Origin of the sequence: Lysinibacillus sp. NPDC093216, from assembly GCF_050280325.1 — a bacterium.
GTDB lineage: Bacteria > Bacillota > Bacilli > Bacillales_A > Planococcaceae > Lysinibacillus.
This window is the reverse complement of sequence record NZ_JBNNVB010000038.1, coordinates 2,728-43,727: the sequence shown is the minus strand read 5'-3', so window position 1 is coordinate 43,727 and position 41,000 is coordinate 2,728. Positions and strand designations below refer to the sequence as shown.

At 37.3% G+C, this 41,000-nt stretch carries 36 protein-coding genes, 1 pseudogene and 2 riboswitches; of the genes and pseudogenes, 25 read left to right on the top strand and 12 right to left on the bottom strand.

All coding sequences use genetic code 11. From position 1 onward, the window contains the following. The 4 genes and pseudogenes from ACQKOG_RS25120 to ACQKOG_RS25105 form a co-directional block, all read right to left on the bottom strand. Positions 1–189, bottom strand: a pseudogene (locus ACQKOG_RS25120) (hypothetical protein); the annotation flags it as partial. A gap of 215 nt (positions 190–404) precedes the next feature. Further along, on the bottom strand, positions 405–626 hold the full coding sequence (locus tag ACQKOG_RS25115) for a hypothetical protein (protein WP_370082989.1): 222 nt from the start codon (positions 624–626) through the stop codon (positions 405–407). Positions 627–1,344: 718 nt separating this feature from the next. After that, entirely contained in the window at positions 1,345–1,632 is a 288-nt protein-coding gene (locus ACQKOG_RS25110) for a DUF2653 family protein (protein ID WP_370082988.1), read from the bottom strand. Then, entirely contained in the window at positions 1,620–2,084 is a 465-nt protein-coding gene (locus ACQKOG_RS25105; RefSeq protein WP_370082986.1) for a hypothetical protein, read from the bottom strand. The genes ACQKOG_RS25110 and ACQKOG_RS25105 overlap by 13 nt, the downstream gene beginning before the upstream one ends. 297 nt (positions 2,085–2,381) lie before the next feature. On the opposite strand from ACQKOG_RS25105, the gene ACQKOG_RS25100 reads away from it, so the two are divergent. The 11 genes from ACQKOG_RS25100 to ACQKOG_RS25050 all read left to right on the top strand — a co-directional run bounded on the left by ACQKOG_RS25100 (position 2,382) and on the right by ACQKOG_RS25050 (position 18,925). Continuing rightward, positions 2,382–3,395, top strand: coding sequence for a YdcF family protein (locus ACQKOG_RS25100; RefSeq protein ID WP_402874561.1), 1,014 nt, complete (start codon positions 2,382–2,384; stop codon positions 3,393–3,395). Between the two features lie 59 nt (positions 3,396–3,454). After that, positions 3,455–4,741, top strand: coding sequence for an SEL1-like repeat protein (locus tag ACQKOG_RS25095; RefSeq protein ID WP_427448455.1), 1,287 nt, complete (start codon positions 3,455–3,457; stop codon positions 4,739–4,741). Between the two features lie 556 nt (positions 4,742–5,297). Continuing rightward, complete coding sequence (locus tag ACQKOG_RS25090; RefSeq protein WP_427448454.1) at positions 5,298–6,587, top strand: protoglobin domain-containing protein; 1,290 nt, start codon at positions 5,298–5,300, stop codon at positions 6,585–6,587. Positions 6,588–6,859: 272 nt separating this feature from the next. Further along, positions 6,860–8,248 (top strand): protoporphyrinogen oxidase, encoded by a 1,389-nt coding sequence (locus ACQKOG_RS25085; protein WP_370082978.1) that lies wholly within the window; start codon positions 6,860–6,862, stop codon positions 8,246–8,248. A gap of 125 nt (positions 8,249–8,373) precedes the next feature. Then, positions 8,374–8,472: riboswitch (SAM riboswitch) on the top strand. A 92-nt stretch (positions 8,473–8,564) separates the two neighbouring features. Beyond that, on the top strand, positions 8,565–10,412 hold the full coding sequence (locus tag ACQKOG_RS25080; RefSeq protein WP_427448453.1) for a bifunctional homocysteine S-methyltransferase/methylenetetrahydrofolate reductase: 1,848 nt from the start codon (positions 8,565–8,567) through the stop codon (positions 10,410–10,412). Next, positions 10,405–13,836, top strand: a complete 3,432-nt coding sequence (gene metH / locus ACQKOG_RS25075) for a methionine synthase (RefSeq protein WP_427448452.1) — start codon at positions 10,405–10,407, stop codon at positions 13,834–13,836. The genes ACQKOG_RS25080 and metH overlap by 8 nt, the downstream gene beginning before the upstream one ends. Positions 13,837–13,910: 74 nt before the next feature. Next, positions 13,911–14,411: a GNAT family N-acetyltransferase gene (locus ACQKOG_RS25070; protein ID WP_370082997.1), complete on the top strand. Its 501-nt coding sequence runs from the start codon at positions 13,911–13,913 to the stop codon at positions 14,409–14,411. 497 nt (positions 14,412–14,908) lie between these two features. After that, positions 14,909–15,940, top strand: coding sequence for a fatty acid desaturase (locus ACQKOG_RS25065; RefSeq protein WP_370082972.1), 1,032 nt, complete (start codon positions 14,909–14,911; stop codon positions 15,938–15,940). 461 nt (positions 15,941–16,401) lie between these two features. After that, a complete protein-coding gene (locus tag ACQKOG_RS25060; RefSeq protein ID WP_427448457.1) occupies positions 16,402–17,547 on the top strand; it encodes a sensor histidine kinase in 1,146 nt (381 codons plus the stop codon). 16 nt (positions 17,548–17,563) lie between these two features. Beyond that, positions 17,564–18,175, top strand: a complete 612-nt coding sequence (locus ACQKOG_RS25055; RefSeq protein WP_370082970.1) for a response regulator — start codon at positions 17,564–17,566, stop codon at positions 18,173–18,175. Positions 18,176–18,370: 195 nt separating this feature from the next. After that, positions 18,371–18,925: a methyltransferase gene (locus tag ACQKOG_RS25050; protein ID WP_427448451.1), complete on the top strand. Its 555-nt coding sequence runs from the start codon at positions 18,371–18,373 to the stop codon at positions 18,923–18,925. Positions 18,926–19,050: 125 nt separating this feature from the next. On the opposite strand, the gene ACQKOG_RS25045 is transcribed toward ACQKOG_RS25050, so the two are convergent. The 3 genes from ACQKOG_RS25045 to ACQKOG_RS25035 form a co-directional block, all read right to left on the bottom strand. Continuing rightward, the gene (locus ACQKOG_RS25045; RefSeq protein WP_370082966.1) at positions 19,051–20,025 is read right to left on the bottom strand and encodes a proline dehydrogenase family protein; all 975 of its coding nucleotides are present in this window, start codon (positions 20,023–20,025) and stop codon (positions 19,051–19,053) included. Between the two features lie 80 nt (positions 20,026–20,105). Further along, positions 20,106–20,858 (bottom strand): ABC transporter permease, encoded by a 753-nt coding sequence (locus ACQKOG_RS25040; RefSeq protein WP_370082964.1) that lies wholly within the window; start codon positions 20,856–20,858, stop codon positions 20,106–20,108. Continuing rightward, positions 20,855–21,586 (bottom strand): ABC transporter ATP-binding protein, encoded by a 732-nt coding sequence (locus ACQKOG_RS25035; protein ID WP_370082963.1) that lies wholly within the window; start codon positions 21,584–21,586, stop codon positions 20,855–20,857. The genes ACQKOG_RS25040 and ACQKOG_RS25035 overlap by 4 nt, the downstream gene beginning before the upstream one ends. A gap of 110 nt (positions 21,587–21,696) precedes the next feature. Here ACQKOG_RS25035 and ACQKOG_RS25030 point away from each other — a divergent pair, with 110 nt between their 5' ends. Then, positions 21,697–22,197, top strand: a complete 501-nt coding sequence (locus tag ACQKOG_RS25030; RefSeq protein WP_370082961.1) for a methylated-DNA--[protein]-cysteine S-methyltransferase — start codon at positions 21,697–21,699, stop codon at positions 22,195–22,197. A 93-nt stretch (positions 22,198–22,290) separates the two neighbouring features. Here ACQKOG_RS25030 and ACQKOG_RS25025 read toward each other — a convergent pair whose 3' ends face one another. Next, positions 22,291–23,586: an ammonium transporter gene (locus ACQKOG_RS25025; protein WP_370082960.1), complete on the bottom strand. Its 1,296-nt coding sequence runs from the start codon at positions 23,584–23,586 to the stop codon at positions 22,291–22,293. A 13-nt stretch (positions 23,587–23,599) separates the two neighbouring features. Beyond that, complete coding sequence (locus tag ACQKOG_RS25020; protein WP_370082959.1) at positions 23,600–23,941, bottom strand: P-II family nitrogen regulator; 342 nt, start codon at positions 23,939–23,941, stop codon at positions 23,600–23,602. 312 nt (positions 23,942–24,253) lie between these two features. On the opposite strand from ACQKOG_RS25020, the gene ACQKOG_RS25015 reads away from it, so the two are divergent. From ACQKOG_RS25015 to guaA, 12 genes are all read left to right on the top strand, one after another. After that, complete coding sequence (locus ACQKOG_RS25015; protein WP_370082958.1) at positions 24,254–25,714, top strand: nicotinate phosphoribosyltransferase; 1,461 nt, start codon at positions 24,254–24,256, stop codon at positions 25,712–25,714. 22 nt (positions 25,715–25,736) lie between these two features. Next, on the top strand, positions 25,737–26,561 hold the full coding sequence (gene nadE, locus ACQKOG_RS25010; RefSeq protein ID WP_370082957.1) for an ammonia-dependent NAD(+) synthetase: 825 nt from the start codon (positions 25,737–25,739) through the stop codon (positions 26,559–26,561). A gap of 528 nt (positions 26,562–27,089) precedes the next feature. Continuing rightward, positions 27,090–27,410 carry an NAD synthetase gene (locus ACQKOG_RS25005; protein WP_370082956.1) on the top strand — a complete coding sequence of 107 codons (321 nt, stop codon included), beginning with the start codon at positions 27,090–27,092 and terminating at the stop codon, positions 27,408–27,410. Positions 27,411–27,966: 556 nt separating this feature from the next. Beyond that, entirely contained in the window at positions 27,967–28,605 is a 639-nt protein-coding gene (locus tag ACQKOG_RS25000; RefSeq protein ID WP_427448450.1) for a nitrous oxide reductase accessory protein NosL, read from the top strand. 60 nt (positions 28,606–28,665) lie between these two features. Then, positions 28,666–29,937 carry a right-handed parallel beta-helix repeat-containing protein gene (locus tag ACQKOG_RS24995; protein ID WP_370082952.1) on the top strand — a complete coding sequence of 424 codons (1,272 nt, stop codon included), beginning with the start codon at positions 28,666–28,668 and terminating at the stop codon, positions 29,935–29,937. Continuing rightward, positions 29,934–30,386: a nitrous oxide reductase accessory protein NosL gene (locus ACQKOG_RS24990; RefSeq protein WP_370082950.1), complete on the top strand. Its 453-nt coding sequence runs from the start codon at positions 29,934–29,936 to the stop codon at positions 30,384–30,386. Before ACQKOG_RS24995 ends, ACQKOG_RS24990 begins: the two co-directional genes overlap by 4 nt. Next, positions 30,386–31,195, top strand: a complete 810-nt coding sequence (locus ACQKOG_RS24985) for an ABC transporter permease (protein WP_427448456.1) — start codon at positions 30,386–30,388, stop codon at positions 31,193–31,195. The genes ACQKOG_RS24990 and ACQKOG_RS24985 overlap by 1 nt, the downstream gene beginning before the upstream one ends. After that, complete coding sequence (locus ACQKOG_RS24980; protein WP_370082948.1) at positions 31,192–31,872, top strand: ABC transporter ATP-binding protein; 681 nt, start codon at positions 31,192–31,194, stop codon at positions 31,870–31,872. The genes ACQKOG_RS24985 and ACQKOG_RS24980 overlap by 4 nt, the downstream gene beginning before the upstream one ends. A 240-nt stretch (positions 31,873–32,112) precedes the next feature. Further along, positions 32,113–33,057, top strand: coding sequence for an AAA family ATPase (locus tag ACQKOG_RS24975; protein ID WP_370082946.1), 945 nt, complete (start codon positions 32,113–32,115; stop codon positions 33,055–33,057). Beyond that, positions 33,054–34,235, top strand: a complete 1,182-nt coding sequence (locus tag ACQKOG_RS24970) for a DUF58 domain-containing protein (protein ID WP_402874586.1) — start codon at positions 33,054–33,056, stop codon at positions 34,233–34,235. The genes ACQKOG_RS24975 and ACQKOG_RS24970 overlap by 4 nt, the downstream gene beginning before the upstream one ends. Continuing rightward, complete coding sequence (locus tag ACQKOG_RS24965) at positions 34,232–36,418, top strand: transglutaminase TgpA family protein (RefSeq protein WP_427448449.1); 2,187 nt, start codon at positions 34,232–34,234, stop codon at positions 36,416–36,418. Before ACQKOG_RS24970 ends, ACQKOG_RS24965 begins: the two co-directional genes overlap by 4 nt. A 35-nt stretch (positions 36,419–36,453) precedes the next feature. Then, positions 36,454–36,555: riboswitch (purine riboswitch) on the top strand. Between the two features lie 111 nt (positions 36,556–36,666). Next, positions 36,667–38,256: a glutamine-hydrolyzing GMP synthase gene (gene guaA / locus ACQKOG_RS24960; protein ID WP_402874591.1), complete on the top strand. Its 1,590-nt coding sequence runs from the start codon at positions 36,667–36,669 to the stop codon at positions 38,254–38,256. A 46-nt stretch (positions 38,257–38,302) separates the two neighbouring features. Here the strand turns inward: guaA and ACQKOG_RS24955 are convergent, their stop codons facing one another. From ACQKOG_RS24955 to ACQKOG_RS24945, 3 genes are read right to left on the bottom strand one after another with little or no spacing between them, the layout of a single operon-like run. Beyond that, positions 38,303–38,845, bottom strand: a complete 543-nt coding sequence (locus ACQKOG_RS24955) for a DUF7010 family protein (protein ID WP_402874594.1) — start codon at positions 38,843–38,845, stop codon at positions 38,303–38,305. 10 nt (positions 38,846–38,855) lie between these two features. Continuing rightward, positions 38,856–39,272, bottom strand: coding sequence for a hypothetical protein (locus tag ACQKOG_RS24950; protein WP_402874597.1), 417 nt, complete (start codon positions 39,270–39,272; stop codon positions 38,856–38,858). Then, on the bottom strand, positions 39,269–39,709 hold the full coding sequence (locus ACQKOG_RS24945; RefSeq protein WP_370082934.1) for a LytTR family DNA-binding domain-containing protein: 441 nt from the start codon (positions 39,707–39,709) through the stop codon (positions 39,269–39,271). The genes ACQKOG_RS24950 and ACQKOG_RS24945 overlap by 4 nt, the downstream gene beginning before the upstream one ends. A gap of 383 nt (positions 39,710–40,092) precedes the next feature. Here ACQKOG_RS24945 and ACQKOG_RS24940 point away from each other — a divergent pair, with 383 nt between their 5' ends. Further along, complete coding sequence (locus tag ACQKOG_RS24940; protein WP_427448448.1) at positions 40,093–40,761, top strand: MOSC domain-containing protein; 669 nt, start codon at positions 40,093–40,095, stop codon at positions 40,759–40,761. Positions 40,762–41,000 lie beyond the last annotated feature (239 nt).

Here is a 41,000-nt window from a genome sequence, read left to right as displayed (position 1 = left end):
GTAGCAACGTAATTGTTTTCGATAGTGTTTTGATTCTTGCATTAAAGTATATTGTTTTACTGCATAAGACAAAGTTGTATTATAGAGTGTACGGGAAATTTCAAAACGTTTTAATAGAATATCCTTTTGCCATTTATCTATAAGTAACTTGAGTTCTATAATAAAACAATCTTTCTTCCCTTTCGTCATTACCCGTCACTCCTTTATTTTTTTGATTATTCACAATATACAATATAAACATATGTTCTATAAAGAAAAAAGCACTTCATTCCTCCCACCTTTGAAGAAGTGGGCTTCCTGAAGCTCAATTCTGTGATAATTCCTCGCTTTTGGTACATGAATCAAATGTTTGTCTAATTTAAACTCTCATTGTATTTATAGGTAGTTGTTTAAACACGGGATAATCATTTCCTGGTAACTTTAATAGCTGTTGTTTCTCGTGCTGCCAAAAGATCTTCAATTGGTTTGTTTCTTCGATAGTGAATTCTGTTTCGGTCTTCTACCATCTTATTCGCGAGTTGTTCTGTTAAATCATTCAAGTCTTTAATGACAGGTGGCACACCCTCAGCTTGTTTAAAGAGCAGCTTTATGCCACTTAAAAAGCATTCCTGATTTTCAGATGGCATTGATACAATTGGCTTCAGACATTGCTAGAATCCTTTCATTCCTCCACTGTTGAAGATTCGACACCCTTACAGTAGAGGGACTTGGGGTGGCAGGCAAGTCTTTTTTTTGCATTAAAAAAGTGCGAGACTTTGTACAAATACGTTGCACAAGTCTGCACTTTTATTTTGCAATAAACAGGCTTTTTTTAAATCATCTTCAAAATTAACACATAACACAATCTAATTTATTTTTTGTTTATCTCTGCCTCTAATGATAATTTTAGATCGTTGTCCATCAATTTTACTTTGAATTTCCTCTGAACTCAGGAATTCATTGATAATCGGGGGTCCTACCAACAAAAAGCGAAAAACATACGCTAAGCAAATTTCGACATAAAGAAAGCAGATTTTTTATACACTGATTGAAGAGGGAGTTTACCAGCCATATACTCATCCATAAATTCATTTTTAAAGGCGTCAGTATAGGTATAGGTAATAGCTCTTTCGCTAACACGTTGTACATTAGGATTCTTTTGAAGTATTTTTATCTCTTTCGTTGAAAATGTTATCGTACTAATATTGTCAACTTATCCCTGTATCTTGAATTCCAAGTATATAAAAAATACCTGTAGATAAAACACTCTTTTTCAAGTGTCCTAACTACAGGTACCATATTAATTGAGCGCACTCAATTTGACTGTTTGAAGCTAGTTATGTCCCAGCCTCATTCTTTACTTATTTACGATAGTCTAGCAATAATACCTTCCTCATCGTCCAGAACGAGTTCGATGCCTGTTGAAAATGGATCACCATGTAGGACATCTTTAATCCATACACGTAGTGCGCCAATCATTGCTGCTGTATCGAATATCTCGATTTGACCATTAGTTTCAACTTCTGCACCGAAGCCTGTGTCATCATCGTATGTTAGTTCTACAAGTACATCCTCAGGGCGAATGTTTTTATAGTAGGCCTGAGATAAGCAAATTGCATTTATAATATCTTGCTCATTAATTATTTGTGCCATTGTGCTTCCTCTTTACGTTTTTTATCTTTAAACATATTAACGATTTTTACAACTAGCATTATGATAACCATGATGGCTGCAACGTTAATTAATAAGCCTAAAATATTACCAAGCATACCCATACCACTGAAAAGACTTCCGAATAATAAACCAGCTAAGCCACCAAGCATTAAGCCTTTCATAAGGCCGCCTGAGAAGAAGCCGCCTTTCTTAGCTGTTGAATCCGTTTTGTTTGTGCTTTTATTTGTTGTTGTATTATTTTGATCTTTAGATTTATCCTGAGATTTTTGGAAATTTGAGCTATTATTATTATTATTATTGTTTGAGAAGCCTTTTTTACCGGACTTATAGGATTTAGCTTCTGCAGTTGGTGTATCTGAGATGAACAATGTTGCACCTACAGATGCAAACATAAGTGTCGCTGCAAAAAGAGCGGCAAGGATTTTTTTCATTACTTGTATTCCTCCAATATAATTTTTAGTTTTGTCTAAACTAGTTCTTAATAGTAATTTTACATGAACTTTCTCGATAAATAAAATAAACGCTTCGATCAATTTAGGGATATCAACAAATTTGAACAAGAAGTGTCAGTGCTCATCACCAAATTTTAGACATGCACTACTTATAATGTATGCTGTATATTGTTGATTGCAGTGGAGGTTGGGCGCTGAGCCCAGTCGGAATGGAAACCAATACAGCGTTATAAGGATAGCATTAAAAATTGTATATAAAAAGAAAGGAGTGAGACGATGATTTCAACATTATTACTATTAATTTCGATTTTTTTACTATTATATATAACGGAAAAAAGACGTTTTCTCAATGCAGTAGTTCTTGGCCTTTTAGGAGTGTATATTTTAAGTACAATAATTAGTCATCCTATACTTCTCCCGAATGAGCAGGGGATTGTGTCGAAGATGGGTATAGTTATTATACTAGGAAGTTTCCCGAGTATGATGTTTATTTTATCGATCGCTACGTTTTTTAATAGTAAAGTTTTACTTGAAAAAGAAGGCCGTAAAGTCCGTAATCTATTGTTAGCTGTTTTTGGCTTGAGCTTTTTTATTATGATGATTTGGTATGTATTTGTAATTTTTATGAATATCGAACATGAAATTTGGCACATTCTTTTCTTCTATGCGTTTTTGGTTTTTGGCTATACAATGTTTTTATATACAAGCATAATGGCCTACGCGACTCTATATCATTTTACGCCGATCCTGTATGAGCCTAACTATATTATTGCGCTAGGATCAGGACTAATTGGAGATAAAGTGCCACCACTTTTAGCTAGCCGTTTAGATGAGGCAGTAAAGCAATTTCAAAAATATGGAGAACGACCTACCATTATCGTCTCAGGTGGGCAGGGGCATGATGAAAAAGTATCAGAAGCATATGCCATGAAAAAATATATAGTTGACGAACATCAAATACCAGCTAAAAAAGTATTAATGGAAGATCAATCTACAAATACTGAACAAAATATGGCATTCTCTAAAAAAATTATGGATAAGCATGCTCAAGGAAAGAAATATCGATCCATATTCGTAACGAATAATTTTCATGTTTTTCGTGCAAGTATTTATGCAAAAAAGGCGAAGCTTGATGCACAAGGTGTTGGTTCGAAGACTGCCTTTTATTATGTACCTAATGCATTTACTCGCGAATTTATCGGATTATTAGAAATGTATAAATGGATGAATGTCACTGTATTTTTGTTTATTACATTGTTCATTGGATTAATCTTGAGAGCATATGTGTAACCAATTTAGAACTGTCTTCCATATAATAGTGGCAAGATAGCGTGCAAGGGGGGAAATGAATGTATGGGCAATTTTTAGAAAAAAAAAATAAAGAGCGAATTGTATCTCTGCAAAAGCTCACGCAAACACAAGATACATGGTTTGCGCAAAACATAAATTTAATAACAGTCGAACAAGTACAATTAGCAACCTTGCACAAAATACTATATCAAGTTGTGCAAGGACTGTTGAAAAAGAATCAACAACGACACTTACAAATTATACATCCAGAACAGACGAAGTCAGTACAGGAGAATGTGCTAACGCTTTTAGCTGAATATGATGATTTACTGCGTGATGCAATTCCACTCCCTATCTATATTTTTATTTGGCAAATTTCTTCACTGGAGAGGTTATCCAATTGCAACGAAGTTGTAGATGATGTACTTGATATATTGGAATGGTATTTTATTCACCAAAATGAACAGGTTGAGGCGTTTGAAGAAGAAGATCTAGATCATGAGGAAATCATTGACTTATACAAAGATGCCATTGAGGAACAGGATGCTGATGCACAATTTCAGCTTGGAGAATATTATAGTGCAGTTGACGGCGAATATTTCCGACCAGAAAAGTCAATAAAGTGGTTTGAGTTAGCAGCGTCACAAGGAAATGCCGATGCACAGTATGCACTTGGTAATTTTTATTTTGAAGGTCTAGGTGTTCAAGAAGACTATAATAGAGCTTTTATATTGTATGAGGCTGCAGCAAATCAAGGGCATCCAGATGCTGCGAATAATTTAGCAGATATGTATTTTAACGGTGAGGGAGTACCAGAAAATTTGGTACTTGCGAAGAAGTGGTTCGACTTCGCTGCACAACAAGGTGTGGCAGAGGCTATGTTTACCCTCGGAATTATTTACGAGCAGGGATTAGGAATCGACAAAAATGAGGAGCAAGCATGTAGCTACTATAGAGGATCTGCTGAAGCAGGCTATGTTGAAGCGCAATACAGGCTTGGAGGAATCTATTTAGAGGGACGGTTAGGGCAAACGAAAGATGTGAACCGTGGATTATATTGGTATGAAAAAGCTGCAGAGCAATATCATGTCGATACCTTTTATGATTTAGGCTTCATTTGGAGCCAAGGGTTAACAGGTATACGCAATATTGAAAAGGGTATTCATTGGTTTAAACAGGCTGCTCTTCAAGGAGATTCGGAAGCTAAATTACAATTAGGGCACATTTACAATAAAGGAGAAGGAATAGCTAGAAATATTAAAGAGGCTATAAAGTGGTATGGACTTGCAGCAGAAGCAGGAAGTGAGGAGGCTGCAATTTTACTGCAAGAATTGAAAGGAAAGTAAGTATTTTTATTAAAAAATAATAGGTATTTAGATTTGATTATCAACATTTTGTATACAGGTCTTAGGTTCTTATTTAAGGGTGTTTTGTAGGTGTATATCACTACAAATGGCTGATTGTAAAAATATTAATATAACAAATCGGTAATTATTTCAAACTAAAACAAGGAAAAAATAAGGATAAAAAAATAGAGATGATGTAAATTGGCTACCCAAAAGTATTGTGGTAGCTTTTTTACTGCTTTAGATAATAGGTTAGATAACAGGGACTTTTTATATAATTTAAGGAAAAAAATGTATACCCGAAAATTGACAGCTATTTATAAAATGTATAATGTATATGAGTGATTTTGAAAGAGTAGTTAGAAGCAATAGCTAGTAATAAGATTGCAATTTTTAGCTGATTGTAGCCCGTAGCAGGAATCAGCGTCATAAGTGATGTGATGGCTTATCACTAAAAGTTGGGGATGAAATCTTCCTAATCTTTTATATTTTTGGTAGACGAAATTAAATTTTTCTCAGCTTTTCAAAAGTACACAGCATGAAAGAGGGTAAATGTGTGATCTTTCAAAAACAGAGAAAGACAACGGCGTTAGATTTAAAGCAATACATTGTAAAAATGGATTTAGCGAATTGCCATTCAATAAAAAAGCAAATTGATTTGCTCAAATTGACAAAGAGGGATTTACAATATTTAAAAGCCTTTCAACCTTTTGTAGAAGGCAGTATTGATAATATTGTTAATCGATTTTATGAAATGATTGGAACTGAACGTAGTTTAGTAGATATTATTAATAAACATAGTTCAGTGGAGAAGCTGAAAATTACATTACGACGTCATATTATTGAAATGTTTAATGGTACGATTGATGATGAATTTTATCAAAGACGAATAAAAATTGCTAAAGTGCATGTCCATATTGGGCTTAAAACACAATGGTATATTTGTGCGTTCCAAGATTTAACAGCGTCATTTATTGACTTGGTTGAAGAACATGTTAATCATCCAGTGGATCAGCTTAATACAATTCGAGCCATCTCAAAAATTTCTAATTTTGAGCAACAATTGGTTTTAGAGGCGTTTGAGCACACAATTGAGCAAATTCATGAAAAAATGGAACGTAGAAAAGAAGCGATAGAGCAAGAAATCGTAGAGTCTTCGGAAGGTCTTGCCACAATATCTCATGAAACGAACAATTCATTTCATCGCTTAAGTGGACAATCAGAGGAAATTAAACAACTAGCGAAAAAATCACTTCAAGTGTCGACTTTGGCTGAGAGTCAGGCATTAGAAGGTCGTGAACGATTAAAGAGTCAATCGCAAAATATGAGTAATATTATTTATTCGCTTGATGATATAGCGGAAAATATTGCACAGTTGACAGATATGTCAAAGGAAATGGAATCGATTATGAACGTTGTGACAAATATTGCTAATCAAACGAACTTGTTGGCTTTAAATGCGGCAATAGAAGCGGCTCGTGCTGGAGAAGCGGGCAAAGGCTTTAGTGTTGTTGCAGATGAAGTGAGAAAACTATCGATTCAAACAAAGGAATCTGTCACATCGGTAGCGACGTTACTACATAAAACGAATGAGCGGACAGATAAACTTGTTCATTCGCTTAGTAATATTCAAGAAGAGGTAGCGTCTGGTGAGGAAAATATGGTTCAAACGGAAGGACAATTTACTAACATATTAGAAGCTATGACCGAGGCGAAAGACCAAAATGGTCGGATGGAAAAAGAAGTACAAGCAATAGTAGACGTACTAAGTGAATTAGGTATTGCCTTTAACGAAGTGAAAAACTCAGCTGGAAAACTAGCTAGCTTTGCACAAAATTTAAATTAATGAAGAGAAAAGCAAAAGGCAAAGAAAATTGTTGTTTCCTATTAAGGCGCTACACACTTTAAGGCACAAATAACACTATATTAATTGTTTATATATAATTTCCGTTATGGAGATAAAAGCCTCTAGCGAATATATGCTATTTGAATATAAAAAAATGGAGCTGTCCAATGTGCTGGATAGCTCCATTTTTGCTAAATTTGTAAAGGGTTTAACGTAATTTTTGATAAAAAAAGTTTATACTAAATAAAGAACTAAAAATAGGGGCGGTTAATATGAAAACAGTTGTTGTATTAGGTGGCGGAATTACGGGATTGTGTACGATGCATTATTTACAACGCCAAGTTCAGGAGAAAAACTTAGATGTAAAACTTGTACTTGTTGAAAAAAATACATACCTTGGTGGCAAGCTTCACTCTGCATATGAACAAGGCTTCATCATGGAAACTGGAGCAGATTCTATTGTAGCGCGTCATAAAGGTGTCATGGAGTTAGTAGAGGAACTAAACTTTGAACAAAATCTTGTGTACAACGAAACAGGTATTTCGTATATTTACACAAATAATGAGCTACATGCTATCCCAGCAGACTCAACGTTCGGTATTCCTATGAGCCTACAATCTCTCGAGGAAAGCACGCTTGTATCTGAGGAAGGTAAAAAAGAAGCGTTAAAGGATTTAACAATGCCGAATGAAAGGTTTACAAAAGAAAGCTCGATTGGGGAATTTTTAACGTATTATTTAGGTGAGGAGCTTGTTCAAAACCAAATAGCGCCGGTACTTGCAGGTGTATATTCTGGAGATTTAAATCAACTTTCAATTGCTTCGACTTTACCGTATTTAATCGATTACAAAAACGATTACGGTAGTATTATTAAAGGTTTTGATGCAAACAGGAAACAATTTGTGAAAGCCTCCAACAAAAAATTTATTTCATTTAAAAATGGTTTATCGTCACTAATTGATCGACTTGAAGAAACATTAACGGATGTAGAAATTATAAAAGGGATTGCCACTACTAGTGTTAAAAAGCAGGAGAATCTATACTCTGTTACGTTAGCAAACGGTAAAATGATTGAAGCAAATCATGTTGTATTGGCACTGCCAAATGAAGCGGTACAAAGCTTATTACAGGATGAATCGTTGAACGGCTATTTTAAACAATTTAATACTGCATCCGCCATTACGATTTATTTAGGATTTGATGTTCCCGATAATAGATTGCCAGCAGATGGAACAGGCTATATTGTGTCACATAATTCGGATGTTATTTGTAATGCAGCAACGTGGACAAGCCGCAAGTGGAAACATACCTCTGCAGAAGGGAAATTACTTGTACGACTTTTTTATAAGAGCATTAACCCTGAGTATGAGAGATTGCGTATGATGACAGATGAAGAGTTAGCAGCAGTTGCTCTTGAGGATGTAAGAAAAAGCTTGGGGATTGAGGAAAAACCAACTGTTGTTGACGTGACAAAATGGATCGACCAGATGCCGAAGTACGACTTGGCACATCGTGAAGCGTTGCAAGGTCTCTTACAAGAGCTCGAGAAAAACTATCCAAATTTATCAATAGCGGGATGCTCATATTTTGGAGTAGGCATAGGTGCATGTATTCAAAACGGTAAAAAAATTGGTGAAGAACTTGTAGAAAAACTATCGTAATTGTTTGATATAAATCAAAATATTATAAATTTCGTAAAAATTATCCTTTGTTCAGTGAAATAGTCTTGACTCAATCGTTCGTAAACGATATGATTCTTTTAATTATTTAAAAAATTCATACTAAATTCTTATCAAGAGAAGCAGAGGGACTGGCCCTATGAAGCTTCAGCAACCAACTTAATGTCAGGTGCTAAATCCAGAAGACCGTGTGTCGAAGATGAGAAGGAAAACAATTACGAAATGACGTAAAAGCCTTCTTTTTTTATGAAAGAAGGCTTTTTTTTATTTTAAAGATTAGGGAAGAGAGGTTAGTTTTATGGAATTGCTTGAAAGGTTAAAAACGCAAGTTCTAACAGCAGATGGTGCAATTGGTACAGTTTTATACGGCTACGGCTTGGAGTACTGTCATGAGGAAATGAATGTACAGAGACCTGAATTAATTGAAAAGATTCATAGAGAATATATTGCAGCTGGTGCTGATATTATTCAGACGAATACTTACGGAGCTAATGCCATAAAATTAGCCCGCTATGGGTTAGAATCTCGTGTACAGCAGTTTAATGAAGCTGCTATAACGATTGCAAAACGAGCAGCGGCAGATGGTGGACAATTTGTTTTAGGTACAATTGGAGGAATCCGTGGTATTCGTAAAAGTGACGCAACGTTAGAAGAAATTTTAGCAACCGTTGATGAGCAGGCAACAGTTTTACTGGCAGGAAATCCAGATGGTCTTTTACTTGAAACTTATTATGACTTTGAAGAGCTAACGGCGACTTTAACAATGCTGCGAGCTAAAACGAAATTACCGATTATCGCTCAAGTTTCTATGCACGAACCCGGAATTTTGCAAAATGGAATGAGCTTAAATAACGCCTTATATAAACTTGAAGCGTTAGGTGCAGATATCGTAGGAGTTAACTGTCGCTTAGGCCCTCACCATACTATACAAGCATTTGAAGGAGTAGAGCTTCCTGAGAAGGCATTTATGTCAGCGTATCCGAACGCCTCTCTTCTTGATTTGGAGGATGGGCGTGTCGTTTATGAGTCGGAGGCAGATTATTTTGGTCGAGCAGCTGTAGCGCTTCGTGATCAGGGGGTACGTTTAATTGGTGGCTGTTGTGGAACGACACCAAAGCATATTGCTGCAGTGAAAAAGTACTTAGAGGAGCTATCCCCGGTCGAGGAAAAGTATGCAAAACCAGAAAAAGTAGAGATTGTCCGTGAGGCAGAGCCAGCAAATTATGAGCCATTACATGAAAAAGTAAAACGTGAACGCTCGGTTATTGTGGAATTAGATACACCAAGACATTTAGAAATTGAAGGCTTTATTGAAGGTGCAAAAAAAATATATGAGGCGGGCGCAGATGTAGTCATGATGGCCGATAACTCTCTTGCTTCTCCAAGGATTAGTAATGTCGCAATGGGTGCCTTACTGAAAGAAACACACGGGGTACGCCCGTTAACCCATATAACATGCCGAGATCGTAATTTAATTGGTCTTCAATCACATTTAATGGGATTAAATGCACTAGGGATTCATGATATTTTAGCAGTTACTGGAGATCCGACAAAGGTAGGCGATTTCCCAGGAGCAACTAGCGTTTATGACGTATCTTCAATGGAGCTGATCCAATTAATAAAACAATTAAATGAAGGTGTATCGTTCTCAGGGAAACCGCTTCGTAAAAAGGCAAATTTCTCTGTAGCGGCTGCATTTAATCCTAATGTACGTGTACTAGATCGCGCTGTCTCTCGATTAGAAAAGAAAATTGAACATGGGGCAGATTATTTTATTTCACAGCCTGTTTATACAAAGGAAAAAATCGTGGGAATTTACGAGGCGACAAAGCATTTAGAAACACCAATTTATATAGGCATTATGCCAGTAACGAGCTATAAAAGTGCGGAGTTCTTACATCATGAAGTGCCAGGCATCAAACTATCTGATGATGCATTAGCACGTATGAGGGCTTGTGGCGATGATAAGGAACGCGCAACACTAGAAGGAATTGCAATTGCTAAAGAATTAGTAGAAGTAGCAGCGGAATCTTTCAATGGTATTTACCTCATCACACCATTTTTACGCTATGATATGACGCTAGAATTAATGAAATTTATTGAGCAATTGGATGAACAGAAAAAAGGGGTAAGTATAAATGGCTAAGCACATGATTGAAGAGCAACTAGAGAAACGAATATTAATTCTTGATGGCGCAATGGGAACAATGCTACAAAATGAAAATTTATCAGCAGAGGATTTTGGCGGCGAGGAATATGATGGCTGTAATGAAAATCTCGTGCTAACTAGACCAGATGTGCTTGAAAAAATTCATGGAAAATATTTAGAGGCTGGAGCAGATATTATTTGTACAAATACATTTGGAAGTACTCCACTTGTATTAAATGAATATGATCTTGGTGCGAAAGCGGAAGAGATTAATAAACGCGCTGTAGAAATTGCACGCAAAGTAGTGGATGAGTTTTCAACATCCGACTGGCCACGTTTTGTAGCGGGGGCTATGGGACCAACTACAAAAACCTTATCGGTTACAGGTGGTATTACATTTGATGAGTTAGAGGAAAACTTCTATGTTCAGGCAAAGGCATTAATCGAAGCCGGGGCGGACGTTCTGTTGCTAGAAACTAGTCAGGATATGCTAAATGTTAAGGCAGGAACATTGGGGGTATCTCGTGCCTTTGAAGCAACGGGAAAAGAGCTACCTGTGATGATATCGGGAACAATTGAACCGATGGGAACGACACTGGCTGGTCAAACAATTGATGCTTTTTACATTTCCATCGAGCATATTAAACCATTATCAGTTGGTTTAAACTGTGCGACTGGACCAGAGTTTATGACTGATCATATTCGTTCATTAGCAGAGCTTTCAACAGGCTATATTAGCTGTTACCCGAATGCGGGCTTACCAGATGAGGAAGGCTGCTATCATGAGTCACCTGATTCATTGTCACAAAAGCTAAAAGGCTTTGCAGAAAAGGGCTGGCTAAATATTGTCGGAGGTTGCTGCGGTACAACGCCAGCACATATTGCGGCTATCCGAGAGGTGCTAAAGGACGAAAAGCCTCGCCAATTACCAGATGCAACCCATGGTCATGTAGTATCAGGGATAGAGCCATTGGTGTATGACGACTCTATGCGTCCATTATTTATTGGAGAACGGACAAATGTCATCGGCTCTCGTAAGTTTAAAAATTTAATTATTGATGGGAAGTTTGAGGAAGCGGCAGAAATCGCGCGTGCTCAGGTGAAAAATGGAGCACATGTTATCGATATTTGTTTAGCAAATCCTGACCGCGATGAACTAGCGGATATTCGTGGCTTTATGCAGGAGGTTGTAAAAAAAGTAAAAGTACCTCTTGTGATTGACTCGACAGATGAAAAAGTAATTGAGGAAGCACTTAAGTTTTCTCAAGGGAAAGCTATCATTAATTCTATTAACTTAGAGGATGGTGAGGAGCGTTTTGACGCAGTTTTACCGCTAGTGAAAAAATATGGGGCCTCTTTAGTAGTGGGGACAATTGATGAGCAAGGCATGGCGGTTGATCGACATCGCAAGCTAGAGATTGCTGAACGTTCCTATAAATTGTTAACAGAAAAATGGGGTATTGCTCCTGAAGATATTATTTTTGACCCATTAATGTTCCCAGTAGGTACAGGAGATGAGCAGTATATTGGCTCGGCGCTTGAAACAGTAGAAGGAATTCGCCTTATTAAGGAGAAAATGCCACGTACATTAACGGTGCTTGGTGTAAGTAATATTTCATTCGGATTACCACCAGTAGGTCGTGAAGTATTGAATGCCGTGTATTTATATCACTGTACACAGGCTGGTTTAGATTATGCAATTGTGAATACGGAGAAGCTAGAACGTTATGCATCTATTCCTGAGGCAGAGATTAAGCTAGCAAATGATTTACTCTTTCATACAAATGATGAGACATTAGCCGTCTTCACGGATTTCTATCGCGATAAAAAGAAGGAAAAAACAGAGGAAGATATCCCTAAAACAGTAGAAGGTCGCTTAGCTTACTATATTTTAGAAGGTACAAAGGAAGGGCTTATTGAGGATTTAGAGGCTGCTCGTGAAATTTTCGAAACGCCGCTTGCTATTATTAATGGACCTTTAATGGATGGAATGGCAGAGGTTGGCCGCTTATTTAACGATAATCAGCTCATCGTAGCAGAGGTATTACAATCAGCAGGGGTTATGAAAGCAGCAGTAGCACATTTAGAGCAATTTATGGAGAAAGATGAAGAGAGTGCTGGCAAGGGGAAGATGGTTCTTGCAACTGTAAAAGGCGATGTGCATGATATTGGGAAAAACCTTGTCGATATTATTTTAAGTAATAATGGCTTTAAGGTCATTGATCTGGGTATCAAAGTAACACCTTCCCAATTAATAGAAGCGATTCGCAAGGAGAAGCCAGATTTCATCGGGCTTTCAGGCTTACTTGTAAAATCAGCACAGCAAATGGTTATTACAGCTCAGGATTTTAAAGAAGCGGGAATTGACGTACCTATTTTAGTAGGGGGAGCGGCATTATCCCGTCGCTTTACTGAAACAAAAATTGCTGGCGAATATAATGGACCTGTCATTTATTCAAAGGATGCGATGCAAGGATTAGAGCAGGCAAATCGGCTAATGGGGACAGATACACGTGCAGATTTCTTAGCTGAAATTAAGGAATCTCGTGAAAAACGCTTAGAGGCAGACGAAAAAAGAGCGGCTCGCCCTACAAAAGAAGTAACAGTAAAGCCTGTACGTACAATAAAGGAATCGTCTGTCTTTCTACCAGCAGATGTGCGACGCCATGTAAAGAGAGAATATGCTGTTTCGCATTTATATCCATATGTTAATATGCGGACATTACTAGGACATCACCTAGGCTTAAAAGGTCAAGTACAGCAATTACTTGATGCTGGCGATGCAAGAGCAACGGAGTTAAAAGAGTTAGTCGACGATTATTTACAAAGGGACCTATTGAAACCATCAGGTATGTATCAGTTTTTCCCTGCACAAGCCGATGGGGATGATGTAGTCGTTTATGATCCAGCAGATAGCAAAACAGAAATTGAACGATTTACCTTCCCACGTCAACAAGTTGAACCGTTTTTATGTCTTGCAGATTTCCTGAAAACAGTTGAAAGCGGTGAAATGGACTATATTGCCTTAATGGTGGTAACAGCTGGCCAAGGGGTTATGACGAAGGCTCGTCAGCTAAAAGAGGAAGGGAAATTCCTTGAAAGTCATGCATTACAATCTACAGCCCTTGAGCTTGCGGAAGGCTTTGCAGAGCGTATGCACCAAGAAATTCGTGATCAATGGGGCTTCCCAGATGCAACAGATTTTACAATGCGTGATCGTTTCGCGGCAAAATATCAAGGACAGCGCTTCTCATTCGGCTATCCAGCATGTCCGAACTTGGAGGATCAAGAGAAATTGTTTGGCTTATTAAAACCAGAGGACATTGGTGTTCACTTAACGGAAGGCTTTATGATGGAGCCGGAAGCTTCTGTTTCAGCAATTGTCTTTGCACATCCAGATGCTCGATATTTTAATGTGTAATGCTAGAAAAAAGTGGTATAACTTTATGTAATGAGGTTAAAGCCTCGGCATAATTGAAGTAGGACGTGAGCATGATGATTCGATTGATGGAAGAGAAAGATTTACCTGGTGTTTTAGATATTTACAATGACATTATTTTAACGAGCAAAGCCGTTTATCGATATGAAACACAATCGTTAGAAGAAAAAAGACAATGGTTCACGGAGCAGCAAACATTCGGAAATCCACTGCTAGTGTTTGATGTAAATGGCACAGTAGCCGGCTTTGCAACATATAGTCAGTTCCGTCCATATCCAGGTTATAAGCACACAATGGAGCACTCTGTATATGTGCATAAGGATCATTACCAAAAGGGGATAGCGTCACAATTAATGCAAGAGCTAATTCGAACTGCCAAAGAGCAAGGTGTGAAAACACTCGTAGCGGGCATTGATGGTGAAAACATCGGAAGCATTAAAATACATGAAAAACTAGGCTTTGAATACGCGGGTACAATAAAGAATGCAGGCTATAAATTTGGACAGTGGCTAGATCTTGTATTTTATCAGCTACAGTTAACCGGACCAAAAGTATAGAAGGGTATGACATGTCATATTCTTTCATACTGAGGGCAAACTCTAGTTTATTTGCATAAAGCTGAATAATAATTGACCCCGACATTCAGCATTTTGAGAGGAGTATCGAAAAGTATTATTTTCCTCTATAGTGGATTTTTATGGTATTTTAATAAATAGTTTTATTCTTTTGGATTAGCTTGTCTACTTATGTTAATGATGAGGAGTTGTTGATTTTTCACGGAGAGTGGCGACTCCTGCGGGATTAGCTTGCGCTGAAAGCCCCGCAGGAACGAAGTGACGAGGAGATTGAAGCCAAGCCCGCGGAAAGCGCCAACTCGGAGTGAAAATCAACCTTAGTTTATTGATACAAATTATTTAATGTTTATTCTTTTGACGAAAAGATAAAGGGTATGACAAATGTCATATCCTTTTTATGATGTTTGCTTCTGTTGCATGATTATACTCTTGTTTTATGATGAGGTCATAAGAAAAAATGAAACGAGGGAGTAAAAACAATGGCAACAGATCGAGAAAAAACAAAAAAACTGCGCCAGGACGTAGCGCCATTTGCGAAGTCTGACACAGCTAAAAGTATCTTTCAAATGGTAAATACAATTGTACCTTTAATCGCCCTATGGGTAGCTGGTTATATGTTAGTAGATGTTTCACCATGGTTGACAGCTGGCTTAAGTGTAATTTCTGCTGCATTTGTCGTACGAACTTTTATTATTTTCCATGATTGTACACACGGTTCATTTTTCAAAAGTAAAAAAGCAAACGACTGGGTTGGTTTTGTAACTGGGGTGTTAACATCATTCCCATATGAAAAATGGAAACGTGAGCATACAATTCACCACGCAACTAGCTCGAACTTAGATAAGCGTGGTATCGGTGATATTGATATGATGACAGTGGAAGAATTTTTACAAGCATCTAAAGGGCAACGTGTATGGTATCGTTTTTACCGTAATCCATTCGTAATGTTTGGCTTAGGTCCGCTATTTATGGTGTTAATTTTAAACCGTCGTAATCGAAATGACGCTAAACAGAAAGAACGTTTTAACACTTATCTAACAAATGTAGTCATCACGGGAATCTGTGTTGCCTTAATTTACTTTATGGGGTGGCAAGCATTTTTATTAGTGCATGTAGTAACATTGTTTGTTGCTGCTTCTCTTGGCATTTGGTTATTTTTTATCCAACATACGTATGAAGATTCTTATTTTGAGCATGACTCAGAGTGGGATTATGTAAAGGCCGCTGTTGAAGGTAGCTCGTATTATAAATTACCAAAGCTATTACAATGGGTTACAGGCAATATTGGCTTCCACCATGTACATCATTTAGCACCACGTGTACCGAACTATAATCTTGAAAAGGCGCATAATGACATACCGCCATTACACACTGCAACGACTATTACGTTACGTACAAGCCTAGAATCATTACGCTATAAGTTATACGATGAAGATCAAGGCAAGTTTGTAACCTTTAAAGAAGTTAATGAAATAATCAAACGAAAAGCAAGAAGCAGTATTGCTGCTTAGTAGAATTTTTTCAGCCATCTCTTCGAAGGGATGGCTGTTTTACGTAAATAAAACATATATTGAGGATGAAGCAATTACTGTGCTCATTATCAAAAGTTGTGGATTACATTTTTAATACGTAGCTTGTATATCAGTTGATTGGAGTGGAGGCTTGGCGACTCCTTGGGGATTAGCGGATAGAGGAACGAAGGCTAAAACCATCACGTCCTGTGATAACGCCTTCGTGACCAACCTCGTGTTGGCCCGAGACCCTGGAGCGAGCAACGCGAGTGAAGCGGCTCATCGGACGCCCCCAGGAAAGCGCCTAGCCGGAACGGAAATCCAACATCACGTTATGATAATGAGCCCATTACTACGGGGAATGTTATTATGTGGATAATGCATTAATAACCATGTGCAAGGCATAAAATTAATTTTCTTGTTATAATAAGGGAAAAGTAGGAAAGAGCGTGAGAATTATAATGAGGAAATGGCACAGTATTATTCCGAATAGTCCAATGCTCAGTATATATTTATGGATTATTTTCTGTTTCCTACCGTTTTTCTTCATTTTTAGAAAATCATCGTATATAGAAATATCAGTAGGTATTACATTTTTAATGCTATATTTTATTTTCTATCGGTTTTCCATGAATTCGAAAAACGGTCTTGTTTATATGTGGATTAGCTTTGAAATGGTCATTAATATCGTTATGACCATATTATATGGCTATGTGTATTTATCGATTTTCACAGCTTTCTTCATTGGAAATATTCGTAAACCTGTTGGCTTCTATATTATGTATGGACTACATATTGGCTTTACGGTTATCTCTACGGGTGTTGGCTTTTTCGTTGAGCTACACTTGTTTTTATCACAACTACCATTTGTTGTTTTAACGATTCTAGCGATTGTGCTACTTCCACTAACGATTTATGCAAAAAATAAACGCGAAAATTTAGAGGGGCAGCTTGAGACTGCTAATGAACGAATAGCTGAGTTAATTGTTTTTGAGGAACGCCAACGTATTGCACGGGATTTACATGATACTCTCGGCCAAAAGTTATCGATGATAGGCTTAAAAAGCGACTTAGCTTCAAGATTAATTGAACGTGATCCACAACAAGCTCTAACAGAGATTAAGGATATTCGTCAAACGGCAAGTATCGCATTAAAAGAGGTACGTGAATTAGTATCGGATATGCGAACAGCTAGGTTTGAGGACGAGCTTATGCGTATTTCTCAAATATTAAAGGCTGCTGAAATGGAGTTTGTATTTGAAGGTGATAAAGATACTTTACAAGTTCCGCCACTTGTGGAGAATGTATTATCCATGTGCTTAAAAGAGGCAGTTAATAATGTTGTTAAGCATAGTGGTGCTACAAAATGTGAAATTGCTTTCCATCAAAATTTTAAGGAAGTATATTTAGTTGTTCGTGATAATGGGCAAGGAATCACCAAAAAGCAAGCTTGGAAAACGGGTAACGGTTTAAAGGGAATGCGAGAACGGTTAGAGTTTATAAACGGTTCTTTTAAAATCGAGAGTGAAGTAGGCACTACATTAACAGTGTCGATTCCAGTGGCGATTACGCATCAGAAGGTCAAAGGAAATCTGAAGAACATATAGAAAAGAGGATTGCGACATGATACGAATTGTAATTGCTGAAGATCAGGGTATGCTACTAGGCGCACTGCGTTCATTACTTAGTATGGAGGATGATATGGAGGTCGTTGGATTAGCAAAAAATGGTGAAGAAGCATTGGCGCTTGTTGAAGAGCATCAGCCTGATATTTGTATTATGGATATTGAAATGCCTGTGAAAACAGGATTGGATGCTGCCGAGGAACTGCATTGCACAGGTTCTGATTGTAAAGTGATTATATTAACGACATTTGCAAGGCCGGGTTATTTTGAACGTGCAAGAAAATCTAGCGTTCGTGGCTATTTACTAAAGGATAGTCCGATAGAAGAATTGGTCAGTGCCATTCGTACAATTATGGACGGCAAAAGAATATATGCGCCTGAACTCGTTGATTTTGTCTATGAGGATGATAGTGAAAATCCTTTAACTGACCGAGAGAGCCAAGTACTGACACTTGTTGCAGAAGGAAAGACGACAAAAGAAATTGCTGCAGAATTATTTTTATCGGCAGGGACTGTCCGCAACTACATTTCCACTATTTTAGAAAAATTAAATGTTGGGAATCGTATAGAAGCCATTGCACGCTTTAAAGAAAAAGGATGGAATAAATAAATAGCTTAAGAACCTATCATGAATATCCTTATACCTAAGAAAGTGTTTGGAATAAAAATAGACAAAAGGCATTGAATTATTTAAATTCAGTGCCTTTTGTCATTTAAAAAATATATTAGCATATTGTATATTTAGACTACTAATGATAAAATTTAGAAAACAGTAATCATTTTAATGGGAAGGATGGAAATAATTATGAACAAAATTATGAAAGTAACTTCAACAGCATTATTAGCAACAACATTTGTCGTTACTAGCGCATATCCTTCAGCCGTTTTTGCTGCAAGCAACGATATGGTTGATCCAGTAGTTGAGACAGAGACATCTATCCCATTACAAAGTAATATGGATCTAGCTGTTCAGGCGGCATTAGTCGGTCCTGAAGTTAAAAAATTAAATGTACTAGGTCATGAATTTAATGTAAAACCAGCTTCTATTTCGAAAAAGAATGATCTAACAGTTGTAAATGGGCAAATATCCCATCACTTAAGCTGGCGTCCGGATGATCAATTGTACTACCGTATTGATATAGAAAATGGAGAAGTAAAGCAAGTAGAGATTAAAATTGACCGTGGAGGTTGGACAAGTTTATCTGCTCCATTTCTTGCTACATTAGCAGAGAAGAATGATATCCCGGTTACGCTTGAAATGATACAAGAACTTGGGCAAAAATTAGGTAGTTTTATTGATGGTAAATGGGAATATGCAGCAGAAGCAATTGTTTCAACTATTGCTTTACATGTTGAATAATATAAAACTTTAATCAGTGGGGGGCTTTTTTCATCCCCACTGATTATTTTTATGACACGCAGAGTTTGAAAATCCACAACTAAAGCCAGAAGCATATTTAATTAAGCTTCTGGCTTTATGTGACCTTATTTTTTGCGTTTTGTTAAACGTCCAAGAACGAATGCACCTGCTGCTACAGCAAGGACTGTGTTCGTTTTTTTCGTAAATACTTGTTTAGTAACAAGATTAAGATTTTGAGGACGCTCCGCTAAACGGCGCATAAAGTAGCCGTACCAATCTTCGCCGAATGGTACATATACACAGAAGTTATAGCCTTCTTTTGCAAGCTCTTTTTGCATATCTGTACGGAAGCCGTAAAGCATTTGGAATTCGAATTTATCAAGTGGAATATTATTGTCAGCTACAAAACGTTTTACGTGCGCAATAACATTATGGTCATGTGTTGCGATAGACGTAAACTTACCATGTAGTAAATGATATTCGATTAACTCGATGAAATTTAAATCAATATCTAATTTATCTTGGAAAGCAACCTCTGCAGGCTCTTTATAAGCACCTTTTACGATACGAAGGCGATAGTCGTTGAATTTTTCGATATCGTCCTTAGCACGGTAAAAGTAAGATTGGATAACAGTACCTACATTATTAAATGTTTTGGATAGCTCTTGGACCATATCAAAGGATGTTTGTAAACGACCATAGTCTTCCATGTCAAAGTTAACGAATATATCATATGCTGCTGCTTTTTCTACAATCTCATATAAATTATCGTAGCAAAAATCAACATCAATATCTAAACCTAATTGAGATGGCTTTAACGAAATATGTGCATCAACGCCGTTTTCATGAATAGCCTCAATAACAGCAAGGATTTGCTCTTTAGCTTTTGTTGCTTCTTCTTCAGTTGAAACAAATTCCCCTAAATTATCTACTGTGCAAGAGATTTTATGTGCGTTAAGCTCTTTGATGCTCGCAATCGTTTCTTCAATATTTGTACCAGCTACTACACTTTGTGCTCCTAATTTTAGTCCGTATTTTTTTGCAGCACTATTTAATAGTTGGTTTTCAGATAAATGGATGAAAAAATCGCGTAATAACATGGTCATTCTCCTCACTGCATTTCTTTTTTTTCTATATTATAGCACAATTTAGAAAATAAATATTGTTTTTACTATAACAATTATTTCACTTCAAGTAGTTGCATGCGCTCATTAAAAAGTGCAGGATAGCTTAAAAAACCTATCATAATGCTTGATAATGTCGCTGCTGTTAGCAGGGCGAAAATGATTAATAGTTGGAATTGCACCGCTTGAATAGGATCTGCTCCGCCGATTATTTGGCCACTCATCATACCTGGTAATTGAACAAGACCAATTGTTTTTTGGCTTTCTATTGTAGGAATCATACTGGCCTTTATCGCATTCATTAGCTGTCGATGAATAGCCTGTTTTGGTGTGCCGCCAAGCGATAACATTAACTCAATTTCGTTCTGATGACTTGCAATTTCCGATGTAAAACGGTTTAAAAATAGAACCGATAATACCATTGAATTACCAATCATCATGCCGCTAATTGGAATAATATACTGTGCTGTTGCAGGTACAATATCAAAACCAAGCAATACTCCTTGCGTAACAAATTCTACTACAATAAGAGTTAGCGCTATTTTCCATGTAATACCTTTAATACCTTTCCCTTTTTTACGAGCATTTAGTGTTGCTACTATAACCATTAAAGAAACCATAAGGAAAATATAAATATAGCTTTGAGCATCAAAGACAAATTTTAAAATGTAACCGACAGCAAGTAGTTGAATAATAGAACGAATAGTAGCGATGAGTGTATCTTTTTCAAGTCCTAGCTTTAAAGTTTTTGACAATAGAAGAGGAATTAAAACAAAAATTAACGTTAAGGAAAGAGAAGTATACGTCATACATTCACCCCCTGTACAAATTCAGCGACACGTGGATTTTTAGGTGCGTTAAGTAAGGAGCTTTTTCCTGTTTCAATTAGTTCTCCGTCCATCATGACCCAAGTATAGTGTCCGATTGTCAGCGCTTGCTGTAAATTATGAGTGATCCAAATGATTGTGACGTTAAACTTTTTATTAATTGTAGTAATAAGTGTCTCAATTTCCTTCACGGATTGACGGTCTAGTGCAGATGTGATTTCATCTAGCAATAAAATGGAGGACTGATTAATAAGTGTTCTTGCAATAGAGACTTTTTGTCGTTGTCCACCTGATAATTTATTCGTAGGGCGTTGTAAAAAGCTTTGATCTAGTCCAACGTCTTGTAAATATTGGATAGCTTCTTGCTCTGTAAGCTTTGCTCCTTGTAACGAACGAGGGAGTGCAAGATTGTCAAATACAGTTCCTTCTATCATAGGGGCCGCTTGAAGAGCCATACTCACATACCTTCTTAAAGCGGTTGGCTCGTAAGTAGAAATGTTTTGATTATCAATTAATATTTGACCATCTGTAGGAGATAATAGTCCATTGCACAATTTGAGTAGAGTTGTTTTGCCAGCACCTGAAGGGCCGACTAATGTGGTGATTTTTCCTTTTGGGAATGAACCAGTAAGCGATTTTAATATCATTTTGTCATTCGATGAAAAGGTGACCTGTTTAAAGTGAATGGCAGGCTCATATGAAGTATTCATAAAGTTAAAACTCCTTTATACTAATAGGTAAAATAACTGTAGCATGAAACAAAGGGAAGCTAAAGTCATTTACAGGCAGTGTGTAGTAATTAAGTAAAGGGGGATAGAGAATGGATGTATTATATGTAGATACATTAACATATGCACAAGGTGATATGTATATCGTTGCTTCAGATGAAGGTCTTGTGTATATAGGGACACCGAATGCATCATTTGAAGAGGTAGAAGTGTGGGCGAAAAAGCCATTTAAAGGCTATCGCTTTGAAGAGAATAAAGAAAAGTTACAGCGATATGTTAAGCAATTAAAGGCTTATTTTAATAAAGAGCTTACAGAATTTGATGTGCCAGTACATGTCAAAGGGACACAATTTCAACTAGCAGTATGGAATGCATTGAAGGAGCTACCATATGGTACAACGACAACGTACTCAGACATTGCACACCGAATTGGTAATCCGAAAGCAGTAAGAGCTGTAGGCAGTGCAATCGGTGCCAACCCGATATTAGCAATTATTCCTTGTCATCGTGTAATTGGAAAAGATGGTAAGCTAACAGGCTTTCGTAGTGGACTAGCTATGAAAGAATTTTTACTGGAGCTAGAAAGAGCTTAAAATAAGAATCTGCATAACCTGTTGGGAAACAGCTCGCCAAAGGGATTGCAGATTCTTGTTTTTTGTATTAAAGAAACAGAAGTTTATTGAACACTATATATGTTCCTCGTGGACATTGTTATTTGTTTTACCGAAATGAGTTAAACGTTGGGCAAATGTTTCTCCTCGTACGGCAGAGCCTTTGAAGATATCCTGAAACTCATAAGCCGGAGCACCATGTTCGGTGACATCTAGGCCAGTGACTTCTTCTTCAGCAGAAACACGTAAGGGTACAAATGCTTTTATAATAAGTAAACCAGTTGCTACTGAAATGCTAACCCAGGCAATTGTAGCAATAACCCCTACGGCTTGCACTCCTAATAGGCCAAAACCTCCCCCGTAAAATAATCCTTGACCACCAATATCAAACAAACCAACTGCTAGAGTACCCCAAATACCACAGATACCATGGACAGCGATCGCACCAACAGGATCATCGACTTTTAATTTCCATTCAATAAAGCGGACACCCTCGACCAATAATGGAGCAGCAATTAATCCGATACTGATTGAACCGACAATACTAACATTAGCGGCACCAGCGGTAATACTTACAAGCCCTGCTAAAGCACCGTTTAATGTGAGTGAGCCATCGATATGGCCATATCGAAATTTAGTATAAAGGGCAGTAACCACAACTCCTGCAGCAGCAGCGAAAAATGTATTTGCGATTACGCTAGGAACAAGTTTAGGGTCAGCGGCTAATGTTGAAGCGCCATTGAAGCCAAACCAACCAAACCAAAGTAAAAAAACGCCTAAAGCTCCTAATGGAATACTATGTCCTGTAATAACGTTAACACGACCGTTTTCATATTTACCGAGACGTGGACCGACCATTACCGCAGCTACAAATGCCGCAACTGCACCTGTTAAATGAACAACGGTAGATCCAGCAAAATCGATAAAACCAAGATTTGTTAACCAACCTTGGCCACTCCAAACCCAATGACCAACAACAGGATAAACAAATGATGACATAAGAATAATAACTCCGATATAAGCAAAAATATTAGTACGTTCTGCTACTGCTCCTGATAAAATCGTTGCTCCAGTTGCTGCAAACATCGTTTGGAAAATAAAGAAGGAAAGATCATTTACACCATTTAAGGCAAAGCCACTTGAACCGAAGATGCCACCAGCCGTATCACCAAACATAATAGCGTAACCACAAAGAAAATAGACAATACCGCCAAGTGAAATAGTTAGGAAGTTTTTCATAATAATATTGACTGCGTTTTTTGAGCGTGTAAAGCCAGCTTCAACCATCGCAAATCCTGCATGCATAAAGAAGACTAAAATTGTACCGAGCATCATCCAAACTAAATTTATAGATAATGTTATTTCATCCATATATATCGCCCCCTTATTCTACTGCAATTGATCCGACTTCTTTTGTGCGGATACGAATTGCTTGTTCTACTGGATAAATGAATATTTTACCATCACCGACCTTGCCGGTTACTGCCTTACGTAACAAAACATCAACAATAGGATCTACTTTTTCATCATCAACAATCATTTCTAATTTCAACTTCGGTAAAAATTCAATTTCGTAGGTATTTCCGCGAAATAAACCTGTACGCCCTAATTGACGACCGCAGCCAGCAATTTCTGTAATACTGAGCCCTGCGATACCTTCCTGTGCAAGTCCGTCTCTGACAGCGCCGAAAACTTCGGGGCGGATGATTGCTTCTATTTTTTTCATCAATATCAGCTCCTTGAGTAAATTTAATTTACATGTTAAAACGCTATGAAAAACTGCGCAATATTTTTCTGAATGTTCATGTTATGTTTTATCACAGGGTATATTTCGTCTTTCGTAATAGTTTGCTGAAAAGGTTTTTAAAAGGGGAATGAAAGCGGTACTAAAAAATGTGTCTAAAATATGTACGATTCGAAATTTTCTGATTATTCATGTGAGGAAATCTAACATTAAAGTAGGATGATGTAATACGCAAGAATTTGGGTATATAGTGTATACTAGGACTAATTATCAAAGCGGAAGAAGGGGTTTCTTGTGAGATCAAACTATGCAGATGATAGCTTAGCGCTACACACGGACTTGTACCAAATCAATATGGCAGAATCATATTGGGCTGATGGTATACATAATAGAAAAGCAGTTTTCGAACTATATTTTAGAAAATTACCTTTTGGCAATGGTTATGCGATTTTTGCGGGGTTAGAGAGAATTCTTGAATATTTACGTGATTTTCGTTTTACTGATTCGGACATAACGTATTTACGTAAAGAGGTTGGTTATAAAGAGGATTTTATCGAGTATATAAAAAATATTCGCTTTACAGGGGATATGTATTCTATGGTGGAAGGAGAAACTGTTTTCGCTAATGAACCAATTATTCGCATTGAAGCGCCTTTAGTGGAGGCGCAACTAATTGAAACCGCATTACTTAACATTGTGAATTACCAAACTTTGATTGCAACAAAGGCTAGTCGTATTAAACAAATTATAAAAAATGAAGTGGCGATGGAGTTCGGCACACGACGTGCTCAGGAGATGGACGCAGCAATTTGGGGAACTCGTGCGGCGTTTATTGGTGGTTTTGCTTCAACTAGTAATGTTCGAGCAGGTAAACTCTTTAATATACCAGTATCAGGTACACATGCACATGCACTTGTACAGGCCTATAAAAATGATTATGATGCTTTTCATTCCTATGCAAAACGTCATCGTGATTGCGTATTCCTTGTAGATACTTACAATACGTTAAAATCGGGTGTGCCAACAGCGATTCAAGTGGCTAAAGAGCTTGGTGACAAAATTAATTTTATTGGAATTCGTTTAGACAGTGGGGATATAGCTTTCTTGTCAAAAGAAGCGCGTCGTATGTTAGATGAGGCAGGCTTCCAGAACGCTAAAATTATCGTATCAAATGACTTAGATGAATACACGATCTTAAACTTAAAAGCTCAAGGTGCAAAAGTTGATGCGTGGGGAATTGGTACAAAGCTCATTACTGCATATGACCAACCAGCTTTAGGGGCTGTTTATAAAATGGTCGCTATTGAAAATAACGATGGGCAATTAGAAGATACGATAAAAATTTCAGCGAATGCTGAAAAGGTAACGACGCCAGGTCTTAAAAATGTATATCGCATTATTGATAGAAAGAATGGTAAGGCCGAGGGAGATTACATTACGATGCAAGATGAAAATCCTCAATCAGAGAAAAAAATTAAAATGTTCCACCCTGTTCATACATTCGTATCAAAATTTGTAACAAACTTTGAAGCTAAGGATTTACATCATCATGTGATTAAAAATGGAGAAATACATTATCAAAATCCTACTTTGGAAGAAATGCGTGATTATGCAGCTAATAATTTAGAATTGTTATGGGATGAATATAAACGTGCCATGAATCCTGAGGAATACCCAGTCGATTTAAGCCAAAAATGCTGGAATAATAAAATGCGTAATATTGAAGAAGTAAGTGAAATGGTCAATCGATTGTAAAGCGTAAGGAGTGAAGGACAAAATGACATTACAGCAAGAAATCATTAAGGAATTACGTGTGTTACCTACTATTAATGAACAGGAAGAGATTCGCAAATCCATTGATTTTTTAAAGGAATATGCGCGTCGCTATAGCTTTGTAAAGGGATTTGTTCTTGGGATATCAGGTGGTCAAGACTCCACGTTAACTGGAAAATTAACGCAGCTTGCAGTTGATGAATTAAATGCCGAGGTGGGAGAAGCGAAGTACTCATTTTGGGCTGTTCGTTTACCATATGGTGTGCAAGTGGATGAAAAGGATTGTCAGGATGCGATTGACTATATAAAACCTACGAAGACTTATGCGGTCAACATTAAAGATGCAGTCGATGCAAGTGTTAGAGCATTAACGAATGCAGGTATTGAACTAAGCGATTTTTCCAAAGGGAACGAAAAGGCACGTGAGCGAATGAAGGTGCAGTATTCTATTGCTGCTATGAATAATGCTGTTGTGCTAGGGACCGATCATGCTGCGGAGGCAATTACAGGTTTTTACACAAAATTTGGGGATGGTGGTGCGGATTTAATGCCAATCTTCCGTCTCAACAAGCGTCAGGGTAAGCAGTTACTAGCTGCGCTTGATTGCCCGGAGCATTTATATTTAAAGGTACCAACTGCGGATTTAGAGGAAGATCGACCTTCATTACCAGATGAAGTAGCTCTTGGTTTAACGTATGACCAAATTGATGATTATTTGGAGGGGAAGGAAATCCCTGAAGATGCTCGTAAAACATTAGAAGGGCACTATTTACGTTCACAGCACAAACGTCATATGCCAATTACAATATTTGATGATTTTTGGAAGTGATATTTATAAGGTTCATCACTTAAAGATAAATGATAATTATTGAAAAATATCCCATTGCATATAAGTTGATTGGAGTGGAGGCTAGGCGACTCCTTGGGGATCAGCAATAGAGGAACGAAGGCTAAAACCATCACGTCCTGTGATAACGCCTTCGTGACCAGCATCGTGCTGGCCCGAGACCCTGGAGCGAGCAGATAGGGGAACGAAGGCTAAAAGCATCACATCCTGTGATAACGCCTTCGTGACCAACATCGTGTTGGCCCAAGCGGCTCATCGTACGCCCCCAGGAAGCTTTGCTCTGTGCGAAAGCGAAGCGTCAGCAACAAAGCGCCCAGCCGGAACGGAAATCAACCCCACGCTATGAGTAATATTTAGGAAAAGAGTTATGAGAAAAAGTGGAAAATATTTTTTCTTATAGCTCTTTTCTATTTTTTTTAAGCAATTTGGTTCTGTATTATTAAGTTCAAGCATATAATGTCGATATATATACCTACAAAGTTGATAAAAAGTAAAGGAGGGTAATTATATATGAGGACTTCTAGAGTAAGTTCGACGACTAGTAGTATATTTCGTAACGAACAACAGTATTTACATGCTGGGGATTTAAGTCATAATTTTGGACAAAATCCGAAACGACAGTTTAAAAATAGTCTGCAAAAGAATAAAGATAAAAAGAATATCGGTAAAACTAGACAAATTCAGCAGCAACGTCCTAATAATATAGCAGCTAGTTATGTGGACAGTGCTTACAATTTACAAATACGCAATGAATTAAATGAAACTGCCGTTAAGTTAAGTCTTGTCAGCAAGCAAAAGAAGCTTCTCAATAGTTACCGTTCTTCTATATAACATCGTAAATCAAACTCTCTACATCATTCTGGATGTAGAGAGTTTTTTTAGACTTTAAATGAGTATGATTTCCGTTTCAAGCTATACCTTTTCCTGTAGACCAAGAAATCATTTGTTGTTTCGCTTCGTTAGCACTACGCTTCGCACAAAAAACATCTTGTTGCTGTCGCTTCGTTAGCACTACGCTTTCGCGAAAAAAACATCTGTTGGCCCGAGACCCTGGAGCGAGCAACGCGAGTGAAGCGGCTCATCGGACGCCCCCAGGAAGCTCTGCTCTGCGCGAAAGCGAAGCGTCAGCGGCAAAGCGCCCAGTCGGAACGGAAATCAACCCCTTGTTGTGCCGAAGAGCTATTAATAGGACCTTAATTAATCCTGAATATAAGTTGTAGAAAATGGAAATAATATATTTTTTATTCAAAATATTTGAAGTCAAGATGTTCAATGAATATTCAAGGTAATTTTTCCAATACTTCACAGCGATTTTTAACTTATTTCACAACTTACCTGTAAAGTATGTAATAGAAACAGAAAAAACGAAATAATGGGGGAAGCAATTGTGAAAAAAATATGGTTACCTGCATTTGCAGCATTACTTTTACTCGCGGCGTGTGGTACAGAAAAAGATCAAGTTAAGAAAGAAGAGTCTAAGCAAGATGTTACAACAAGTGAAGCAGAAGCAAAGGATAAAACTACACAAGTCGCTTCTTTAGTGGATCCGCGTTTACAAGAACCAAAAGAAGGTACAATGTGTGAAATGTGTAATATGAAAGTGTATTTGAAAGACGAAGATATGGGTGAATTCTCTACTCAAGCAATAAAAGAGGATGGGACAATTGCCTTTTATGATGACATAGGTTGTTTAGTAAATGCCGAGGTTGCAAATAATGAAAAGAACGAAAAATTTGTACGTGATCATATCACAAAAGATTGGGTAAAGGTTGAAGATGCAACGATCGTTAAAACCGACCTAAAATCTCCGATGAATTGGGGATATATTTATTTCAAAGATAAAGCTGATGCAGACAAATATATCGCTAACAATCCAACTGCACATGTAGAGGAATTACAAAAAATTAAAGACGATGCATTAGAGCGTCGTAATAAGAAAATGAAAGAAAAAGCTGAAAAAGAAGCCAAAGGTGAATCTGATTCTATGCATATGGAAGAAAAGAAACCTGATGGTCATGGTCATTAATCGAATGGACTAGGGGAAATTCCTCTAGTCTTTTCGTGCTGAACTGGGAGGTAAGGATTGGTGAAAAAAATAGGGTTTGCCTTATTATTTTTTCTATTTATGAGTCAGACAGTGCACGCCGATTTTAATGTACAGGAAGCCATTAATGTAGCAAAGCCTGGGGAGGTCGTTCATATTCCTGCTGGTCGTTACCAAGGTAATTTTATTGTGACAAAACCGATAACACTACAAGGTGAAGAGGGAACGGAACTTATCGGCGAAAGAGGCAACCCTACACTCCGAATTGAAAACACTGCTAATGTCACTGTGGAAAATATAACGTTATCAGGGAAAAATAAAGCGATTGTAGCCAGTACTGTAGATGGACTTGAGTTACGTAAGTTACAAATTAAAGATGTTCATACAGGTGTCCATATACAACTTTCCAAAAATGTACACATACATGATATCAATGTGACTGGTATCGAAGGTCATTATTCCAAAAAAGGTAATGGGGTGGCTATTTATAAGAGTGAGGACATTACCATCGAAGGCAATACTGTTGAGCAAGTGCAGGACGGAATTTATGTAGAAGAGGTAAAGCATATTGTTGTTCAACGTAATAAGGTGACGAGCAGTCGTTACGGTACACACTTTATGTATACGAGTGATGTTGAAGCACTTTTCAATACATATGCTCAGAATGTGACTGGCCTTATGATTATGATGACAACAGATATATTCCTTGAGAATAATATAGTAGCTAATCATTTTGATTTTAATGGCTACGGTATGCTGCTGTATGATGTACAGCAAGCCAAAATTAAACATAACACGATTAAAAATAACCGAACTGGTGTGGCAATGCAGAAAAGTTCAAATATCCGAATTGAAACAAATGATTTTCAGATGAACCAAACAGCCATTGAAGGTACAAAGGTAAGTGACGACACAATGGCTAGTAGTAATAACTTTACAGGTAACATTTTAACTGCGCGCTCCGATAAGCAAGGCTTTCGACTAGTAAATAATTATTATGATGATTACTCAGGGATTGACTTAAAAGACAATGGTATCGGTGATATTCCATATGTGGCTGTGTCGAGCTTTGGTCAATGGATGGTACGCCAGCCTGTTTACCAATATTTCGTGGCATCTCCGAGCGTCATTTTATTGACATCGCTGGATCAGCAAATTAATAAAACTGAAAAGAATATGCTTGTTGATAATACTCCCAAATTGGCGATGAAGCATGTGAACGAGAAGGCCAAGATGAATGTGGTGCAAATGCTAGTAGGTTTATTCTTGACATTAAGTAGTTTATGGCTATGGAAAAGAGGAATAACAGAATGAAAAAATGGATGATGATTGTAATGCTATGTTGCGGTGCTTTGATGGGCTGTAGTGAAAAAACATATGAGCCTCGTGAAATAGTTAGTGAAACCGATGTTTGTAAAATTTGCAATATGAGTATAGTTCACAATGCATATGCTGGTCAGATTGCGTTGAAGAATGGTGATTATGAAATTTTTGATGATATCGGCTGTCTAATGGAATATATAGAAGCGAATGGGGAAGCTGAGATTGGAGCAGCCTTTATTAAAGATGCAGCAAAAAATGAATGGATTGACGTTTTTAACGCTGTGTATGTATACAACAAGGATTATTGGACTCCGATGAATTATGGGGTAGTTGCGCTTGATTCGAAGGAAGCGGCACAGGAGTGGATGACTAAAGAGGGAGAAGGTCAGCTGCTAGCCTATAAGGATTTACATGACTTTAAATGGGGGATCCATAAGTGATGTATAGTATGTTTATTAAACTAGAATTAAAGCAAATGCTTAGAAGTCGTTGGATGCAACTTGTAGGCATACTTTTCACATTCGTTTTTACAGCTATCATTGTTATACAGCAAATGGCATTACCAGATGTAGAGGGTTTTACAAGACAGACAGCCTCGTTTTTAAATGTATTGTTGTTTTTATTGCCTCTGTTTATTTTAACGATCGGTAGTATGAGTATCGCAGGTGATGTGGAATCAGGCTGGTTTTCATTATTAAAGACATATCCGATGACGCGTACGCAGTATATTGCAGGAAAGTTTATTGCCTCTGTGCTTGCCTTTTTATTAGTCGTTGTCGTGGCATTTGGCGTAATTTTAGCACTTGGTGGATTTCTTGGCGGAGTGCGTTTGCCAGTTATTTTCATTATTCTAACTTTGCTATGTATCTTCATTTTTGTGTCATTGGCTATTGCCGTAGGAGCTTTTGCAAAAACAAGATTATTTGCACTGTCGTTATCACTTGTCTTTTGGTCCATTTTTTTATTGCTAATTTCTTACGCTTTAATGGCTATTGGAACGATCGTGGCGGGGCATATTCTTCAAAAACTGACGATTATAGCGATACATATTAATCCTGTGGAGTGGCTGCGCTTTGGTTACTTTATTTTTACAGATCAGGCTAGTGTGCTCGGACCTGCATTTTATAAAGTAACGCAGTTTTATTCGTCACCACTAGGTTACGCAGTCTACGTAGCTGTGACATTGCTTTGGATAGTATGTCCGCTAGCTTACACTAGCTTGCTTTTAAAGAAAGGGGAAAGAAGATGATGCTTTTAGAAACAAAGAAGTTATCGAATATCTATGATAATAATAGAGGTCTTCATGAAGCCTCCTTTTCTTTACAGGCGGGGCGTATTCTAGCGCTTGTAGGAGGAAATGGTGCTGGAAAGAGTACTTTAATTCGCCTGCTAACTGGGCAAGAAAAGCAAAAATCTGGAGAAATAATATGGCATAAACCACAAGCTATTCGATATATGCCTGATGATGTGGACTTTCCGTCTATGTTAACAGCGGCAGAAATTTTGCAGCTACTTGCCTCTTTAAAGAAAATTAGCAAAAAGGAACAGGAAGATGTACTGAGACGCGTAGCTTTATGGGATGTTCGAAAACAAAAAGTGAAGCATTTCTCAAAGGGGATGCGTCAACGGCTTAATCTCGCTCAAAGTTTGCTTGGTGAGGGTTCTTTGCTTATTTTAGATGAGCCTACGAATGGTCTTGATCCTTTTTGGATTGCGGAGCTGAAAAAAATGATGCTAGAGGAAAAAGCAAGGGGCTGTACTGTAATTTTTTCTACGCATTTGCTTGCTTTTGCGGAGGAAGTAGCGGACGATGTGTTAGTTTTACATGAAGGAAATATCCTTTTTTCTGGTGAATTAGAGGAAATACTTTTACAAGAAAATTCATCTTCGTTAGAGAATTTATGGTTAAAAAAATTAAATCTGTAACATTTTGATAGGTAATGACGTTATACTAAAAGATAGGTTTGTTTGAATTGTATTCAGACAAGCCTTCTTTTTCATGCTGAAGTATTATTATTTTTTTCGCTAAGTGCTCGAGCTATAGGGATGAGGCAATAGATGAATGTTTCATACTAATTGTGTTACTAAACATATTTCGTTATTCTTAAAGAAGTTGTCATGCAATTCAAATAATTGCTGGAATTGAAATAGGAGGTTTTTTGATTTATGAATTCACAAATACAAGGTGTATTAGAAAATATAGAAAAAGTAATGATAGGCAAAAGAGAGGTTGCAGAGCTCAGCATAGTAGCTTTGCTGGCAAGGGGGCATGTCTTGCTTGAGGACGTACCAGGTGTCGGTAAAACGATGATGGTGCGAGCGCTGGCAAAATCCTTTGATGCACAGTTTAAAAGGATTCAATTTACACCTGATTTATTACCGTCTGATGTTGTAGGAGTATCTATTTATAATCCAAAAACGTTGGAATTTGAGTTTCGACCTGGTCCGATTATGGGGGATGTCATTTTAGCTGATGAAATTAACCGTACGTCTCCAAAAACACAATCTGCTTTACTTGAGGGGATGGAGGAAGCATCTGTCACGATTGATGGTAAAACCTTAACAATCAATCAACCATTTTTCGTTATGGCCACTCAAAATCCAATTGAGCATGAAGGAACATATCCGTTACCAGAAGCACAGCTGGATCGTTTCTTACTGAAAATAAAAATGGGCTATCCTTCAAGAGGTCAAGAAGTAGAAATACTTCGTCGTGCTGAACATGGTAAACCAATTGAAAAAATTGAAGCGGTGCTAACAGCTGCGCAATTAAATGAATTGCAGGAGCTTGTACAGGGTGTGTATGTTGAAGATTCGGTCAAAAACTATATGGTCGAACTAGCGACTCAAACAAGGGAAAATAGCTATATATATTTAGGCGTAAGTCCTCGCGCAACGATTGCTTTAATGAAAGCTTCACAAGCTTATGCATTTATAAAAGGGCGTAGCTATGTTACACCTGATGATGTTCAATATTTAGTACCATTTGTTTTTAGCCATCGTCTAGTATTAAAACCAGATGCCCGTTACGATAACGTTACGGCAGAGGAAATTATTGAGCGAATTATTGCGAAAACACCTGTGCCGACAAAGAGGTTTGCTGAGCAATGAAGAAATGGCGAGCTTTAATAGAAAAAAGTAAACATTTCTTATTAGTATCTTTGTTAATGATCATAACGTTTTGTTATGCCATGTTCCAAGGTGGGTTTGTCAGCTGGTTTGTGTTTTTTACAGTTAGTCCGTTTTTGTTATACGCATTTATTTTCTTACTGGTGAAAGAAGATATTTTACTAGTGGAACGCAAAATTGAGCCATCCCATGTAGAGAGTGGACAATCTGCTAAGGTTACCATTACGGTGGAACGAAAAACACGCTTTCCGTTTGCTTATATGATGATGGAGGAACTTGTGAACAGTGAAGCCCTTGTTCAATCGAGGGTGCAAGGAACGAATAGCATTAAGTTCGTTGGCTTCGGGAAAAAATTTAGCTGGGATTACGTGTTGGAAAATATGTCCCGTGGCGAGCATCGTTACTTAGGTGTTAATATTGTTTTCTGTGATTTTTTTGGCTGGGCAAAAAAGAAAGTTGCGGCAGAAAAGGAACAAGTCATTTTAGTTTACCCGAGAGTACGTGAGATGAAGTATGCCGCGCTTCAAACAAAATTTGATGTTGGTACAATGATGTCACCTTATTCAATTGTTAAGGATACATCCATGGCTGTTGGCTTACGTGAGTATGTTCCAGGTGACCGTTTTTCGTGGATTCACTGGAAATCATTTGCGAAAACACAAACATTGCAATCTAAGGAATTTGAAGATCGTCAATCGCAGGAGTTAATGTTGGTACTTCATGCTGGAAAATCTCCGTTATTTGAAGAAAAAATTGAGCTTGTAGCTTCGATGCTACAAACAATTGTCGGAGAACGTGGAGATATTTCATTTGTTTCAGCTGGTTCGAAAACGAAGGTCTTTCCGATTATCCAAGGTAATAAGCAGCTAGATCAAGTAATGCATCATTTAGCTGCTATAAAACCTGCTGAAACGGTCAAATTTCAATTACGAGAGCAGCAAGTGTTTAAGCATGTTGCAACATTACTATATGTTACGAGTGAAGTATCAGATGAATTACTTTATTCTCTAGCCAATATGGTGAAAAGCTGTATTTGTTTTGTAGTAGCAGAGCAGCCACCTATGCAATCAGAGTTGGCGAAGCGTTATAGGCAAATTAAAGTTGTACATGTAAATCCAACAGATTATTACCATCTGTTCACGGAGGTGATGAAGCCGTGAAAAAATCACTAGGAAATTTTATAGAATTAGCAATAGCATACGTAATAATTTTTCTGATTTTACGTGAATGGCTTATTCCTGTAATGCAGCTGACAAATACAGGCTTGGTTCATTTGTTTTTAGTGTTTATCGGTCTAGCATTGATACTCAGCTTATTTCAAATACATCCATTATTATCGGGATTAGTGAAATTTAGTTATATTACTTGGTTTATAGTGTTTGTTTATAGTGAAAGTCCCTTTTTTTCAGGACAGACAATACCATTTCTAATGCATGAATGGAAATGGAATATGACGACCATTCTTTCGGGCGATTTTGGACAAGTATCGGATACATTTAGAACGGTGCTATTCCTTGCGCTTATTTGGATGTTAATATACCTAATTCATCACTGGATAACTGTGCGGAAAAATATATTCTATTTCTTCGCGTTAACGGTATTCTTTATTGCCACACTAGATACGTTTAGTGACTATGATGGAAAGGTAGCAATTGTTAAAGTACTTGTACTTGGATTAATAATGACAGGCTTGCTTTTTGTTAAAAGCTTATGGCTTCAAACAGATGCACCGAGCAATGTAATAGGAAAGTGGAAACTGGTTATTCCGATGATCGTTTCGGTAATGCTTGTTAGTTCAGTGGCATTCTTTTTACCTAAGACAGGACCGACCTGGGCTGATCCAGTGCCTTTTATTAAAGGGGTTGCAGGGCAAGGGGGCTATGGAACAGGTGCAAAAACAGTTGGTTACAGCGAGGATGATAGCCGATTAGGAGGACCGTTTCAAGGTGATAATACACTAATTTTTACTGCAACTTCTCGTGATCGCCATTATTGGCGTATAGATACAAAGGATACTTATACTTCGAAGGGCTGGATTCTTTCGGAGGGGAACTTTGGTAAAAATGTTTACCAAACTAATAGCCCTATCCAAACTTCGTTACAAGTTGGATCTCGAGAAAAAGAACGTCAAATTCAAATAGACATTGCTACTCCAATGCCATTTTTATTGCAAACGTATGGCATGATATCTGTTACTGCCCAAGATTCACCGCTGTTTATTCAGGATGAACACACTGAAAAAATAGCAATAGAACAACAGAATGGTGAATCGAAATTGTTATCTAACTATACGATTTCTTATAGTGAGCCAGAATATAGCATGAAGCAGCTTCAAATGTCTAAAGCATCCACGGTAGAAACATTAGATCCTTCCTTTAACCGTTTTTTACAATTGCCAAATACACTTCCGCCACGTGTCGTGAATTTAGCGAAAGAAATCACACACGATAAGGCTTCAGTATATGATCAAATAAAAGCAGTTGAAAGTTATTTTTCATCTCATGGCTTTAGATACGATAAAAAAGAAGTAGCAATTCCGGCTGAGGGTCAAGATTATGTTGATCAGTTTTTATTTGATACTAAAATTGGCTACTGTGATAATTTCTCAACATCAATGGTTGTCCTCCTACGTTCGGCGGGGATACCCGCACGTTGGGTGAAAGGCTTTGCACCAGGCAAGCCAGGTCGAATAACAGATGGTTTACAGGAGTATCAAATTACAAATGATAATGCACACTCATGGGTCGAAGCATATGTACCTGGAACAGGCTGGATGGAGTTTGAACCGACAATTGGATTTTCTAGAAATATCAATATCAATTATGATATTGAGCAAGACACTCCTCAGCAGGAGCAAGTACTGCAACCAGAAAAAAAACAAGAGCAACCAAAGAAGGAAGAGCAAGAGCCGAAGAAAGAAAAAGCTAGCTCAACGTCGTTTAGTTTTGATTCTGTTTGGACATGGATGAAAAAGCTTACTTATGTATGGATTGCTCTAGGCATTTTGATGATCATCGGTGGCATTGCTTTGTTTATGCAACGTAAAACGTGGATACCTAAAATGCAAGTACGAGCATTTCGTAATAAAGAAGCGGACTGGACAAATTTTGATGCTTCATATCATGTTTTAACGAAGCAATTATCTCGTATTGGATTACGCCGAAAAGATGGCGAAACATTACGTGCATTTGCTACAAGAGTAGATGAGTCGCTAGAGACGGAAGAGATGCAAAAACTGACTGCAGTATATGAACAACATATTTATGGCAAAGATAAACAAGAGGTTGATTTTATGAAACTGAAAGAAAGTTGGGAAAATTTAATCAATCGCACTATCAGTTGATTTTGATGGGTACAAAGAGTAAAATGAAAAAAATTATATATGATGAGGATTGCTTTCATATAAGTTCGATAATAAGGTTCGGATGTTTCTACGAAATCACCGTAAATGATTTCTCTATGAAGGTGAATGTTTTGGTTAGGTGAGAAGGTTAGTAAATCACTTTTCTTTGCTACGCATTCGCCTTTATAAATTAGAGCTTATGAACGCGTAGGAAGTTTTTACTTTCATACGCGTTTTTCTTTGAACATATGAAAAGTCCTTTAAAAATAGTAGAAGAGGTGGAAATATTGTCAGCAAACCCTTTATTAGAGCAAGAAAAAATCGTCGTTCTTGATTTCGGTAGCCAATTTAACCAATTGATTACGCGTCGTATCCGTGAGTTTGGTGTTTTCAGTGAGTTACATCCTCATACGATTACAGCAGAAGAAATTAAAGGTATGAACGCAACAGGTATTATTTTTTCAGGTGGTCCAAACTCAGTTTATGATGAAAATGCCTTCCATGTAGACCCAGCTATTTTCGAATTAGGCTTACCAATCCTAGGTATTTGCTATGGTATGCAATTAATGGCACATACGCAAGGTGGTAAAGTTGAAGGTGCTGAAACACGTGAATATGGTAAAGCGGAAATTAAAGTAACAGCTTCAAACAAGTTATTCGGTAACTTACCAACTGAACAAATCGTTTGGATGAGCCACGGTGACCATGTAACTGAAGTTCCTGCTGGTTTTGAAGTAATCGCAACAAGTGCTGCTTGCCCGATCTCTGCAATGGCAAATGTTGAACGTAAACTATATGCAGTACAATTCCACCCGGAAGTACGTCACTCTGTATACGGTAACGACTTATTACGTCAGTTCGTCTTCGACATTTGTGGAGCAAAAGGCGATTGGTCAATGGCTAACTTCATTGAACTTGAAATCGCAAAAATCCGCGAAATAGTAGGCGACAAAAAAGTATTATGTGCACTTTCTGGCGGTGTAGACTCATCAGTTGTTGCTGTTCTAATTCATAAAGCAATTGGCGACCAACTAACTTGTATGTTCGTTGACCACAACTTAAACCGTAAAGGTGAAGTTGAGCAAGTTATGAAAACATTCACAGAAGACTTCGACATGAATCTTATTAAAATTGATGCACGTCAACGTTTCATGGATAAACTTGCAGGCGTTTCTGACCCAGAACAAAAACGTAAAATTATCGGTAACGAATTTATTTACGTATTCGATGAAGAAGCAGCTAAACTTGAAGGAATGGACTTCCTAGCACAAGGTACGCTTTACACAGATATCATTGAATCTGGAACATCAACTGCACAAACTATTAAATCTCACCATAATGTTGGTGGTCTTCCAGAAGACATGCAATTCAAATTAATTGAGCCACTTAACACATTATTTAAAGACGAAGTGCGCGCACTAGGATTAGAGCTTGGCCTTGACGAAAAAATCGTTTGGCGTCAACCATTCCCAGGTCCAGGTCTAGGTATCCGTGTACTTGGTGAAGTAACAGAAGAAAAACTAGAAATCGTACGTGAATCTGATTTCATCTTACGTGAAGAAATCGCAAAAGCTGGTCTTGATCGCGACATCTGGCAATACTTCACGGTATTACCTGACATCCGTTCAGTTGGCGTAATGGGCGATGCGCGTACGTATGACTACGCAATCGGTATCCGTGCGGTAACATCTATCGACGGTATGACTTCTGACTGGGCACGCATTCCTTGGGATGTATTAGAGAAAATCTCTGTTCGCCTAGTAAACGAAGTAAAACACGTTAACCGCGTGCTGTACGATATTACATCTAAGCCACCTGCAACTATCGAGTGGGAATAATCCCCTTATTTGATTTCGAATAAAAAGCTAGTCTGATTTTTTCAGACTAGCTTTTAATTTCTTTTTTTAGCATTAAAAATAAGAAAAGCACACCAATTTCTACGATTAACGAGACAAAAATAACATTTAAATGGAAGAAAATTATACTTATCAAAATAGCTATACAAATAAATATTGAACTATATCGATAATTTTTTGATTGATAAAAGAATGAATACGGTAATAAATGTGCACCGTAAATAATTGCGTATACAGGTAAGACCCACATAGGTGCTTTAAGTAATAGAAGAATACAAATAATTAAATATAAAATTTGATTGTTTGTTGCAATCAATAGTCCATTAATCAATGGATTTTCTTTATAAAATAAATCAACATTTAATATTTTGGCACAAAGAATTGAAACAGGAAACAGCAATGCACCACAAGATAAAATACCAATATTTTTTATCATTAAATCTAAAGGCAGCAACGCGATTATTGTGATAACTCCCCAAATAAATATTGAGGCCATTATAAAAGGCAGCCCCTTCTTTTGTTTCTGTGCAATATCGTTTAATAGTACTTGTAAGCTAGTATTGAGGTTCATTTCAGTCTCCTTAATTTTCAAGCGATCTATTCAAACTATCCGCTATTTTTTTATTTTCATATTTTGAGAAAAAATAAAATCCGATGATATGACCAATCAACGTTATCACTAAAATTAGCAATAAATAAGGTTTGATAATTGCAAATGCTTTCAGTGAAAAAAGATATACACTTCCTAAGCAACAGAAGAAATTCAAAAAAGTACTAATAGTAATTTTAGATGTTACTTTTAATGTTGAGTAATTCCACAAATATGGATAAGCTATACCAAAAACAATCCCCATCAGAACACTAATACCAATTAAATTCCAAATGTAAAGAAAGTTGACTGTTTCTTCGTGAAGATTAAAAATAGTAATTAAGAAAACAATCCAAATCAACCCCAAAAATGAAACGTATAAAAAGCTATTTTTTAAGTCTTTTATCATATCAATTTCTCCTTAATAGATTTTGCATAATGTCTACTGACAATATACTTATTTTGTTGTTTTGTAATAACTTCCAATCTAGCGTGACTTCCCGAAGCAAATGAGCGTATTTGCTTCAAATTCAAAATCATTGAATTATTGATTCTAACCAATCCGAAAGACTCCAAGTAAGATAATTCTTTTAAAATCTTATTCAACAATAGCTCTGTACCATCTATTAAAAAGACTTTGCTAAAATGACCAGATGCTTCAATTACTTCGATGTCATTGAGTTCAATCATAACCTGCCGATTTGTTTTGAAATCTGTTGCGCTTAATGTTATAGATTGAAAAAAATGCTGCTCAATTGTAGAAAGCAATTCTTTATTCGATGGATTACTGATAATCTCAATTTCAGAAGATGATTGATTGTTTTTCCAAATGTAGTTGAATTTCATGTGGATCTCCTTTCTGTTTTAATCGTAGCAACACTTCTCAGAACTTACGATGATTTTTCGTTTTGTTGCAAAAAAAATAGGCTTTGTTACAGATTTTCCAAACAGGAAAGCCCAATCCTTCAGGTGTGGGATGAGTGTGAGGTCGGATATGGAGTGCCGAAAGGTTTGTGGTGCTTCAAGTATCAGAAAATTCCACTCTTTTTTGTATATGAGTGTATGTTTTTATGGAATTAGGGATTGGGAAAGTAGAGGATATTAAGCTGCAATATATTACAGACCTTGAAATTCTTTCTTTAAGGATAATACTTTCGAAGCGTTAGGTATAGTAAACTAATGAATATAAATAGGACTCTATGTAGTTGTTTAGTTTAGGGGGGACAGAAATGGAAAAAAATATAGCGATGATTCACACACTTGCTATTGGTATGCCGAAAGAGTTGCATTATAGTAATGGGCGCTCAATGATTACAGGGATTGAAAAACGAAAAGTACAAGAAGTATATTTGTCCGTTCGTGGATTTGAGGGGGACGATGTAGCAGATAAAAAACATCATGGCGGTCCTGACCGTGCCGTTTGTTTATATCCTGCGGAGCATTACATACAATGGGAACAGGAACTTGGTAAACCGTTGCCGACAGCAGCATTCGGTGAAAACTTAACAGTAACGAATATGTTGGAAGCGGAAATTTGCATTGGTGATATTTATAAAATAGGTGATGCTGTCATCCAAGTTACCCAAGGACGTGTACCTTGTAGTACGATTGATAAATATACTGAGGCGAACATATTACTCAAACGTTTAATTGAAACAGGTTATACAGGCTTCCTTGCTCGTGTACTGGAAGAAGGGACAATCTGTGCAGATTCAAAAATTGAATTAGTGGAAAAGCACCCTGAACGAATTTCAATTTTACATTGCAATGAAGTGTATTTTAAAAACAAAGATGCACTTGCGATGAAACGTATACAAGCAGTTGATGCATTAGCGGAAGATTGGAAACAAAAATTAGCAAAAAGAATTCAGCTTTTGCAAAGTAAAGTGATGAATTAAATATATGTAGATCAAGGGAGCTTTCTTGTAATTGATGTAATCAATTATGCCTCGGCATAATTGCGTGCGGAATCAGCTTTGTGTTTAGGCCTGCATATGTTTTTTGTGCGAAAGCGCAGTGTTAACGTAGCGACAGCAACAGATGTTTTTTGTGCGAAAGCGCAGTGTTAACGTAGCGACAGCAACAGATGTTTTTTGTGCGAAAGCGCAGTGTTAACGTAGCGACAGCAACAGATGTA

Coding starts and splice junctions, on each gene's coding strand:
- ACQKOG_RS25020 (WP_370082959.1), bottom strand. CDS start 23,941: ATGAAAAAAATAGAAGCAATCATCCGCCCCGAAGTTTTCGGCGCTGTC.
- ACQKOG_RS25055 (WP_370082970.1), top strand. CDS start 17,564: ATGATACGAATTGTAATTGCTGAAGATCAGGGTATGCTACTAGGCGCA.
- ACQKOG_RS24955 (WP_402874594.1), bottom strand. CDS start 38,845: ATGAACCTCAATACTAGCTTACAAGTACTATTAAACGATATTGCACAG.
- ACQKOG_RS25060 (WP_427448457.1), top strand. CDS start 16,402: ATGAGGAAATGGCACAGTATTATTCCGAATAGTCCAATGCTCAGTATA.
- nadE (WP_370082957.1), top strand. CDS start 25,737: ATGACATTACAGCAAGAAATCATTAAGGAATTACGTGTGTTACCTACT.
- ACQKOG_RS24990 (WP_370082950.1), top strand. CDS start 29,934: ATGAAAAAATGGATGATGATTGTAATGCTATGTTGCGGTGCTTTGATG.
- ACQKOG_RS25105 (WP_370082986.1), bottom strand. CDS start 2,084: ATGAAAAAAATCCTTGCCGCTCTTTTTGCAGCGACACTTATGTTTGCA.
- ACQKOG_RS25070 (WP_370082997.1), top strand. CDS start 13,911: ATGATTCGATTGATGGAAGAGAAAGATTTACCTGGTGTTTTAGATATT.
- ACQKOG_RS25025 (WP_370082960.1), bottom strand. CDS start 23,586: ATGGATGAAATAACATTATCTATAAATTTAGTTTGGATGATGCTCGGT.
- ACQKOG_RS25045 (WP_370082966.1), bottom strand. CDS start 20,025: ATGTTATTACGCGATTTTTTCATCCATTTATCTGAAAACCAACTATTA.
- ACQKOG_RS25035 (WP_370082963.1), bottom strand. CDS start 21,586: ATGAATACTTCATATGAGCCTGCCATTCACTTTAAACAGGTCACCTTT.
- guaA (WP_402874591.1), top strand. CDS start 36,667: ATGAAAAGTCCTTTAAAAATAGTAGAAGAGGTGGAAATATTGTCAGCA.
- ACQKOG_RS25115 (WP_370082989.1), bottom strand. CDS start 626: ATGCCATCTGAAAATCAGGAATGCTTTTTAAGTGGCATAAAGCTGCTC.
- metH (WP_427448452.1), top strand. CDS start 10,405: ATGGCTAAGCACATGATTGAAGAGCAACTAGAGAAACGAATATTAATT.
- ACQKOG_RS24985 (WP_427448456.1), top strand. CDS start 30,386: ATGTATAGTATGTTTATTAAACTAGAATTAAAGCAAATGCTTAGAAGT.
- ACQKOG_RS25030 (WP_370082961.1), top strand. CDS start 21,697: ATGGATGTATTATATGTAGATACATTAACATATGCACAAGGTGATATG.
- ACQKOG_RS25040 (WP_370082964.1), bottom strand. CDS start 20,858: ATGACGTATACTTCTCTTTCCTTAACGTTAATTTTTGTTTTAATTCCT.
- ACQKOG_RS25095 (WP_427448455.1), top strand. CDS start 3,455: ATGTATGGGCAATTTTTAGAAAAAAAAAATAAAGAGCGAATTGTATCT.
- ACQKOG_RS24945 (WP_370082934.1), bottom strand. CDS start 39,709: ATGAAATTCAACTACATTTGGAAAAACAATCAATCATCTTCTGAAATT.
- ACQKOG_RS25100 (WP_402874561.1), top strand. CDS start 2,382: ATGATTTCAACATTATTACTATTAATTTCGATTTTTTTACTATTATAT.
- ACQKOG_RS25065 (WP_370082972.1), top strand. CDS start 14,909: ATGGCAACAGATCGAGAAAAAACAAAAAAACTGCGCCAGGACGTAGCG.
- ACQKOG_RS24980 (WP_370082948.1), top strand. CDS start 31,192: ATGATGCTTTTAGAAACAAAGAAGTTATCGAATATCTATGATAATAAT.
- ACQKOG_RS24975 (WP_370082946.1), top strand. CDS start 32,113: ATGAATTCACAAATACAAGGTGTATTAGAAAATATAGAAAAAGTAATG.
- ACQKOG_RS24950 (WP_402874597.1), bottom strand. CDS start 39,272: ATGATAAAAGACTTAAAAAATAGCTTTTTATACGTTTCATTTTTGGGG.
- ACQKOG_RS24940 (WP_427448448.1), top strand. CDS start 40,093: ATGGAAAAAAATATAGCGATGATTCACACACTTGCTATTGGTATGCCG.
- ACQKOG_RS25085 (WP_370082978.1), top strand. CDS start 6,860: ATGAAAACAGTTGTTGTATTAGGTGGCGGAATTACGGGATTGTGTACG.
- ACQKOG_RS25110 (WP_370082988.1), bottom strand. CDS start 1,632: ATGGCACAAATAATTAATGAGCAAGATATTATAAATGCAATTTGCTTA.
- ACQKOG_RS24970 (WP_402874586.1), top strand. CDS start 33,054: ATGAAGAAATGGCGAGCTTTAATAGAAAAAAGTAAACATTTCTTATTA.
- ACQKOG_RS25050 (WP_427448451.1), top strand. CDS start 18,371: ATGAACAAAATTATGAAAGTAACTTCAACAGCATTATTAGCAACAACA.
- ACQKOG_RS25005 (WP_370082956.1), top strand. CDS start 27,090: ATGAGGACTTCTAGAGTAAGTTCGACGACTAGTAGTATATTTCGTAAC.
- ACQKOG_RS25080 (WP_427448453.1), top strand. CDS start 8,565: ATGGAATTGCTTGAAAGGTTAAAAACGCAAGTTCTAACAGCAGATGGT.